The organism is Microbacterium sp. P03, assembly GCF_043556235.1.
Lineage (GTDB): Bacteria > Actinomycetota > Actinomycetes > Actinomycetales > Microbacteriaceae > Microbacterium.
On sequence record NZ_JBIGIM010000001.1, the window covers coordinates 1237777 to 1294793 of the forward strand.

Annotated in this window: 50 protein-coding genes, 1 tRNA gene and 1 pseudogene (2 of these 52 only partly in view); 7 read left to right on the forward strand and 45 right to left on the reverse strand. The window is 68.9% G+C overall.

The window, feature by feature from the left end; translation table 11 throughout:
* Positions 1 to 674 carry the 3' end of an apolipoprotein N-acyltransferase gene (gene lnt / locus ACFXOO_RS06025; protein WP_394563039.1) on the forward strand. 880 nt of this gene lie to the left of the window's left edge, so 674 of the gene's 1554 nt are visible here — the last part of the coding sequence; its start codon lies off the left edge, out of view; the stop codon is at positions 672 to 674.
* A gap of 12 nt (positions 675 to 686) precedes the next feature.
* On the opposite strand, the gene ACFXOO_RS06030 is transcribed toward lnt, so the two are convergent.
* From ACFXOO_RS06030 to ACFXOO_RS06045, 4 genes are all read right to left on the reverse strand, one after another.
* Positions 687 to 1070: an RNA polymerase-binding protein RbpA gene (locus ACFXOO_RS06030; RefSeq protein WP_378839347.1), complete on the reverse strand. Its 384-nt coding sequence runs from the start codon at positions 1068 to 1070 to the stop codon at positions 687 to 689.
* Between the two features lie 92 nt (positions 1071 to 1162).
* Positions 1163 to 1960 carry a glycerophosphodiester phosphodiesterase family protein gene (locus ACFXOO_RS06035; RefSeq protein ID WP_378850624.1) on the reverse strand — a complete coding sequence of 266 codons (798 nt, stop codon included), beginning with the start codon at positions 1958 to 1960 and terminating at the stop codon, positions 1163 to 1165.
* Positions 1961 to 1976: 16 nt separating this feature from the next.
* Positions 1977 to 3056, reverse strand: a complete 1080-nt coding sequence (locus tag ACFXOO_RS06040) for an SPFH domain-containing protein (protein ID WP_378839352.1) — start codon at positions 3054 to 3056, stop codon at positions 1977 to 1979.
* On the reverse strand, positions 3053 to 3523 hold the full coding sequence (locus ACFXOO_RS06045) for an NfeD family protein (RefSeq protein ID WP_378839355.1): 471 nt from the start codon (positions 3521 to 3523) through the stop codon (positions 3053 to 3055). The genes ACFXOO_RS06040 and ACFXOO_RS06045 overlap by 4 nt, the downstream gene beginning before the upstream one ends.
* Positions 3524 to 3663: 140 nt before the next feature.
* Between ACFXOO_RS06045 and ACFXOO_RS06050 the strand changes: the two genes are divergently transcribed.
* Complete coding sequence (locus tag ACFXOO_RS06050; RefSeq protein ID WP_378850621.1) at positions 3664 to 4449, forward strand: SDR family oxidoreductase; 786 nt, start codon at positions 3664 to 3666, stop codon at positions 4447 to 4449.
* Between the two features lie 70 nt (positions 4450 to 4519).
* Here the strand turns inward: ACFXOO_RS06050 and ACFXOO_RS06055 are convergent, their stop codons facing one another.
* The 5 genes from ACFXOO_RS06055 to ACFXOO_RS06075 form a co-directional block, all read right to left on the reverse strand.
* Positions 4520 to 5071, reverse strand: a complete 552-nt coding sequence (locus ACFXOO_RS06055; protein WP_378839360.1) for an HdeD family acid-resistance protein — start codon at positions 5069 to 5071, stop codon at positions 4520 to 4522.
* Positions 5072 to 5175: 104 nt separating this feature from the next.
* Positions 5176 to 6096, reverse strand: coding sequence for an AEC family transporter (locus ACFXOO_RS06060; RefSeq protein WP_394563041.1), 921 nt, complete (start codon positions 6094 to 6096; stop codon positions 5176 to 5178).
* A gap of 189 nt (positions 6097 to 6285) precedes the next feature.
* Positions 6286 to 7257 carry a linear amide C-N hydrolase gene (locus ACFXOO_RS06065; RefSeq protein WP_378839365.1) on the reverse strand — a complete coding sequence of 324 codons (972 nt, stop codon included), beginning with the start codon at positions 7255 to 7257 and terminating at the stop codon, positions 6286 to 6288.
* Between the two features lie 42 nt (positions 7258 to 7299).
* Entirely contained in the window at positions 7300 to 7950 is a 651-nt protein-coding gene (locus ACFXOO_RS06070) for a response regulator (protein ID WP_394563216.1), read from the reverse strand.
* 2 nt (positions 7951 to 7952) lie between these two features.
* Complete coding sequence (locus tag ACFXOO_RS06075; protein WP_378839369.1) at positions 7953 to 9623, reverse strand: ATP-binding protein; 1671 nt, start codon at positions 9621 to 9623, stop codon at positions 7953 to 7955.
* A gap of 201 nt (positions 9624 to 9824) precedes the next feature.
* On the opposite strand from ACFXOO_RS06075, the gene ACFXOO_RS06080 reads away from it, so the two are divergent.
* A complete protein-coding gene (locus ACFXOO_RS06080) occupies positions 9825 to 11309 on the forward strand; it encodes a CitMHS family transporter (RefSeq protein ID WP_378839500.1) in 1485 nt (494 codons plus the stop codon).
* Between the two features lie 241 nt (positions 11310 to 11550).
* On the opposite strand, the gene ACFXOO_RS06085 is transcribed toward ACFXOO_RS06080, so the two are convergent.
* The 5 genes from ACFXOO_RS06085 to polA all read right to left on the reverse strand — a co-directional run bounded on the left by ACFXOO_RS06085 (position 11551) and on the right by polA (position 19397).
* Entirely contained in the window at positions 11551 to 12315 is a 765-nt protein-coding gene (locus ACFXOO_RS06085; protein ID WP_394563042.1) for an SGNH/GDSL hydrolase family protein, read from the reverse strand.
* Positions 12316 to 12365: 50 nt separating this feature from the next.
* A complete protein-coding gene (locus ACFXOO_RS06090; protein WP_394563044.1) occupies positions 12366 to 13745 on the reverse strand; it encodes an MFS transporter in 1380 nt (459 codons plus the stop codon).
* Between the two features lie 124 nt (positions 13746 to 13869).
* Positions 13870 to 14919, reverse strand: a complete 1050-nt coding sequence (locus tag ACFXOO_RS06095; RefSeq protein WP_378839376.1) for an LLM class flavin-dependent oxidoreductase — start codon at positions 14917 to 14919, stop codon at positions 13870 to 13872.
* Between the two features lie 97 nt (positions 14920 to 15016).
* Positions 15017 to 16693 (reverse strand): DUF885 domain-containing protein, encoded by a 1677-nt coding sequence (locus tag ACFXOO_RS06100; RefSeq protein ID WP_394563046.1) that lies wholly within the window; start codon positions 16691 to 16693, stop codon positions 15017 to 15019.
* Positions 16694 to 16757: 64 nt separating this feature from the next.
* Positions 16758 to 19397, reverse strand: a complete 2640-nt coding sequence (gene polA, locus ACFXOO_RS06105) for a DNA polymerase I (protein WP_378839380.1) — start codon at positions 19395 to 19397, stop codon at positions 16758 to 16760.
* A gap of 53 nt (positions 19398 to 19450) precedes the next feature.
* Here polA and ACFXOO_RS06110 point away from each other — a divergent pair, with 53 nt between their 5' ends.
* The gene (locus tag ACFXOO_RS06110; protein WP_378839382.1) at positions 19451 to 19879 is read left to right on the forward strand and encodes a hotdog fold thioesterase; all 429 of its coding nucleotides are present in this window, start codon (positions 19451 to 19453) and stop codon (positions 19877 to 19879) included.
* A 62-nt stretch (positions 19880 to 19941) separates the two neighbouring features.
* On the opposite strand, the gene ACFXOO_RS06115 is transcribed toward ACFXOO_RS06110, so the two are convergent.
* Positions 19942 to 20562, reverse strand: coding sequence for an ANTAR domain-containing response regulator (locus tag ACFXOO_RS06115; RefSeq protein WP_378839385.1), 621 nt, complete (start codon positions 20560 to 20562; stop codon positions 19942 to 19944).
* Positions 20563 to 20615: 53 nt separating this feature from the next.
* Between ACFXOO_RS06115 and ACFXOO_RS06120 the strand changes: the two genes are divergently transcribed.
* Positions 20616 to 20698: transfer RNA gene (locus tag ACFXOO_RS06120), tRNA-Leu, on the forward strand.
* A gap of 132 nt (positions 20699 to 20830) precedes the next feature.
* On the opposite strand, the gene pyk is transcribed toward ACFXOO_RS06120, so the two are convergent.
* The 14 genes from pyk to rpe all read right to left on the reverse strand — a co-directional run bounded on the left by pyk (position 20831) and on the right by rpe (position 36395).
* Positions 20831 to 22279 (reverse strand): pyruvate kinase, encoded by a 1449-nt coding sequence (pyk, locus tag ACFXOO_RS06125; protein WP_378839387.1) that lies wholly within the window; start codon positions 22277 to 22279, stop codon positions 20831 to 20833.
* A 44-nt stretch (positions 22280 to 22323) separates the two neighbouring features.
* Positions 22324 to 23790 (reverse strand): glutamate synthase subunit beta, encoded by a 1467-nt coding sequence (locus ACFXOO_RS06130; protein WP_378839389.1) that lies wholly within the window; start codon positions 23788 to 23790, stop codon positions 22324 to 22326.
* A complete protein-coding gene (gltB, locus tag ACFXOO_RS06135; protein WP_394563048.1) occupies positions 23783 to 28372 on the reverse strand; it encodes a glutamate synthase large subunit in 4590 nt (1529 codons plus the stop codon). The genes ACFXOO_RS06130 and gltB overlap by 8 nt, the downstream gene beginning before the upstream one ends.
* 53 nt (positions 28373 to 28425) lie before the next feature.
* Positions 28426 to 29412 (reverse strand): prolipoprotein diacylglyceryl transferase, encoded by a 987-nt coding sequence (gene lgt / locus ACFXOO_RS06140; RefSeq protein WP_394563050.1) that lies wholly within the window; start codon positions 29410 to 29412, stop codon positions 28426 to 28428.
* Between the two features lie 63 nt (positions 29413 to 29475).
* Complete coding sequence (gene trpA / locus ACFXOO_RS06145; RefSeq protein WP_378839396.1) at positions 29476 to 30273, reverse strand: tryptophan synthase subunit alpha; 798 nt, start codon at positions 30271 to 30273, stop codon at positions 29476 to 29478.
* A complete protein-coding gene (gene trpB / locus ACFXOO_RS06150) occupies positions 30270 to 31550 on the reverse strand; it encodes a tryptophan synthase subunit beta (RefSeq protein WP_378839399.1) in 1281 nt (426 codons plus the stop codon). The genes trpA and trpB overlap by 4 nt, the downstream gene beginning before the upstream one ends.
* A gap of 109 nt (positions 31551 to 31659) precedes the next feature.
* Positions 31660 to 32436: an indole-3-glycerol phosphate synthase TrpC gene (gene trpC / locus ACFXOO_RS06155; protein ID WP_378839402.1), complete on the reverse strand. Its 777-nt coding sequence runs from the start codon at positions 32434 to 32436 to the stop codon at positions 31660 to 31662.
* Positions 32437 to 32438: 2 nt separating this feature from the next.
* On the reverse strand, positions 32439 to 32669 hold the full coding sequence (locus ACFXOO_RS06160) for a DUF6704 family protein (RefSeq protein WP_378839404.1): 231 nt from the start codon (positions 32667 to 32669) through the stop codon (positions 32439 to 32441).
* Positions 32670 to 32758: 89 nt separating this feature from the next.
* Entirely contained in the window at positions 32759 to 33364 is a 606-nt protein-coding gene (locus ACFXOO_RS06165) for a Trp biosynthesis-associated membrane protein (protein ID WP_378839407.1), read from the reverse strand.
* Positions 33361 to 33726: a phosphoribosyl-AMP cyclohydrolase gene (gene hisI, locus ACFXOO_RS06170; protein ID WP_378850593.1), complete on the reverse strand. Its 366-nt coding sequence runs from the start codon at positions 33724 to 33726 to the stop codon at positions 33361 to 33363. Before hisI ends, ACFXOO_RS06165 begins: the two co-directional genes overlap by 4 nt.
* On the reverse strand, positions 33726 to 34490 hold the full coding sequence (gene hisF / locus ACFXOO_RS06175; RefSeq protein WP_378839411.1) for an imidazole glycerol phosphate synthase subunit HisF: 765 nt from the start codon (positions 34488 to 34490) through the stop codon (positions 33726 to 33728). Before hisF ends, hisI begins: the two co-directional genes overlap by 1 nt.
* A gap of 2 nt (positions 34491 to 34492) precedes the next feature.
* Positions 34493 to 35335, reverse strand: coding sequence for an ATP phosphoribosyltransferase (hisG, locus tag ACFXOO_RS06180; protein WP_378839502.1), 843 nt, complete (start codon positions 35333 to 35335; stop codon positions 34493 to 34495).
* 43 nt (positions 35336 to 35378) lie between these two features.
* Positions 35379 to 35642, reverse strand: a complete 264-nt coding sequence (locus tag ACFXOO_RS06185) for a phosphoribosyl-ATP diphosphatase (RefSeq protein WP_378839413.1) — start codon at positions 35640 to 35642, stop codon at positions 35379 to 35381.
* Positions 35643 to 35702: 60 nt separating this feature from the next.
* Positions 35703 to 36395 carry a ribulose-phosphate 3-epimerase gene (gene rpe / locus ACFXOO_RS06190; protein WP_378850590.1) on the reverse strand — a complete coding sequence of 231 codons (693 nt, stop codon included), beginning with the start codon at positions 36393 to 36395 and terminating at the stop codon, positions 35703 to 35705.
* A gap of 20 nt (positions 36396 to 36415) precedes the next feature.
* Between rpe and glsA the strand changes: the two genes are divergently transcribed.
* A complete protein-coding gene (gene glsA / locus ACFXOO_RS06195) occupies positions 36416 to 37588 on the forward strand; it encodes a glutaminase A (protein ID WP_378850587.1) in 1173 nt (390 codons plus the stop codon).
* A gap of 5 nt (positions 37589 to 37593) precedes the next feature.
* Here glsA and ACFXOO_RS06200 read toward each other — a convergent pair whose 3' ends face one another.
* The 5 genes from ACFXOO_RS06200 to rpoZ form a co-directional block, all read right to left on the reverse strand.
* Entirely contained in the window at positions 37594 to 38964 is a 1371-nt protein-coding gene (locus ACFXOO_RS06200; protein WP_378839420.1) for an RsmB/NOP family class I SAM-dependent RNA methyltransferase, read from the reverse strand.
* Entirely contained in the window at positions 38961 to 39905 is a 945-nt protein-coding gene (gene fmt, locus ACFXOO_RS06205; protein ID WP_394563052.1) for a methionyl-tRNA formyltransferase, read from the reverse strand. The genes ACFXOO_RS06200 and fmt overlap by 4 nt, the downstream gene beginning before the upstream one ends.
* An 11-nt stretch (positions 39906 to 39916) precedes the next feature.
* Positions 39917 to 41950, reverse strand: a complete 2034-nt coding sequence (locus tag ACFXOO_RS06210; protein ID WP_394563053.1) for a primosomal protein N' — start codon at positions 41948 to 41950, stop codon at positions 39917 to 39919.
* Positions 41951 to 41963: 13 nt separating this feature from the next.
* Positions 41964 to 43157: a methionine adenosyltransferase gene (gene metK, locus ACFXOO_RS06215; protein WP_378839426.1), complete on the reverse strand. Its 1194-nt coding sequence runs from the start codon at positions 43155 to 43157 to the stop codon at positions 41964 to 41966.
* 125 nt (positions 43158 to 43282) lie between these two features.
* Positions 43283 to 43537, reverse strand: coding sequence for a DNA-directed RNA polymerase subunit omega (rpoZ, locus tag ACFXOO_RS06220; protein ID WP_378839429.1), 255 nt, complete (start codon positions 43535 to 43537; stop codon positions 43283 to 43285).
* A gap of 209 nt (positions 43538 to 43746) precedes the next feature.
* On the opposite strand from rpoZ, the gene ACFXOO_RS06225 reads away from it, so the two are divergent.
* The gene (locus ACFXOO_RS06225; protein WP_394563056.1) at positions 43747 to 44742 is read left to right on the forward strand and encodes an adenosine deaminase; all 996 of its coding nucleotides are present in this window, start codon (positions 43747 to 43749) and stop codon (positions 44740 to 44742) included.
* Here ACFXOO_RS06225 and gmk read toward each other — a convergent pair whose 3' ends face one another.
* From gmk to efp, 11 genes and pseudogenes are all read right to left on the reverse strand, one after another.
* Complete coding sequence (gmk, locus tag ACFXOO_RS06230; protein WP_378851305.1) at positions 44743 to 45627, reverse strand: guanylate kinase; 885 nt, start codon at positions 45625 to 45627, stop codon at positions 44743 to 44745.
* A gap of 43 nt (positions 45628 to 45670) precedes the next feature.
* Complete coding sequence (pyrF, locus tag ACFXOO_RS06235) at positions 45671 to 46525, reverse strand: orotidine-5'-phosphate decarboxylase (protein ID WP_394563058.1); 855 nt, start codon at positions 46523 to 46525, stop codon at positions 45671 to 45673.
* On the reverse strand, positions 46522 to 49809 hold the full coding sequence (carB, locus tag ACFXOO_RS06240) for a carbamoyl-phosphate synthase large subunit (RefSeq protein WP_394563059.1): 3288 nt from the start codon (positions 49807 to 49809) through the stop codon (positions 46522 to 46524). Before carB ends, pyrF begins: the two co-directional genes overlap by 4 nt.
* Complete coding sequence (carA, locus tag ACFXOO_RS06245; protein ID WP_394563060.1) at positions 49809 to 50999, reverse strand: glutamine-hydrolyzing carbamoyl-phosphate synthase small subunit; 1191 nt, start codon at positions 50997 to 50999, stop codon at positions 49809 to 49811. The genes carB and carA overlap by 1 nt, the downstream gene beginning before the upstream one ends.
* On the reverse strand, positions 50996 to 51532 hold the full coding sequence (locus ACFXOO_RS06250; RefSeq protein WP_378839442.1) for a hypothetical protein: 537 nt from the start codon (positions 51530 to 51532) through the stop codon (positions 50996 to 50998). Before ACFXOO_RS06250 ends, carA begins: the two co-directional genes overlap by 4 nt.
* A complete protein-coding gene (locus ACFXOO_RS06255; RefSeq protein WP_378839445.1) occupies positions 51529 to 52839 on the reverse strand; it encodes a dihydroorotase in 1311 nt (436 codons plus the stop codon). The genes ACFXOO_RS06250 and ACFXOO_RS06255 overlap by 4 nt, the downstream gene beginning before the upstream one ends.
* Positions 52836 to 53804 (reverse strand): aspartate carbamoyltransferase catalytic subunit, encoded by a 969-nt coding sequence (locus ACFXOO_RS06260; protein ID WP_394563061.1) that lies wholly within the window; start codon positions 53802 to 53804, stop codon positions 52836 to 52838. Before ACFXOO_RS06260 ends, ACFXOO_RS06255 begins: the two co-directional genes overlap by 4 nt.
* Positions 53801 to 54337 (reverse strand): annotated as a pseudogene (gene pyrR, locus ACFXOO_RS06265) (bifunctional pyr operon transcriptional regulator/uracil phosphoribosyltransferase PyrR); the annotation flags it as partial. The pseudogene pyrR and the gene ACFXOO_RS06260, both read right to left, overlap by 4 nt.
* 106 nt (positions 54338 to 54443) lie before the next feature.
* Entirely contained in the window at positions 54444 to 56018 is a 1575-nt protein-coding gene (locus tag ACFXOO_RS06270; protein ID WP_394563062.1) for a Rieske 2Fe-2S domain-containing protein, read from the reverse strand.
* 78 nt (positions 56019 to 56096) lie between these two features.
* Positions 56097 to 56507 (reverse strand): transcription antitermination factor NusB, encoded by a 411-nt coding sequence (nusB, locus tag ACFXOO_RS06275; RefSeq protein ID WP_378839452.1) that lies wholly within the window; start codon positions 56505 to 56507, stop codon positions 56097 to 56099.
* A gap of 19 nt (positions 56508 to 56526) precedes the next feature.
* Positions 56527 to 57017 carry the 3' portion of an elongation factor P gene (gene efp / locus ACFXOO_RS06280; RefSeq protein ID WP_378839454.1) on the reverse strand. 70 nt of this gene lie beyond the right edge of the window, so 491 of the gene's 561 nt are visible here — the last part of the coding sequence; its start codon lies beyond the right edge, outside the window; the stop codon is at positions 56527 to 56529.

Sequence of the window (57017 nt, forward strand, 5' to 3'; positions counted from 1 at the left end):
CACCGCTTCTGGTGAGTGCCGTCACCGCACGGGACGGCCGGTACTTCAACTCCGCGCTCCTGTGGGAGCCCGGCGAAGGAGCAGTGCAGACCTACGACAAGAGGCACCCCGTGCCGTTCGGTGAAGTCGTACCCGACCGGTGGTTCTGGGAGACGCTCGCGCCGGACCTCATCGGCTTGATCGGTCGGGAGTACACGCCCGGCACCGCGGCGCCGTTCATCGATCTCGACGGCGTCGGAGTGGGTCTGGCGATCTGCTTCGACGTGATCTACGACGATGTCATCTGGGACGGCGCTGACGACGGAGCGGAGGTCTACATGTTCCAGACGAACAACGCCGACTTCCGCGGTACCGACGAGAACCTGCAGCAACTCGCGTTCGCGCGGATGCGGGCGATCGAGACCGGCCGGTCCGTCGTGAACATCAGCACGGTCGGCACCAGTCAGGTGATCGCGCCCGATGGCACCACGATCGATGCACTCCCGGCGGACGTCGCCGGACACATGCTGACCGATGTCCCCCTGCGGTCGGGGTCGACGCCTGCCGTGATCATCGGAGAGGCCGTCAAGAACGTGATCGGGTGGGGGAGCCTGCTTGCTCTTGCGCTCTGCGGCGTGCTCGGTCGGCGCCGGCGCAACGCGAAGACGCCGGCCCCCGAAGGGACCGGCGTCTGAGACGTCAGGAGGTCAGGCGCTGATCTTCTGAGTGGCCGGATCTTCGCCGGCTCCGCGACGGGAGCGGACGTACGCCAGACGCTCTTCCAGAAGTTCTTCGAGCTCGGGAAGCGAGCGACGCTCGAGAAGCATGTCCCAGTGTGTTCGCGCCACCTTGTCTTCGCTGTGGTCGACGGTCGCGTGACCCTCACCCACGCGCAACAGGGCCTCTGCTCCGCATGTGCGGCATTCCCATGCCGGGGGTACCTCTGCATCGGCGGCGAAGGTCATGGTCGTGTCACGTCCGCACGACGTGCACGAGTAGATGTGCTGGGCGCGCTCATGGAACACGACGCCGTCTTCGCTTTGTAGGCTCTGGGCGCCGAGTCGGATGCCGCGCAAGCTGCGGTCTGCCATTATGTGGTCCTCTCGTTACTCTCCGGTATAACGTCGCCACCTGTGCGGATCATCCGAAGCGCACCGGTTCAGGAGCCATTCACAGACGATGCTCAGCGGCGGTTCTCCGCCACCACGGAGAGCGCGAGATCCGCTCGATCGGTGACGAGACCGTCGACCCCGAGGTGGAGCAGCCGGCGCATCTCGGCGGGGTCGTTGACGGTCCAGACATGCACCTCGACGCCCGCTCGATGGGCGTACTCGATGAGGCGGGGGGACAGCACCGCCAGGCGTCCGCGGCGCTCGGGAATCTGCAGCGCATCGATTCCGGCCACGGCGTGACGCACCAGAACGGCGGAACGCAGCGCGACCGCCGAGACGACCTTGGCCAAGGTCTTCACACCCGCCGAGGTGGCCGGTCGGATGCCTTCACCGCGCCGCTCGATCTCGCTCTCCGCCGCCTCGCAGGCCGCCCGCCGCCGCGCATCGGAGAAGCTCGTCAGCAGGACCCGTGCTCCGTCTTTCGCCACGAGACGCCCGACGTCTGCGGCGGCATCGGGCGCCTTCACATCGAGGTTGAATCGGAGGGTCGGGAAGGATTCGAGAGCCTGGGGGAGGCTGATCAAACCACCGCGATCCGCCATCAGGTGCTCCAGCTCGCGCTCCGTCACCTGCGAGACCCGCCGGGGGTCACCGGTGATGCGCAGCAGGTCGTCATCGTGGAACAGGACGATGCGACCGTCGCTCGTGCGGTGACAGTCCGATTCGACGTAGATCGCGCCTGCCGCGTGCGCCTGTGCCACGGCCGCGAACGAATTCTCGGTCACGCCGTGGTCCGCGGCATCCGCGGTCACCAGTCCCCGGTGAGCCAGAACACGCGGCAGCTCCGTGCGTTCGAACCAGGGGTGCATCGATGGAACGGCGCCGCTATTCGGCGGCGGCGGTGGGTGCGTCGCGTGCGGTGCTCGCGAGCGCGACGGACTCGGCGCTCTTCGCCACTTCCGCCGCTTCCCGGGCCGCTTGGGCGGCCGCCTCGTTCGCCGCCTGCGCGGTCTCGGACGGCGAGTACTGTCGCGGCGCAGCTCCACGGGGCGCACGCGGCGCGGACGGGGTGTCCCTGCCGCCGAACGCGTCGCCGATGCCCTTCAGCGCCTCGGTCAGCTCGCTCGGGATGATCCAGAGCTTGCTCGACGGGCTCTCCGCGATCTTCGGGAGGGTCTGCAGGTACTGGTAGGCCAGGAGCTTCTCGTCCGGGTCGCCGACGTGGATCGCGTCGAACACCATCTGAATGGCCTCGGATTCGCCCTGGGCGCGGAGCACGGCAGCCTGCTTGTCGCCCTCGGCCTTGAGGATCTCCGCTTGGCGGCGTCCTTCGGCCTCCAGGATCTGGGACTGTTTGGAGCCCTCGGCCGTCAGGATCGCCGCACGACGGTCGCGCTCGGCGCGCATCTGCTTCTCCATCGAGTCCTGGATCGAGTGCGGCGGGTCGATCGCTTTGAGCTCCACACGGCCGACGCGGATACCCCACTTGCCGGTCGCCTCGTCGAGGACGACGCGCAGCTGTCCGTTGATGTTGTCCCGGCTCGTGAGCGCCTCCTCGAGGTTGAGCCCACCCACGACGTTGCGAAGCGTCGTCGTGGTCAACAACTCGACGGCTCCGAGATAGTTCGCGATCTCATAGGTCGCAGCGCGCGCATCGGTGACCTGGAAATAGACGACGGTGTCGATCGAGACGACGAGGTTGTCCTCGGTGATGACGGGCTGCGGAGGAAACGAGACGACCTGCTCGCGCATGTCGATCAGCGGCCGGAGTCGGTCGACGAACGGGACCAGCACGTTCAGACCCGGCGTCAGCGTCTTGTGATACTTGCCGAGCCGCTCCACGACGCCGGCCGATGCCTGCGGGATGATGCGGATCGCACGAGCGATCACCACGACGACGAAGATGAGGACCGCGAGGGCGAGAAGCCATCCGATCGCCTGTGGGACGAATTCCTCGGGGGTCATGCGGTCAGTTCCTCCTTGGGCAGGACGAGCGCCGTGGCGCCGTCGATTCGGCTGACGAGGATGGTCGTTCCGGGTTCGAGGACGGTGCGGTCGGCAGTGCGTGCCGTCCAGATGTCTCCGTTGGACAGCTTGACCTGACCACCGACGGACGTCACGGTCGACACGACCAGGCCCGGCAGGCCGACCAGCGCATCGACGTTGCTCGGTGTCTTGTCCTCGCCTCGGTGCAGACGTCGCAGGAGAGGCGGTCTCAGCGCGAAGACCAGGACGGCCGCGACGGCGGCGGCCACGATGACCTGCAACCAGATCGGGGCACCGAGAAGATCGGCTCCCAGCCCCGCGAGGCCGCCGATGCTCAGCATCAGGAAGGTGAAATCGAGCGTGAGCATCTCGATGACGAGGAACAGCAGGATCAGCACGAGCCAGCCGATCCACGCGAATTGCTCGATGGTCTCGATGAATTCCATGGCGCACTCCCTCGTTCCTTCGACGCTAGCACGGCAGTGCGCGGGGAGACCCGGAAGGCCGTTCGCATCCCGGTCGACCGAACCCGCCCTTGGTAGGGTCATGACGCCGTCACGACGCGACCGTCGAGCCGGCCCTCACCATGGAACCGTCAGGAGTACCCGTGTCCCCATCCCTCCCTCCGCATTCCCTCGATGGGAAGAAGGCGCTCGTCACCGGCTCGTCGCGCGGAATCGGCGCCGACACCGTGCGCTTCTTCGCCCACGCCGGAGCCGACGTCGTCATCAACTACCGCAACAAGGCGCCCCGCGCCGAGAAGCTCGCCACCGAATTGCGTGGCCTCGGAGTCGAGGCACTGGTGGTCGGCGCAGACCTCACGGACGAGGCATCCGTGCAGGAGCTCTTCGCGCAGGTCGGGTCGACCTTCGGCTCGCTCGACGTCCTCGTGCTGAATGCTTCGGGCGGGATGGAATCGGGGATGGCGGAGGACTACGCGCTGCAACTGAATCGCGACGCCCAGGTACGGGTGCTCAACGCCGCCCTGCCGCTCCTCGGTGAGGGATCGCGCGTCGTGTTCGTGACGAGCCACCAGGCCCACTTCATCCGGACGACCCCGACGATGCCCGAATACGAGCCCGTCGCGAAGTCCAAGCGCGCGGGGGAGGACGCCCTGCGGGAGCTCATCCCCACGCTCGAGGCGCGCGGGATCGGTTTCGTCGTGGTCTCGGGCGACATGATCGAGGGCACCATCACCGCAACGCTGCTCGAGCGCGCGAACCCCGGCGCGATCTCGTCTCGCCGCGAGTCGGCGGGCAAGCTCTACAACGTGAGCGAGTTCGCCGCGGAGGTCGCGCTCGCGGCCGTCGACCCGATCCCCGCTGACCACACCCGACTCGTCGGCGACGTGACGTCGTTCGTCGCCGAGTGAGACGATGCGGTGAACAGGAGAACGGCCCCCGGATCACATCCGGGGGCCGTTCTTCGTGCGCGTCAGGAGATCAGACGGCCTTCCAGGTGAAGGCGCGGGCGATCTGGATGATGCCGAGCACCACGAGCATGATGCCCAGCAGCCACCACAGCACGATCGCACCCAGCAGGGCGTTGAACAGCAGGTAGAGGCCGGCGATGATGCTGACGATCGCGAAGAAGATCGACAGGCCCTTCGACGCCGAGCCGCTGAGCGTGGTCAACGAGACGATGCCCTCGACCACCCACATGATGCCCACGAGGATCGCGACGAAGATCGCGAGCCAGGCGGTCGTGGCACCGAGGTTCGCGAAGGCGACGACACCGGCGATGATGAAGAGGATGCCGAGCACGATGTGGCCGACGCGCGACCATCCGCCCATCGACTTCGCGAACACCCCGAGACCGGCGTAGATCAACCCGCCGACGATGGCATAGATCGCGATGATGATCGTGACGAACTGCGCCGCGGCGGCCGGCTGGAAGATGATGATGAGCCCGGCGATCAGGGCGATGACGCCTCCGACGCCGAGTGCGGTGCGGATGCCGTTGACTGCCGACTTCTCGGCTGATGCTGTGGACATGCGAGTGTCCTTTCTGGGAGTTGACTGGGAATTCCCACCCCAGAGTAGCGCCGCGGCGTCGTCGCATCACGGATGCCACGGCGAAGGACACGATCGTGTCGCGCTCACCCCAGGAGTGCGACCGCCGCCAGGAGGACGGGTACGCATCCGATCGTGGTGAGGAAGACCGTGTCGCGGGAGATCGATTCACCGACCCCGTAGCGCTGCGAGTAGTTGAACACGTTCTGGGCGGTGGGAAGGGCCGCCAGCACGACGACGATGAGGACGTCGCCGGGCGAGAGACGGAACACCAGCGCCGCGACGGCCCACGCCACGACGGGCATCACGAGGAGTTTGAGCGCCGAGGCGAGGACCACGTCGCGTCGACGGCCTGAGGCTCCGAGCACCTTCTGGCCGTGGAGTGAGATGCCGTAGCTGATCAGCAGGACCGGAACGCACGCATTGGCGATGAGCTGCGCGGGGTCCATCACGATCGGCGGGAGACGGAGGCCGAGGACGGACACGAGCGTCCCGAGCGCCGACCCCAGCACGATGGGGTTGAGCAGCGTGCGACGCACGATCGGCAGGAGGGCTCGCTGGCCGCTGGTGACCGCGTCGAGGATCGCCAGCGAAATGGGCGTGAACACCAGCAGCTGCATGAGGATCACGGGCGCGGGATACGCGGCGCTGCCCAGGAGGTACAACGACAGCGGGATGCCGATGTTGTTCGAATTGACCTGGCCCGCCGACAGCGCGCCGATGACGGTCTCGGCGGCACGCCGCTTCCACACGAGTCGGGCGACGAGGCCGTAGATCAGGAAGACGACCGCAGCGGCGATCGCAGACACGGGAAGCAGTGCGGAGAACAGCGTGTGCACATCGGCCTGCGCCAGCACGACGAACAGGAGGAACGGCGACAGCACGAAGAACGTGAGCCGGCTGAGCACCGGGCGTGCGTGTTCGCCGAGCAGATCGATGCGGCCGATGATGTAGCCGACGAGGATCGCGACTCCGACGACCACGAACCCCGTCAGCGTCTCCCACATGGTTCGAGCTTAGGAGGACACGCGCGTCCGCCCGTGCCCACGCCATGTCAGCGCACGAGCAGGAAGGGGTCGAACCGCTCTCCGCACTTGCCGATAATGCACATTATGTCAGCTCGGGCGAAGGCGGGCCGATCGGGGCTCCCTGCCCGCACCGGCCTCCCCTCCCCGATGCTGGCCCCGTCGCGCTGCCTAGGGCGTAGCGACGGCTTCCGCGTCGACTCCGTACGCGAGCGTCGACGGCTCCAGGTGCGCCGTCTGATCGCCCACGAGCGTCAGCTCCCGCGGGTCGAGCTTGCGCACCTCGGAGATGTCGGCGAGATCGTCGAGGCAGACCCAGAAGATGTTCGGGCTCCGCGTCGAACCGAAGTAGTAGACGCGATCGGTCAGATCAGCTCCGGCACGCCACCAGGTCGGATAGACGTCGCCCGTCGAGTACGGGGCGCCGTACGGCACCGAGACGTTCGCGATCAGCTGGAAGACACCCGCGACCGCTTCCTCGACGTTCTCGGGCGCGGGCAGGTAGTGCAGGAAGTAGGCCGCCCGTACGAACCGATCGGAGGACGTGATGTCACCGGGAGGCGGCAGTTCACCGCCGAACGGACGGAAGCGCGCGAGGTTCTCGAGCTGCTTGTCGAGCGTCGGAGAATTGGACATGACCGTGAACTCCCGCCCGTGGTGGACGACCAGTTCACCGTCCAGCGGCTCGATCACGGCCGAGTCCCCGAACGCGTCCTCGAGCGCGATGTGGATACCGAGCTGAATGCCGCGGAATGTCGGCGAGGTGATGCGCACGCGATCGATGTCGGCGACCGCCTCCGCCACGGTCGCGTAGTTGTCGAGCAGATACTGCACCCACATGGCGTTCGCGACGGCGGGTCGACCGTCGTCGTCGGGAAACGAGACATCCTCCGGATCGAGGTACAGCGCGTGCACGCCGAGGCCACGATCGTTGATGCCGTCGACCGTGCCCATCCCCCACATGCTCGTGACGATGCTGCCGTAGCGGGAGGTCCAGTGGGCGGATGCCGCGTCCCGTGCACCCCGACGCTCGGTGCCGCGGGGGACGAACCACAGCTCGGGCTCGTCGCTCACCTGCCAGTCCATGCATCGTGCGACCGTGACCGCGACGTCGTTCGTGTTCCACAGGATCCGCGTGCACATAGCGGTGAGCGTATCCCACGCCCGCGGGAGTCGCGCTCCCCCTCACCGTCCGCGGTAGCGGTGCTCCGGACGCCCGGTCGTGCCGTAGCGCAGACTCACCTCGACGGCACCGCGGGCCGCCAGGGCGGCGAGGTGCCTCTGTGCGGTGGCGCGAGAGACGCCGATGCGCTCGGCGATGTCGTTGGCGGATGCCTCGCCTTCGCCGAGCCGCTCGAGGATGAGTCGCTCGGTCGCCGGCTGCGCCGTGGAGCCCGCGCCGGTCTCCCGCCCCCGCAGCACCTGAAGCGCCCGCTCGAGCGTCTCCTGATCCACGCGGCGGTCGTCGCCGAGGACGTTCCGGAAACGACGATAAGCGTCGAGCCGGTCGCCGAGCAGGCGGGCATCGAAGGGCTTGACGAGATAGTCGAGCGCGCCTGCCCGCAGGGCGCGGCGGACGGTGGGCGCGTCCGTCGCCGCACTGATCACGATCGCATCGACGTCGGACTCGGCCACGAAGCCGATACCGTCACCGTCCGGCAGATAGACGTCGCAGAGCAGCAGATCCGGCTGCTGGTCGCGCACGGCCGCCCGGGCCTCCCGTACGCCGCGCACGGGTTCGAGGGCCGCGAAGCCGGGCCTTCCGGCCACGATGTCGCGGTGCAGACCTCCTACGCGGAAATCGTCATCGATGATCAGCACCCGGTATGCGTCGATCGTCACGGAGCGTCTCCTTCAGCTTGTTCGTAGGAGACGCCGCCGGAGGCACCCGCGGCCATCGTCCGAGGTATGCGTGCGGTGAACACAGCCCCACTCCCCCCGCCACCCGGCTCCACCAGCCAGAGGTCTCCGCCGAACCGTCGGGCGATGTCGCGCGCGAGCGGGAGGCCGATCCCGTGTCCGTGCACGTCGTCGCCGGCAACCACATCGGGAACGCCCGGGAGGCGGTCGAACAGCGACGCGGCGTCCGCCACTCCCCCGCCGGAATCCGCGACGGTGACCACGAGCGTGTCCCCGTCGTCGAGCAGCTCCACGTCGACCCATCGCGGTTCGGGCGCGGCGATCGCCGCACGGATCGCATTGTCGACGAGGTTGCCGAGCACCGTGGCGACATCCTCGGGTGCGGCCACCTGCCCGAGAACCAGGGAGCGCTCTCCCACGTGCAGGCGAACGCCCCTTTCCGCGGCGTCGACCGAGAGAGCCTCCAGGAGCGAGCGCAGAAAGGGTTCGTCCACTCCGGCGACGTCGCCCTCTGCCGGCGAGGCGCGCGAGACCTCGAGCACCTCGTCGAGGTAGGCACGGGCATCCGTCACTCGGCGCGCGTCGATCAGCCCGGCGGCCACGTGCAGCCGGTTGGCGAACTCATGCCGCTGCGCGCGCAGGGCGTTCGTCATCGTCGCCACGCTCTCCAGCCGCTCGCTCAGTCTGACGACGTCCGTGCGGTCCCGGATGACCACGACGACGCCGAGATCGCGGCCCGCCCTCGACACCCGCCGCGCATCGACGAACACCACGTGATCGCCGAGGACGATCGGAGCGTCCGCGTCGCGAGCGGAATCAACGCCCATCGCGGCCACGAGGTCGGCCGGCAGGTCGAGATCGCGGATGCCCCGTCCCACGATGTCGCCGAGCCCGAGCAGTCTGCGCGCCGCCGTGTTCGCCACGGTGATGTGTCCGTCGACCGTGTACGCGACGACGCCCTCCCCCGCCCCGTCGAGCACGGCCGCCTGGTTCTGCACGAGCGCAGCGAGCTCTTCGGGCTGCACGCCCAGCGTCAATCGCTCGAGGCGCCGACGGACGAAGAAGGCGACGAGCGCACCGATCCCGAGGGCCAGGAGCGCAGCCACCCCCACGCCGATGAGGAGCGGCGGCAGATCATCGAAGACGCTGGCGCGCGCGAACCCGACGCTGACTTCGCCGACCGGCGTAGTCGTGCCCGGACCGTAGACCGGCACCTTCGCTCGGGCGGACTCGCCGAGTGTTCCGGACTCCCAGGCGACGTTCTCGCGGCCCGCCAGTGCGTCGGCGTAGCTGGTGCTGACCTCCTCGCCGAGTCGCGCGGGGTCGGGGTGGGCGAGCCGGATGCCGCGGTCATCGGTGATCACCACGAACAGCGCACCGGTGGATCGTTCGACGCCGGCGGCGAGCGTCTCGAGGTCTCCGCCCCGCAATGCGTCTGCCTCCGGTGTCCCCGGGTCGGCGGAGTAGCGCGCAACCAGCGCGCGCACGTCCCCGTCTGCGGCCACGGTGCGGGCGATGCTCAGCGACGCCGACTCGGCTTCTGCTCGCAGCTGCTGCACGCCGAGCCAGGTGAACACGGCGGTGCAGACCCCGACGACCGCGATGACGCTCGCGAGCTGCCAGAGGAGCAGCTGCGTCGAGAACCGCATGATCGCCTCCGCTCGGCCGACGCGCGTCGATTGAGCGAAACGCGCAGAACCCACGATATGCGCAATACCTGCAGGAATGCGAGATACCGGATGCCGCGGCATCCGCTGCAATATCTTCGGCGGAACGCGAACCGCCGACGGTTCTGCACACGCATCATCACAGACGAAGGAGTCGACGTGCTCGTCATACTCGGATTCGCCATGATCCTCACGTTCATGGTGCTCATCATGACCAAGCGGCTGACGCCCATGGTCGCCCTCATCATCGTGCCGACGATCTTCGGCCTGTTCGCGGGAGCCGGGCTCGGGCTCGGCGACATGGTCATGGAGGCGATCGGAAGCCTCGCACCCACCGCTGCGCTGCTCATGTTCGCGATCATGTTCTTCGGGATCATGATCGATGTCGGGCTCTTCGACCCGCTCATCCGCTTCATCACTCGCTTCCTCGGCAACGACCCGGCGAAGGTCGTGCTCGGTACGGCCATCCTCGCCGGCGCCGTGTCACTCGACGGTGACGGGTCGACGACGTTCATCATCACGACCTCGGCGATGCTGCCGATCTACCTGCGCCTCGGCATGAGCCCTGTGGTGCTGACGTGCGTCGCGGGCCTGATGAACGGCACGCTCAACATCGTCCCGTGGGGCGGCCCGACGGTGCGCGCCTCCGCTGCGCTCGGCGTCTCAGCGACCGACATCTTCGTCCCGATGCTGCCTTCGCTCGCGGTCGGCCTGATCGTGGCGCTCACCTTCGCGTGGTTCCTCGGACTCGGGGAGCGCAAGCGCCTCGTCTCGCTGGACTACTCCCCCGCTGCCGCCGCTGCTCCTGCGTCTGCGGCACCGGCCGCGACGGGTGGCTGGCGCCAGAAGCTCTTCGCCCCCAATGCCGTGAAGGGTGCCGAGGTCAAGCCGGGCGCACCGGCGACGCTCTCGACCACCGGCATCCCCACCCTCCGCCGCGGCGGCCGCACCCCCGTCGGCGCGGGCGCGGCCGAGACGGCCGTCCTCGAGGCCGAAGACGTCGACACGATGATGGCCGACACGATGCTCGACCCGAACCGCGCCACCCTGCGACCCAAGCTCATCTGGGTGAACCTCGCGCTCACGCTGGCGGTGATGGTGCTCCTGGTGCTCGACCTCATGCCACTCCCCTATGTGTTCATGGTGGGTGCGGCGCTCGCGCTCATCATCAACTTCCCGAAGCTGCGCGGCCAGGCCGACGAGATCGTGGCGCATGCGCCCAGCATCGTCGGCGTCGTGTCGATGGTGCTCGCGGCAGGCGTCCTGGTGGGCGTGCTCAACGGCACGGGAATGGTCAGCGCGATGGCCGACTGGGTCGTCGAGATCGTGCCGCCCTCGATGGGTCAGTTCCTCGCCGTGATCACCGGCGTCCTGTCGATCCCGATGACGTTCTTCATGTCGAACGACGCCTTCTACTTCGGCATCCTGCCGATCCTGGCCGAGAGCGCCGCGAACTACGGCATCACTCCCGTCGAGATGGCACGCGCATCGATCACCGGACAGCCCGTGCACCTGCAGAGCCCGCTCGTGCCCGCCATCCTGCTGCTCGTCTCGCTCGCCGGCGTGAACCTCGGCGATCACCACAAGAAGGTGCTGTGGCGGGCGACCGTCGTGTCGCTCGTCATGCTGCTGGTCGGTGTGGTCGTCGGCGTCATTCCGTTCTTCTGAATCACCTGCGCTCGATCCAGCGGGAGCCCGCGGCACTTCGGTGCCGCGGGCTCCCGTCGCTCACCGGAACACCGCTCGACGGCGGGCGACGCCGCCAAACACGCGCGAACGGTCGCGACATGCCGTCTGTCGCCTCGTCGAAGCGGCACATGGCGACCGTTCGCGGGGGCGCAACGGGGTGATCGTTCGCGGCGGCGCGGCGGGTCGACCGTTCGCGGCGGCGCGGTAGTAGGCGCCCGGGTCAGACCGACGCGGGGGCGATCTTGACCCAGTCGGGGTACTTGGCAGCCCGCCCGTCGCCGGAGGACGTGCCGGCGAGGCGACGCCGCACCCACGGACCGACGTATTCACGGTAGTACGCGGCACCCGACGGACGCAGCGACGCAGGTGGAACGGGCAGCGACCACCAGCCGGCCGGCACGTCGCAGCCGAGTGCGTCGAGGACCCGCGCGGCGACGCGATGGTGTCCGCGCGCATTCATGTGCAGTCGGTCGGCCGACCAGAACGACGGCTGGGAGAGCTCGCGGTCCGGCCAGTTGAACGCACGACAGACATCCGGGCGGTCCTGTATGCGTTCGAGGACCGCGGCGCTGAGCAGATCGCCTCGACGCTGGAACACCCGTCCCATGGGCAGCTGCGCCGACGGGTTCGCGCCCGAGAGCAGGATGAGGCGCACCCCCTCCTCATCGCACCGGCGCAGCACCCGGCTGAACGCGTCGGCGATATCCGAGACCGATGCCCGCGGTCGCAGGATGTCGTTGCCTCCCCCGTTGAACGACAGATGCGTGGGCCTCAGCGCCAGCGCCGGCTCGAGCTGCTGCTCGATGATCGGCCACACCAGCCTTCCTCGGATCGCGAGGTTGGCGTATTCGATCGGCTCGCCCATGGAGGTCGCCCACCCCTGCGCCGTCAGGTCGGCCCAGCCGCGTACGTAACCCTCGGGCAGCTCGTCGCCGACGCCCTCGGTGAAGGAGTCGCCGATGGCGACGAAGCGAACGGATGCCACGTTCCCACCCTACGGCGCGTGCACTCGGCGACGAACCGCAGAGAGGGACGCTAACGATCGTCGAGCGATCGGCCTCGTCGGTCGACCAGACCCCACGCACCGGCGGCGGCGACTGCGAAGAACACCGCGAAGACGACGAACAGCGTCGGAGCCCCACCCAGTGCCAGCAGTGGAGGCACCGTGAGCGGCGCGATGATCGACGCGATCCGACCGACGCCGGCGGCCCATCCCGAGCCGGTCGCACGCAGGGAGGTGGGATACATCTCGGGCGTCACGGCATACAGCGCACCCCACGCCCCGAGATTGAAGAACGACAGCGCCATCCCCGCACCGATCACGGCCGCCTCTCCGGACGCCGTGCCGAAAGAGATCGCGGCGATGGCCGAGCCCACCAGGAACACCGACAGGGTCGCCCGTCTCCCCCACACCTCGATCAGCCATGCCGCGACGGCGTACCCCGGCAGCTGGGCGAGCGTGATGAGGAGGGTGAACCCGAACGAACGGACGAGGTCGTACCCCTGCGAGACGAGGATCGTCGGGATCCAGATGAACGCGCCGTAGTACGAGAAATTGACGCAGAACCAGACGAGCCACAGCGCGCCCGTCCGCACGCGGAACTCCGGTGCCCACAGCGCCGAGACCCGCGCCGCGACGCCGGAGGCGACGGGATGCTGCGCGCCGAGGGATGCCGCGGTCACCGACGGCCGAGCATCCGTCGTCGTCTTCCCGGTCGAGCGTTCCGCGGATTCCTCGAAGGAGCGCACCACCGCCTCCGCCTCGTCGTGGCGACCGCGGCGCTCGAGCCACCGCGGGGATTCCGGCAGACCCCAGCGCACGATCAGCGCGTACAGGGCGGGGAGGGCACCGAGCGCGAAGGCCCAGCGCCATCCGTCGTCGGAGCCGGGGATGACGAGGAAGCCGATCAGCGCCGCCGCCGTCCAGCCGATCGCCCAGAACGCCTCCAGAATGACGATCAAGCGTCCGCGAATGCGCGCCGGCGCGAGTTCGCTCACGTACGTCGAGGCGACGGGCAGCTCGGCGCCGAGACCCAGTCCCACGAAGAACCGGAACACCAGGAGCATGGCGAGGCCACCGGCAAGAGCGCTCGCCCCGGTGGCGAGGCCGTAGATGAGCAGGGTGACGGCGAACACCTGCCGACGACCGAATCGATCGGCGAGCAGTCCGCCGAGGCTCGCGCCGATCGCCATGCCGACGAAGCCGATGGATGCGATCCACGCGGTCTGCTCGGGGACCAGGCTCCACTGCACGGCCAGCGCCGCGATGACGAACGAGATCAGTCCGACGTCCATGGCGTCCAGCGCCCAGCCGATGCCCGACCCGGTGAGCACGCGCACGTGCCGGCGCGTCAGCGGCAGGCGATCCAGGCGGTCGGACAGCGTGGTCGCCACGCGCGGTTCGGCATCGGTCATGAACGCCATGCTACGGATGCCGCGCCCCCGCGCGGCGCGTCCGGATGACGGAGATCCCGCGAACGTCGGACCGCTCTGATCGGGGCATCCGCATCTCGGCGGATCCCCGAGGCTCGACAGGCCGTCAGGCGAGCAGGTCGCGCACCATCGGTGCGACCCGCGTGCCGTAGAGCTCGATGGACTTCATCATCTTGTCGTGCGAGAGGGTGCCGTTCGAGAACTTCATGTCGAACCTCGTCGCTCCGAGCGTCCGTACCGTGTCGGCGATCTTGCGCGCCACCGTCTCGGGCGAACCGGAGTACACGGATCCCTCGGGGCCCACATCGTGCTGGAACCGCAGGCGGTTGTAGGTGGGCCATCCGCGCTCGCGGCCGATGGTGTTGTTCATCGCTTCGAACCCGGGGTACGCCTCGTCCCACGCCTGCTGGTCGGTCTCGGCGATATGACCGGGCGAATGCACGCCGATCGGCTTCGGGTCATGACCGAAGGCAGGCAGGGACCGGTGGTACAGATCGACGAACGGGCGGAAGCGGGCGGCCGGTCCCCCGATGATCGCGAGCATGAGTCCCATGTCGTAGCGCGCCGTGCGCACAACCGACTCGGGCGTTCCCCCCACGCCGATCCACGCGGTGAGGCCGGACTCCGTCTTCGGGAACACGTTCGCGTCCGACAACGGCGCGCGCGTCGTGCCCTGCCACGTCACGGGATCCTCCTTCAGCAGCTCGGCGAACAGCCCGAGCTTCTCTTCGAAGAGCGTCTCGTAATCGCGCAGGTCGTACCCGAACAGCGGAAAGGACTCGATGAACGAGCCGCGTCCGAGGATGATCTCGGCACGGCCGTTCGAGATCGCGTCGAGCGTCGCGAACCTCTCGTACAGCCGCACGGGGTCGTCGGACGAGAGAACGGTCACCGCCGTCCCGAGGTGGATCTGCGTCGTGCGCGCCGCAGCCGCGGCCAGGACGATCTCGGGGCTCGAGACCGCGAACTCGGGCCGATGATGCTCACCGATACCGAAGAAAGCGAGCCCCGTCTGGTCGGCGAGGACGGCCTGGTCCACGACGTTGCGGATGGTCTGCGCATCGCTGAGCGGTCGCCCCGTCGCATCGTGGGTCACATCGCCGAACGTGTCGAGTCCGAGCTGGATCGCGGCGGGGTCGGGAGCCGTGATGGCCATGGGAAGCCTTCTTTCTCAAGAGAAGATCTATGCGCGTGAATACACCGTACCCCTGTGCCAACGCAGAACGGTGCACAGCATTCCCGAGCGCGCTCTCTCAGGCGCGGGCGAGCGCCGTCCGCAGGGTGTCGAGGCCGACCCCGCCCAGGTCGAGAGCGGTCTTGTGGAACTCCTTGATCTGGAAGGCCGCGCCCTTGCGCAGCGCGTAGTCGTCGCGCGCCTGCTCCCAGATGCGCTGCCCGACCTTGTAGGAGGGCGCCTGCCCGGGCCAACCCAGGTAGCGGTTGACCTCGAACTGCACGAACTCGTCCGACATGTTCACGTTGCGGCGCATGAAGTCGAGGGCATAGTCCGCATCCCAGGTGCCGGAGCCGTCCAGCCGGGGTTTTCCGAGGTGCACGCCGATGTCGAGGACGACCCTGGCCGCGCGCATGCGCTGACCGTCCAGCATCCCGAGCCGGTCCGCGGGATCGTTCAAGAACCCGAGCTCCTGCATGAGGCGCTCGGCGTACAGCGCCCATCCCTCGGCGTGCCCCGACGTTCCAGCCAGAAGGCGGCGCCACGAGTTGAGCTCGGCGCGGTTGTACACGGCCTGCGCGATCTGCAGGTGGTGCCCCGGAACGCCCTCGTGATAGACGGTCGTCAGCTCGCGCCACGTGTCGAACGTCGAGACCCCCTCCGGCACGGACCACCACATGCGGCCGGGGCGCGAGAAGTCGTCGGTCGGGCCGGTGTAGTAGATCCCGCCCTCGTTGGTGGGCGCGATCATGCACTCCAGACGCCGGATCTGCTCGGGGATGTCGAAGTGTGTGCGGCCCAGCTCGTCGATCGCCCGGTCGCTCGTGGCCTGCATCCATTGCTGCAGCTCGGCGGTGCCGCGCAGCTTGTGGGTGTCGTCGGCCTCGAGGAACGCCACGGCTTCTTCCACGGACGCCCCTGCCGTGATCTCGTTCGCGATGGACTCCTGTTCGGCGACCATGCGCGCGAGCTCCTCGACGCCCCACTCGTAAGTCTCGTCGAGATCGATCGTCGCGCCGAGGAAGCGACGGGAGTGCAGTGCGTAGAGGTCGCGCCCGACGGCATCGTGCTCGGATGCCGCGGCGGTGAGGTCGCTCGCGAGGAACGCGGCCAACTCGTCGTAGGCGACACGCGCGGCGTTGGCGTTGTCAGCCAGATCGCGCGCGAGTGATGCCGGCAGCTGGCCGTTCTCGGGCGCCGCGCCACCCGCGAATTCGACGAAGAATCCGCCGTCGCTCGTGTAGCGGGCGATCTGGGTGACGACCTCCCGCACCTGGCGGCGTGCCGGCACCGTGCCGCGTGCGATTCCCTCGCGCAGGGTGGCGATGTACCCGTCGATGGCGCCGGGGAGGACCTTGAGGCGGGTGGAGATCACGCCCCAATCGTCGGCGGTCGCCGTCGGCATGAGGTCGAAGACGGCGCGGATGTCCTGCGCGGGAGACGCGATCACGTTGAGGTCGCGCAGGTGCCACCCGGCATCGTGCATCTCGACGTCCAGGCGCAGCTCACGGGAGAGGTCCTCCTGCGTCACGCGGTCGATCTCGTCCACCGGCTCCGCTGCGTCGAGCGCTGCCAAAGTCGAACGGGCCTGACGCGCCAGCTCGTCCACCCCCGCAGGAGAGTAGTCGCCGAAACAATCGTTGAACTCGAAGCGCCCGATGTAGGTGGCCGCTGTGGGAGCCAATTCGGAGACGGTGTCGACCCACGCGTCCGCGATCTGGTCGACGGGGGTGGGGGTACGAGAGGACTCGGTCATGTCATCGAGCCTAGGCACGCGATCCGATCCCGACAAACATCCGACGGGACGCCCGCTCCCCGTGTCAGTGGCCGGCCGCGTTCCAGTCGCCGCCACGGCCGATCTGCACGTCCAGCGGCACCGTGAGGTGCGCCGCATCGCCCATGCGTTCGCGCACGATGCGTTCCGCGGCGTCCCACTCCCCCGGGGCGATCTCGACCACGAGCTCGTCGTGGATCTGCATCAGCGTGCGCGAGCGCAGATCGTGGGCCACGAAGTCCTCGTGGATGTGGAACAGCGCGATCTTCATGATGTCGGCGGCGCTGCCCTGGATGGGCGCGTTGAGCGCCGCGCGCTCGGCGTTCTCCCGCAGCACCCGGTTGGGGCTCGTGAGATCCGGGAAAGGGCGACGCCGGCCGTAGATCGTCTCGGTGTACCCGTCGATGCGCGCCTGTTCGACCGAGGAGCGCAGGTAGTCGCGCACCGAGCCGAAGCGGGCGAAGTACTCGGTCATCAGGAGTTTCGCCTCGGCCTGCTCGATGCGCAGCTGCTTGGACAGGCCGAAAGCCGACAGCCCGTACACGAGCCCGTACGACATGGCCTTCACCTTCGTGCGCATCGCGCTCGTCACGTCCTGCGGGTCGACGCCGAAGACACGCGCGCCGACGAAGCGATGGAGGTCCTCGCCCGAGTTGAACGCCTCGACAAGTCCCGGATCCTCCGAGAGGTGCGCCATGATGCGCATCTCGATCTGCGAGTAGTCCGCGGTGAGCAGGGTCTCGTACCCCGCCCCCACCTGGAACGCCGACCGGATGCGCCTGCTCTCCTCATTGCGCACGGGGATGTTCTGCAGGTTCGGATCGGTGCTGGAGAGACGCCCGGTCTGACTGCCGGTCTGCAGGTACGTCGTGTGCACGCGGTGATCGTCGGCGATGGACGCGTCGAGCGACTCGATGATCTGACGCAGCTTCGTCGCCTCGCGGTGCTGCAGCAGCAGATCGAGGAACGGGTGCGGGTTGCTCTCCTGCAGGTCGGCGAGGACCGCGGCGTCGGTCGAGTACCCGGTCTTCGTCTTGCGGGTCTTCGGCAGCGCGAGATCCTCGAACAGCACCTCCTGCAGCTGCTTGGGCGAGCCGAGGTTGACCTCGCGTCCGATGGCGGTGAACGCATCCTGTGCGATCAGGTCGGCCCGCGCCCCGAGCTCGGCCGAGAACTCCGACAGCGTCGCGTGCGAGACCGCCACCCCCGTCAGCTCCATGTCGGCGAGGGCCAGCAGTGTCGGCAGCTCGATGCCCGTCAGCACTTCGAACACCTGGACCGGCAGCTCCGCACGCAGCGCCTCCGCCACCCGGAGCGTGTACCAGGCGCGTTGAGCCGGGGTGGCGCCTTCGGTCTCGGGCACCAGCTGGGTCGGGTCGGCCTCGGGGAGCTTCTCGCCGAGGTACCGGTCCACGAGATCGGCCAGGGATTTGTCGGGGAAGCTCGGCCGCAGCAGCCAGCCGGCCAGCAGCGTGTCGAAAGCGAGTCCCCCGAGTCTGATGCCCGCTCGTCGCAGCGCCTTGACCTGCGGCTTGGCGTCGCCGAGCACCTTCGGCGCATCGGACGTCAGCCAGGGCGAGAGCGCCGCCGCGATCTCGGGAGACCACGTCGCCTCGGCGCCCTCCGCGTCGGTGGCGAGACCGATGCGCACGGGCCTGCCGGACTCGATCGACACCTCGAGCGCCACGTCGCCCGTCACCGCGTCGACCCACGCCGCGGCATCCGCTGCCGTCAGCTCGACGGGTCGAGGGGCCACGGCCGACGGCACGGTGACCTCGGGGGCCATCGCCTCCTCGATGCCGACGGCCTCGAAGACGCGCGGCAGGAGGGTGCGGAACTCGAGTCGCGCGAAGATGTCGCGGACGGCCTGCGCATCGATCGGCTTGACCACGAGGTCTGCGGGTCCGAGGGGCAGCTCGACGTCGCGCAGCAGGCGGTTCAGCCGGCGGTTGCGCCGCACGTCCTCGACGTGCTCGCGCAGGTTGTTGCCCACCACGCCCTTGATCGTGTCGGCCCCGTCGAGCAGCGCGTCGAGCGAGCCGAACTGGGTGAGCCACTTCACGGCGGTCTTCTCCCCCACCTTGGGCACGCCGGGAAGGTTGTCGCTGGTCTCGCCGACCAGCGCGGCGATGTCGGGGTACTGCTCGGGCTGCACACCGTAGCGCTCGATCACCGCGGCACGGTCGTAGCGCTTCAGCTGGGACACGCCCTGCACGTTGGGGTACAGCAGGGTGATGTCGTCGTCGACGAGCTGGATCGTGTCGCGGTCGCCGGAGCAGACCAGGACGTCGAACCCGGATGCCGCGCCCTGCGTCGCCAGCGTGGCGAGGATGTCGTCGGCCTCGACGTCGGGCTTCTGCAGCACCTCGATGCTCATGGCGGCGAGGCAGTCCTGAAGGATCGGGATCTGGCCTTTGAACTCGCTCGGCGATTCAGACCTGTTCGCCTTGTACTCGGGGTACTCGCGGCTGCGGAAAGAGACACGGGACGTGTCGAAGGCGACCGCCAGGTGGGTCGGCTTCTCGGCCTTGATGAGGTTGATCAGCATGGCCAGGAATCCGTAGATCCCGTTGGTGTGCTGCCCGTCTTTCGTGGAGAAGTTCTCGACGGGAAGCGCGAAGAACGCCCGGTAGGCCAGCGAATGGCCGTCGACGACGAGGAGGGTAGGCTTTGCGGAGTCCGTCACCGTAACAGCCTAGCCAGGCCCGCCGACACCCCGTCGTTCGCAGAGGAGCCGCTATGACCGAGGCCCCCGATCCGTCGATCAACGCCATGGAGTGGGCCGCCCGCCGCGGCGTCGGAGCGCTCGCCGAGAAGATGGGCATGGAGTTCCTCGAGTTCACGATCGAGCGCTGCGTCGCCACTCTCCCCGTCGAGGGCAACACGCAGCCCGTCGGGCTCATGCACGGCGGAGCGTATGTGGTGCTCGGGGAATCGCTCGGCTCGATGGCAGCCAACCTGCACGCCGGACCCGGACGGCTGGCGGTCGGCGTCGACATCAATGCCACCCACACGCGCTCGGCCACCAGCGGCGTCGTCACCGGGGTGTGCGTTCCGCTGCACCTCGGTCGCAGCGTGACGGTGCACGAGATCGTCGTGTCCGACGATCAGGGCCGGCGCTGTTCGACCATCCGCATCACGAACATGATCAAGGACATCGCCGCCTGATCAGGGCCGGACGGCGGACGCGACCGGACGTCGCCCCGACGCAGAGCGCCGGTGGAGGAGGTTCAGGCCTTTTTCGGAGCCAACTGCTCGATGATGGCCTTCGCGACGTCCTGCATCGTGAGACGACGGTCCATCGAAGCCTTCTGGATCCACCGGAACGCCTCGGGCTCGGTGAGCCCCATCTTCTCGTTCAGCAGACCCTTGGCACGGTCGACGAGCTTGCGGGTCTCGAAGCGTTCGACCATGTCGGCGACCTCGGCCTCGAGCGTGATGATCTGCTCGTACCGCGCCAGCGCGATCTCGATCGCGGGCAGGAGGTCGTTCGGGGTGAACGGCTTGACGACGTAGGCCAGTGCACCGGCCTCGCTGGCACGCTCGACCAGTTCCTTCTGGCTGAACGCGGTCAGGAGCACGACCGGTGCGATGTGGTTCTTGCTGAGCTTCTCGGCAGCGCTGATGCCGTCGAGCTGCGGCATCTTGACGTCCATGATGACGAGGTCGGGTCGCAGTTCGGTGGCCAGCTGCACAGCGGTCTCTCCGTCGCCGGCCTCTCCGACGACGTCGTAGCCGTTGTCTCGGAGGATCTCGACGATGTCGAGTCGGATGAGCGACTCGTCCTCGGCGACGACGACGCGTCGGGGTGCGGATGCCGCCGACTCTGTGGGCTGTTCGAGCTCTGTCACTCTTGAATCCTACGGTATCGTCGTCAGCGAGCGTGCGGAGGGCGACCTCCCCCGCCGGTGTGGCGGAATGGCAGACGCGACCGACTCAAAATCGGTTGCCCGCAAGGGCATGTGGGTTCGAGTCCCACCACCGGTACGCGTCCAAGAGCCGGCCCCGTCAGGGGCCGGCTCTTCGCGTGCGCGGCGCGGGAGATCAGGGCGGATCCCGCAACGCGGAAGACGACACGGGATGCCCCGGTCGAGGCATCCCGTGTCGTCTTCGTGCTTCCTACTGCGCGGCGCGGTACACGGGCGCCGCACCGTGGACGGCGTCGCCGACCTTGTGGACGCGGATGTCGTTGGTCGATCCCACGATTCCGGGAGGGGAACCGGAGATCACGACGACCTTGTCTCCGACCTTCGCCAGGTCGTTGGCGAGAAGGTAGTCGTCGACCTGGATGAACATCTTGTCGGTGTGCGTCACGTGCTCGACGAGAGCCGACTCGATCCCCCAGGTCAGCGCCATGCGACGACGGATCGCCGGCTCGGGCGTGAACGCGATCATCGGGATCTTCGGCCGGAGCCGCGACATACGACGTGCCGAGTCGCCGGACTCCGTGAAGATGCAGAGGTACTTCGCATCGACGAAGTCGGCGACCTCGATGGCGGCGAGGGTGATCGCACCACCCTGCGTGCGCGGCTTGTTCGTGAGCGGCGGGATGCGCTCGAGGCCGTGGTCTTCGGTCGAGGCGACGATGCGCGCCATGGTCTCGACCACGACCACGGGGTAGTCGCCGACACTCGTCTCGCCCGACAGCATGACCGCGTCCGCACCGTCGAGGACGGCGTTCGCGACATCACTCGTCTCCGCGCGCGTGGGCACCGGGTTGTTGATCATCGACTCGAGCATCTGCGTGGCGACGATGACGGGCTTGGCCATGCGGCGCGACAGCTCGACCGCGCGCTTCTGCACGATGGGCACGGCCTCCAGCGGCAGCTCCACACCGAGGTCGCCGCGAGCGACCATAATCGAGTCGAAGGCGTCGATGATCTCCTCGAGGTTGTCGACGGCCTGCGGCTTCTCGATCTTCGCGATGACGGGGACGCGGCGTCCCTCTTCGGCCATGATCACGTGCACGCGCTGGATGTCCTTCGCGCTGCGCACAAATGACAGCGCGATCAGGTCTGCACCGATGCGCAGACCCCATCGCAGATCGGCTTCGTCCTTCTCGGACAGCGCCGGCACGTTGACGGCCACGCCGGGCAGGTTGATGCCCTTGTTGTTGGACACGGGACCGCCGACGATGACCTTCGTGGTGACGACCGTGCCGTCGGTCTCGACGACCTCGACCCGCACCTTGCCGTCGTCGATGAGCAGGAAGTCACCGGGCTTCACGTCCTGAGGCAGGCCCTTGAACGTCGTCGAGACGATCTCCTTCGTGCCCGGGATGTCTTCGACCGTGATCTTGAAGATGTCTCCGACGGCGAGGTGGTGAGGACCGTTCTCGAACTTCCCCAGGCGGATCTTCGGGCCCTGCAGGTCGACCAGCACCGCGACGGGCTGGCCCGCGTCGTCGGCGGCCTTGCGCACGTTGGCGAAGTTCGCCTCGTGCACGCTGTAGTCGCCGTGCGAGAGGTTCATGCGTGCCACGTTCACGCCGGCCTCGATGATCGCGCGGACCATCTCATAGCTCGAGGTGGCGGGACCTAGTGTGGCGACGATTTTGGCGCGTCTCATCCGTGTGTGCTCCGGGGGTTCGGGGGTGGGATTGCGCTGTCAGCCTACGCGGGCTGCAGACCGATCGCGATATCGGTGGGGGCCACGGGGCTGGGCAGCACCGTCTCGCCCATGAGGAACCGGTCGACGTGCGCGGCGGCCGCCCGGCCCTCGGCGATCGCCCAGACGATCAGCGACTGCCCACGTCCGGCGTCACCGGCCACGAACACGCCGGGCGCGGTCGTCTGGTAGTCCTCCGCACGCTCGACGTTTCCGCGGGCGGTGAACTGCGCACCGAGCTGTTCGGCGACGAACGCCTGCTCAGGCCCGGTAAAGCCCATCGCGATGAGCACGAGGTCGGCGGGGATCTCGCGCTCCGTGCCGCTGCGCGGAACGCGGCGACCGTCGACGAAGGTCGTCTCGGCGACACGCAGAGCGCGCACCTCGCCGGCCTCGTTCGCGAGGAACTCGACCGTCGACGCGAGGTACGAGCGCTCTCCGCCCTCCTCGTGGGCGGAGGCGATCTCGAAGATCTGCGGCTGCATCGGCCAGGGCTGATCCTCGGGACGCGCGGTCGGAGGCTGCTTGCCGATCGCCAGATTCGTCACGCTGATCGCACCCTGACGGTGGGATGTGCCGATGCAGTCCGCGCCGGTGTCACCCCCGCCGATCACGACGACGTGCTTTCCCTCCGCCGAGATCTGGTGCGGGACGCGGTCGCCCGCCGTCGCCTTGTTCGACTCGACGAGGAACTCCATAGCGAAGTGCACGCCCGCGAGGTCACGGCCCGGGATAGACAGCTCCCGCGGCACAGGCGCGCCCGTGGCGATGACGACGGCGTCGTAGCGCGCCCGCAGCTCATCCCACGGGATGTCGACGCCGATCTCGACGCCCGCGCGGAAGCGCGTGCCTTCGTCGCGCATCTGCCGCAGCCGCAGCTCGAGGTGGCGCTTCTCCATCTTGAAGTCGGGGATGCCGTATCGCATCAGACCGCCGATGCGGTCGTCGCGCTCGAACACCGCGACCGTGTGGCCGGCGCGCGTGAGCTGCTGGGCGGCGGCCAGCCCTGCCGGGCCAGATCCGACGACAGCCACGGTCTTGCCCGTCAGCCGCGCCGGGGGCTCGGGTTCGACCCAGCCGTTGGCGAAAGCCTCGTCGATGATCGACTGCTCGATCTGCTTGATGGTCACGGCCGGCTGATTGATGCCGAGCACGCACGAGCTCTCGCACGGTGCGGGGCAGAGGCGACCGGTGAACTCGGGGAAGTTGTTGGTCGCGTGCAGACGCTCGATTGCCGAGCGACCCTCGCCGCGCCAGGTGAGGTCGTTCCACTCGGGGATGAGGTTGCCGAGCGGGCAGCCCTGGTGGCAGAACGGGATGCCGCAGTCCATGCAGCGCCCAGCCTGACGCCGGATGACGGCCGAGTCCCCCGGCTCGTACACCTCTTTCCAGTCCAGGATGCGGACCGGAACGGGGCGCCGCGGGGGCAGCTCACGCTCGGTGTTCTTGAGGAAGCCTTTCGGGTCAGCCACCGGTCACCTCCAGGATGCGGCTCCAGACGACGTCGCCGTCGGGGTCGAGCCCCTCGTCCACGGCATTCTGACGGGTCTGCAGCACGGCTGCATAGTCGCGCGGGAGGACCCGCACGAAGTTCTTCAGTTCGTCCTCGAAGTTCTCGAGCAGGGATGCCGCGAGCTCGGACTCGGTCTCAGCGCTGTGCCGCTCGAGCAGATCACGCAGCATCTCCACATCGGCGGAGTCGAGCTCGCCCAGCACGAGCTCTCCGGTGGCGAGGGCCTCGCGGTTCACGAGTGCGGTATCGAGCCGGTAGACGTACGCGCTCCCGCCCGACATGCCGGCACCGAGATTGCGTCCGGTCGCGCCGAGGATGACGGCGAGTCCGCCCGTCATGTACTCCAACGCGTGGTCTCCTACTCCCTCCACGACGGCGGTGGCTCCGGAGTTGCGGACGAAGAACCGCTCCCCCACCACTCCGCGGAGGAACATGGTGCCCTGCGTCGCCCCGTAGCCGATGACGTTGCCGGCGATGACGTTCTCGGAAGCGTCGAAGGTCGAGTTCCGCGGTGGTCGGACGACGATCTGACCTCCGGAGAGGCCTTTGCCCACGTAGTCGTTGGAGTCGCCCTCGAGCCGAAGCGTGATGCCCGCCGGCATGAAGGCTCCGAAGGACTGACCGGCTGACCCGGTGAGGCGCACCACGATGGAGTCGGACGGCAGTCCGTTCTCGCCATGGGCACGGGTGACGCGGTTGCCGAGCATCGTCCCGACGGCGCGCGCGGTGTTGCGGATCGGCAGGTCGATCGTGACCTGGCCGCCGTGCGCGATGACATCCTGCGCCCGCTCGATCAGCTGCACGTCGAAGTGCTCATCGAGCTCGTGCAGCTGCTCGCGGAAGTTGCGTCGCGGCTCGTCCTCGGCGAAGACGGGACCCTCGAGGATCGGAGCCAGGTCGAGCCCGGCGGTCTTCCAGTGCTCGACCGCACCGTTGACGTCCAGCAGCTCGTTGTGGCCGATGGCCTCGTCGAGACTGCGGAAGCCCAGTTCGGCGAGGTACTCGCGCACCTCCGCGGCGATGAACTCCATGAAGGTCACGACGAACTCGGGCTTGCCGTTGAACCGCTCCCGCAACACGGGGTTCTGCGTGGCGACGCCGACCGGGCACGTGTCGAGGTGGCACACCCGCATCATGATGCAGCCCGAGACGACGAGCGGCGCGGTCGCGAAGCCGAACTCCTCGGCGCCCAGCAGAGCGCCGATGATGACATCCCGCCCGGTCTTGAGCTGTCCGTCGACCTGCACGACCACGCGGTCCCGCATCCCGTTGAGCATGAGTGTCTGCTGCGTCTCGGCGAGGCCGAGCTCCCACGGGGTGCCGGCGTGCTTGAGCGAGTTGAGCGGGCTCGCGCCCGTCCCCCCGTCGTGGCCGGAGACGAGGATGACGTCGCTGAGGGCCTTCGCGACGCCCGCGGCCACCGCGCCGATGCCCGACTGGCTGACGAGCTTGGTGTGCACACGCGCCAGCGGGTTCGCACGCTTGAGGTCGAAGATCAACTGCTTGAGGTCTTCGATCGAGTAGATGTCGTGGTGCGGCGGCGGCGAGATGAGCCCGACCCCGGCCGTCGCGTGTCGCGTGCGCGCGACCCACGGGTACACCTTGGTCGGCGGCAGCTGGCCGCCCTCGCCGGGCTTGGCGCCCTGGGCGAGCTTGATCTGAATGTCTTCGGCCTCGGTCAGGTAGAGGCTCGTGACACCGAAGCGCCCCGACGCGACCTGCTTGATGGCGCTCCGGCGTTCGGGATCGAGCAGCCGGTCGACATCTTCGCCGCCCTCCCCGGTGTTGGATTTCGCGCCGATCGAGTTCATCGCGATGGCGAGCGTCTCGTGCGCTTCGCGCGAGATCGAGCCGTAGCTCATCGCGCCGGTCGAGAAGCGCTTGACGATGGCCGAGACGGGCTCGACCTGGTCGATCGGGACGGGCTTGCGCACGTGGGTCTTCAAGCCGAAGAGCCCGCGCAGCGTCTTCAGCTCGTTCGCCTGGTCGTCCACGAGCTTCGTGTACTCGCGGAAGATGTCGTAGCGGCGCTCCCGCGTGGAGTGCTGGAGGCGGAACACCGTGTCGGGATTGAAGAGGTGGGGCGAGCCGTCGCGCCGCCACTGGTACTCGCCACCGGTCCACAGTCGCTCGTGAGCACGGGCTGCGGCATCCTCCGGGTAGGCGTACGCGTGACGGGCCGCGTTCTCGGATGCGATGACCTCGATACCGACGCCGCCGAGCTTGGACTCGGTGCCGGTGAAGTAGTTCTTGATGAACTCCGGCGACAGGCCGACGGCCTCGAACACCTGAGCACCCGCATAGGAAGAAACCGTGGAGATGCCCATCTTCGACATGATCTTCAACACGCCCTTGCCGAGCGCGTAGATGAGGTTCTTGACGGCCTTCTCCGGCGTGATGCCGTTGATGAAGCCCGCGCGCACGAGGTACTCGGCGGTCTCCATGGCGAGGTACGGGTTGACTGCAGAGGCCCCGTACCCGATGAGGGTCGCGACATGGTGCACTTCGCGCACGTCCCCGGCCTCGACGACCAGGCCGACCTTCATCCGTGTCTCCTCGCGGATGAGGTGGTGATGGATCGCGGCGACCATGAGGAGCGAGGGGATCGGGGCGAGGTCCTTGTTCGAGTCGCGGTCGGACAGCACGATGAACTCGGCGCCGTCCTCGATGGCCTGGTCGACTTCCGCGCACATCTGCGTGATGCGCTTCTGCATGCCCTTGTGGCCGGCCTCGACCCGGTACAGCCCGCGGATCGTCACCGAAGTGCGTCCCGGGAGGGCGGTGTCGATGTGCTGGATCTTCGCGAGCTCGTCGTTGTCGATCACCGGGAAGTCGAGGGTGACGGTGCGCGTGTGGTCGGCGCCCCACGCCAGCAGGTTGCGCTCCGGACCCAGCCCCAGCGACAGGGACGTGACGACCTCTTCGCGGATGGAGTCCAGAGGCGGATTGGTCACCTGGGCGAACTGCTGCGTGAAGTAGTCGAACAGCAGTCGGGGGCGCTGGCTGAGGATGGCGACGGGGGTGTCACTGCCCATCGCGCCCAGCGGCTCGGCGCCGTTCTGGCCCATGGGCGTGATGAGGATGCGCACTTCCTCCTCGGTGTAGCCGAAGGTGCGCTGGCGACGCGTGATGGAGGCGATCGGGTGCACGATGTGCTCGCGCTCGGGCAGGTCGGCCAGGCGGACCCGACCGGCGTCGAGCCATTCCTGCCAGGGCTCGAGCTCGGCGAGCTCGCGCTTGACCTCGTCCTCCTCGATGATGCGCTGCGCGGCAGTGTCGACGAGGAACATGCGTCCGGGGCGCAGGCGCCCCCGCCGCTTGATGCGCTCGGGCGCGAAATCCAGCACGCCCGTCTCGCTTCCGATGACGATCAGGCCGTCGGTCGTCTCCGTCCAGCGGCCGGGACGCAGTCCGTTGCGGTCGAGAGTCGCACCCACGAGCGTCCCGTCCGTGAAGATGAGAGCGGCGGGGCCGTCCCACGGCTCCATCTGAATGGAGTGGTAGTCGTAGAAGGCACGCAGCTTCGGGTCGATGTCGGCCTGCTTCTCGTAGGCCTCCGGCACCATCATCATGACCGCGTGCGGCAGGCTGCGTCCGGTGAGGGTCAACAGCTCGAGCACCTCGTCGAACGACGCGGAGTCGCTGGAACCCGGCGTGCAGATCGGCAGCAGCGGGCGGATGTCGCCCACGAGCTCGGACTCGAGCTGCGACTGCCGGGCACGCATCCAGTTGCGGTTGCCGTTGACCGTGTTGATCTCGCCGTTGTGCGCCAGCATGCGCAGCGGCTGGGCCAGCGGCCACGAGGGGAACGTGTTCGTCGAGTAGCGCGAGTGCACGACGGCGAGTTCGGAAGCGAAGCGCTCGTCCTGGAGGTCGGGGTAGAACGGCTCGAGCTGGAGCGTGGTGACCATGCCCTTGTAGCCGATCGTGCGCGACGACAGGGAGACGAAGTAGGCGCCTGCCTCGCGACGAGCGCGCTTGCGCAGCCGGTACACGCGCCGGTCCAGCTCGATCCCCGAGAGAGCGGGGTAGTCGCCCACACCGGGGCGCGAGACGAAGAGCTGCTCGAACGCGGGCTGTGCGGCCCGGGCCAGCTTGCCGAGGTGGTCGGGTGCCGTCGGCACCGTGCGCCATCCGAGGACGACGAGGCCCTCGGATGCCGCGATCCTCTCGATTCCGGCTTTCTGCGTTTCGCGCTCCTCGTCGTCGAGAGGCAGGAACGCCATGCCGGCGGCGTACTCGCCGACAGCAGGGAGATCGAAGTCGACGACGGCGCGGAGGAACGCGTCCGGCATCTGGGTGAGGATGCCCGCACCGTCGCCGGTGCCCGCGTCGGAACCGATCGCCCCGCGGTGCTCGAGGTTCCTCAGCGCGGTCAACGCCAGGTCGATGATGTCGTGGCCCGCCTCGCCGCGGAGCGTGGCCACCATGGCCAGACCGCAGGCGTCCTTCTCGAACGCCGGGTTGTACATGCCCTGCTTCGGGGGGAATTCCTCCCGAGGGCGAAGGGCGTCGGTGCTGTGGCTGAGGCTCGAAGCCATACCAACCGTCCTCACATTGTTGCTTGAGATGGGACGACGTCGGCCCGGCTGCGTTACTTCGTGGCGGGAGTGCTTGTGGCGGTGCCTTCGGTGATCTCGGCTGCGGGCGGCTCGCTCACATCGACGAAATCATTGCTGTTCTGCGAGTGTACCGCGCCCGGTGCGGACCACTGCCGTCCGGGAACATAGGGCGAAGGCTCGAATCCGGGATGCCTGCGCTTCTGCACGAAGAAGATCACGATGCCGAGGACGACGGCGAGAATCGCGGCCCACACGTTGGTGCGAAGCCCCAGGTAGATCTCGCTCGGATCGATGCGGATCGACTCCCACACGATGCGTCCGGCGCCGTACCAGATCAGATAGATGGCCAGCGTCCTGCCCCACTGCAACTGGAATGTGCGGCCCGCCCAGATGATGACGGCGGCTCCGATGAGGTTCCAGATGACCTCGTACAGGAAGGTCGGATGGAAGAGGGTGTCCGGCGCGAGCCCCGGGGGGAACGCCGGGTTGTCACTGTCGATCTGGAGCCCCCAGGGGAGGTCCGTGGGGAGGCCGAACAGCTCCTGGTTGAACCAGTTGCCGAAGCGGCCCGCGGCCTGCGCGATGATCAGACCTGGCGCCAAAGCATCGGCGAATGTCCAGAATCGGATGCCCGTCCAGCGGCAGCCGAGCCATGCGCCGATCGCACCGCCGATGAGGGCGCCGAAGATCGCGATGCCGCCCTCCCAGATGTACAGGACAGCCCACGGGTTCGTGCCCGGCCCGAAGTAGAAGCCCGGATGCGTCAGCACGTGGAAGATGCGTGCGCCGATGATGCCGAGGGGTACGGCCAGGAGGGCGATGTCGATGACGACCCAGGGCTCGGCACCGCGCTTGGTGAGCCGGTGGTTGGTGAGGAACACGGCGATGATGATGCCCGCGATGATGCAGAGGGCGTAGAAGTGGATCCGCAGCGGTCCGACGTCGATGTAGCTGACGGACGGGCTGGGGATGCTCGCGAACACGCCCTGGGCGAGCAGGCTCGGTGCGGCAATCGTCATGAATCGTCCTCGGTGCGGTGGGGCCGTGTGAAGGCGGCCGGCGTCGCGCCGGCCTAGGGAAGTCTAGTTCGACACACCCGCGCGGGTTCCCACGGCCAGGGCGCGCGTCGTCGCGGCCAGTTCGTCCAGCCCGCCGTCGCGAAGGGCGCGCACCAGGGCTGTGCCCACGATGGCGCCGTCGGCGTACTCGAGGACGCCGGAGACCTGATCGGCGTTCGAGATGCCGATTCCGACGCACGCGTGCGCCACCCCGCGCTCGCGGAGGCGCGCGACGAGGGTGCGGGCCGCGGCATCCAATTCGGTCCTCTCGCCCGTGATGCCCATCGTCGAGACCGTGTAGACGAAGCCCGTCGAGTTCTTCACCACGAGGTCGAGACGCTCGTCCGTCGAGGTGGGAGCAGCCAGGAACACGCGATCGAGCCCTGTCCGCTCGCTGGCCGCGATCCAGTCGGCCGCGGACTCGGGGGTGATGTCGGGCGTGATCAGTCCGGCGCCCCCCGCGGCGAGGAGGTCGTCGGCGTATCGATCGACGCCGTACTGCATGACCGGGTTCCAGTACGTCATGACGAGCACCGGCACCTGCACACGCGCGGTGATCTCGCGCACGGCGACGAACAGGTCGCGCAGTCGGAAACCCGCCGCGAGCGCGGCCTGGGTCGCCTCTTGGATGACGACCCCGTCCATCACGGGGTCGGAGTACGGCGGGCCGAGCTCGAGGATGTCGGCGCCGTTCTCGGCCAGCGTGACGGCCGCGTCGATGCTGGCCTGCAGATCGGGGAACCCCACCGGGAGGTAGCCGACGAGGACGCCCCGGCCCTCGGCCTTCGCGGCATCGATCGCTGCCGAGACGCGTGAGCTCACAGCTCCACTCCCTCGCCCGAGGCGGCGTCGTCCGCGGGAGGCACGGCGACCGGCGGGCCCTCCTTCAGCGCCTCGGCGTCGTAGAGGTCGAAGTAGCGGGCGGCCGTGTCCATGTCCTTGTCGCCGCGCCCGGACAGGCAGACGGCGATGACGGCGTCGGGACCCAGCTCGCGCCCGATGCGCAGCGCTCCTGCGAGCGCATGCGCGGACTCGATCGCGGGGATGATGCCTTCGGTGCGCGAGAGCAGTCGAAGTGCCTGCATCGCTTCGTCGTCGGTCGCGGGGATGTACTCCGCCCGCCCGATCGCGGAGAGCCAGGAGTGCTCCGGTCCCACACCGGGATAGTCCAGTCCGGCGGAGATGGAGTGCGATTCGACCGTCTGGCCGTCCTCATCCTGGAGGACGAAGGTCTTCGCGCCGTGCAGGATGCCGGGGCGTCCGCGCTCGATGGATGCCGCGTGCTTTTCCGTGTCGACGCCGTCGCCCGCCGCCTCGACGCCGTACAGCTTGACGTCTGCGTCGTCGAGGAAGGCGTCGAACATCCCGATCGCGTTGGAGCCCCCTCCGACACACGCCATCACCACGTCGGGCAGCCGACCGGCCACCTCGAGCAGCTGTGCGCGGGCTTCTTCGCCGATGATCTTCTGGAAGTCGCGCACCATCGCGGGGAACGGGTGCGGACCGGCCGCGGTACCGAAGATGTAGTTGGTCGTCTCGACGCTCGAGACCCAGTCACGATAGGCCTCGTTGATCGCATCCTTCAGAGTGCGCGAACCTGTCGTCACCGGGATGACCTCCGCGCCGAGCAGACGCATGCGAGCGACGTTCAGAGCCTGTCGCTCGGTGTCGACCTCGCCCATGTAGACCTTGCACTCGAGACCGAACAGCGCGGCCGCCGTGGCCGTGGCGACACCGTGCTGGCCCGCGCCGGTTTCGGCGATCACCCGGGTCTTGCCGAGGCGCTTGGTGAGCAGGGCCTGCCCGAGCACGTTGTTGATCTTGTGCGACCCCGTGTGGTTGAGGTCCTCGCGCTTGAGGAAGACCCGTGCGCCCCCGGCGTGCTCGGCGAACCGCGCCACCTCGGTGATCGCCGACGGGCGACCCGCGTAGGTGTGCAGCAGGTGCGCGAGCTCCGCCTGGAACAGGGGGTCGACGATCGCCTCTTCGTAGACCGCCGTCAGCTCGTCGATCGCGGCGATCAGCGACTCGGGCATGTAACGGCCGCCGAATTCCCCGAAGTACGGTCCGGGCGCGTCGCGCAGGCTGGTGATCGTCATGGTGGAGCTCCCTCGATGTCGGCCCTTCGAGTCTATTCCGCCGAGAACGGGGCGGTCCGGCCAGGTGCATGCCGCTCACGCACGGCGTCGCCGGTTCGCGAGGACGTCGTCAGACGTGGTGACCGAGGAAGGAGCGCAGCGTGCGCACCGGGTCACCCGTGACCAGTGCCTCACCGACGAGCACGACGTCGGCACCCGCGGCGCGGTAGTGCGCGACGTCCTCGGGAACGAGCACCGCGGATTCCGCGATCTTGACGACGCCGGCGGGAATCAGGTCTGCGAGCCGGCCGAACAGGTCGCGGTCGAGCTCGAACGTCGACAGGTTGCGCGCATTCACGCCCACGAGCGACGCGCCGAGGTCGTTCGCGCGCGCGATCTCCTCCGCGGAGTGCGTCTCGACGAGCGGTGTCATGCCGAGCTCGAGCACGAGGGCGTGAAGTTCCGCGAGCACGGGCTGCTCCAGCGCCGCCACGATGAGCAGCACGAGGTCCGCGCCCGACGCGCGCGCTTCCAGCACCTGGTACGGCGTCGCGATGAAGTCCTTGCGCAGCACCGGCAGCGACACCGCGCCCTTCACGGCTTCGAGATCGGCGAGGCTGCCCTTGAACCTGCGCCCCTCGGTCAGCACCGAGATGACGGACGCGCCGCCCTGTTCGTACAGCGTCGCCTGCAGGGCGGGGTCGGGAATGGCGGCGAGGTCGCCGCGCGACGGGCTGGCACGCTTGACCTCGGCGATCACCTTCACGCGGTCGGCCGGCGCCAGTGCCGCAAGGGCGTCGCGCGCGGGTTCCCGCGCGAGGGCGAGCTTCTCGACCGCGGCGAGAGGACGATCATGCGCACGCTGCTGCGCATCCTCGACGGCACCGGCCGTGAGGTCGGCCAGCATGCTCAATGCGCTGCGGGGTTCGACTTCGCGCCGCCGACGCCGTAGCCGGCGCGCTTCATCACCCATCCGACGATGAGGCCGATGACGACGATCGCGACAGAGGCCCAGACCAGCCATACCACTTCGAAGAAGAATGCCGCCGTGCCGATCGCCAGACCGACGAGCATGATGACCACAGCCGTCCAGGCAGCCGGAGAGTGTCCGTGACCGAGGTCGCCGTCTGCGTTGCTCATGGTTCTCCTTCGGGATGTTCGTGTAGCGGCCGCGGCGAGGAGCGGCCGTTCCAGTCTAGCGGGGACGGCCCGGCGATCCTGGCGTCGCCTCAGCTTGTCGGATCGTCTCCGCGCGACAGATCGTCCCACGAGTCGATGGCGTCGCGAGGGCGGGATGCCGCGGCATCCGCGTTCTCGACGTCCGTGCGATATCGCCGACCCGTGCCACGCCAGCGGTGCGCCGTCACCAGAGTGAACACCCCCGCCGCCGCGAGGAGAAGCCACAGGACGAGGGTGATGGCGGGCCAGGGCGTGCTCGAGGTGGAGACCACCAGGCCGGCCACCGCATCCTGCCCGCTGATCCCGGTCGCCTCGGTGACGGTGGCCGCGACGGCGGCGGTCGGCAGCGTGAACGCGACGACCGTGGTCAGCCAGCCCAGCAGCAACGCGATGGCCACGGTGAGCGCACCGAACACGAAGCGCATGACCGTTCCCACGATCGACAGGGCCGCGCCCAGCGCCAGGACGGCGAGGCTCAGCGGTGCGAGCACGGGCACGGCCGCAGCCCCCGCGACGGTCAGATCCTGGACGGCGCCGTCGGAGAGGGTCACCACGAGCCAGGTCTGAGTCGACGAGATCACACCCATCGCGCCGACGAGGACGATCGCGACGACGGACATCATCCGTGCGCGGGCGAGCATCGCCGAACCGGTCATCCGGCGGTACCGACGACCGCGTGCAGATCGCCACCGGCCTCGAAGCACGTTCGCGTCCCGGTGTGACACGCGGCACCCACCTGCTCCACCTCGACGAGGATCGCGTCGCCGTCGCAGTCCAGGTGTGCGCGACGGACGATCTGGATGTGGCCGGACGTGTCGCCCTTGCGCCAGTATTCCTGCCGCGACCGCGACCAGAAGGTGACCCGCCCCGTCGTCAGCGTGCGGCGCAGGGCTTCGGCGTCCATCCAGCCGAGCATCAGCACTTCACGTGTGTCCCACTGCTGGATGACGGCTGCGGCGAGCCCTGTGCTGTCGAACGCGACGCGCGCGATGCGCTCGTCGACCGTCTCGTCGCCCATCAGCGCACCTCGATGCCGTCGGACACCATCGCGGACTTGACATCGCCGACGGTGAGCTGACCGGAGTGGAACACGCTGGCCGCGAGGACCGCGTCGGCGCCCGCGTGGATCGCCGGCCCGAAATCCTCCGCCGCGCCGGCGCCACCGGACGCGATCACCGGGACGCTCGCGACCTCGCGCATCAGGGCGACCAGTTCGAGGTCGAACCCCGCTTTGGTCCCGTCGGCGTCGATCGAGTTGACCAGCAGCTCGCCCACGCCGCGCTCCACGGCTTCGCGCGCCCACTCGAGTGCGTCGAGGGTGGTCTCGGTGCGGCCGCCGTGGGTGGTCACCACGAACCCCGAGCGAGTGCTCGCCGCGGACCGCTTGACGTCGAGCGACAGGACGAGCACCTGGGCGCCGAACCGGTCGGCGATCTCGTCGATGAGCGCGGGTCGGGCGATCGCGGCGGAGTTCACACCGACCTTGTCCGCGCCCACCCCGAGCAGCCGTGCCACGTCTTCGGCGGAGCGCACTCCCCCGCCGACGGTCAGCGGGATGAACACCTCCTCGGCCGTGCGTCGGACGACATCGTAGGTCGTCGCGCGTTCGTCGACGGTGGCGGTCACGTCGAGGAAGGTGAGTTCGTCTGCGCCCTGCGAGAAGTACATCCGCGCGAGTTCGACGGGGTCGCCCATGTCGCGCAGATTCGCGAAGTTCACGCCCTTCACCACCCGACCGTCGGCGACGTCGAGGCAGGGGATCACGCGGCAGACGAGCGCCATCGCTAGAGCCTCGCGTTGTGAATGGCTGTGACGAGGATCGCGCGCGCGCCGATCGCGTACAGGGCGTCCATCACCTGGTTGACGCCCTTGCGGGGAGTCATGACCCGGACCGCGACCCAGTGCGGATCGCGCAGCGGTGAGATCGTGGGCGACTCGATGCCGGGCGCGATCTGCACCGCCTCCTCGACGAGATCCGCCGGGAGGTCGTAGTCCACGAGCACGTATCGACGAGCGACCAGAACGCCGCGGAGGCGCCGCAGCAGGGTGTCCACGCCATCGGCCTTGGTCGGGGATTGGATCAGCACCGCCTCGGACTCCAGCAGCACGGGACCGAAGATCTCGAGCCCTGCCTGACGCAGCGTGGTGCCGGTCGAGACCACGTCGGCGACCGCGTCCGCGACGCCCAGTTGAACGGCCGACTCCACGGCGCCGTCCAGCGGAACGAGATCGACCGCGATGCCGTGCTCGTCGAGGTAGGCGTCCACGAGTCCGGGGTAGGCCGTGGCGACGCGCAAACCCTCCAGATCGCGGAGTTCCTGAAAACGTCCGGGAGGCCCCGCGAAGCGGAACGTCGAGCCGCCGAAGCCGAGCGCATCGATCTCGGTCGCCCCGGGCATCCGCGCGTCCAGCAGCAGGTCGCGACCCGTGATCCCGATGTCGAGGGCACCCGACCCCACGTAGGTCGCGATGTCCTTGGGTCGGAGATAGAAGAACTCGACGTCGTTGACCGGGTCTATGGTGTGGAGGTCTTTGGGATCTCGACGACCGATGTAGCCCGCTTCGGCGAGCAGTTCGGCGGCGGTCTCCGCGAGCGAGCCCTTGTTGGGCACGGCGATACGCAGCATGTCGGGGTGGCTTTCGATGCGGTGGCGGATGGGCGGGGCGCGCTCACAGATGTCGGTAGACATCCTCCAGGGTGAGGCCCTTCGCGACCATCATGACCTGGAGGTGGTACAGCAGCTGCGAGATCTCCTCGGCCGCGGCATCCGTCGACTCGTACTCGGCGGCCATCCACACCTCGGCGGCCTCCTCGACGATCTTCTTGCCGATCGCGTGCACGCCCGCATCGAGCTGAGCGACCGTGCCCGAGCCCTCGGGTCGCTCCACCGCGGTGGCGGTGAGCTCAGCGAACAGCCCGTCGAACGTCTTCACCCTTCCAGCGTAGCGAATGCGCGGCGAGGGCCGGCCCAAGCCGTCCGGCAGTCGATCGTCCTAGTGGCGATGACGCGCCGCGCTGGAGCGGAGCATCGTGATCGCCGCGTCGGGCGATTCCGCCCCGAAGACGGCGGAGCCCGCCACGAAGGTGTCGGCACCGGCCTCAGCCGCCTGCGCGATCGTGGACTCGCTGATACCGCCGTCGACCTGCAGCCAGACGGCCGATCCCCGACGTCGTGCTTCTGCCGCGAGCGCCGAGAGCTTCGGCATGGTCTCGGGCATGAACGACTGGCCGCCGAAACCGGGCTCGACGGTCATCACCAGCACCTGATCGAACTCGTCCAGCACCTCGAAGAGGCTCTCGACGGGGGTTCCGGGCTTGACCGCCACGCCGGCGCGCGCGCCGAGGGAGCGCAGCCGACGGGCGAGGGTGATCGGCTCGGCAGAAGCCTCGAGATGGAAGGTGACGGATGCCGCGCCCAGCTCGGCGTACCCGGGAGCCCACCGCTCGGGCTCGTCGATCATGAGGTGCACATCGAGCGGGATCGGGCTCGTCGCCTGGATACGCTCCACCATCTGCGGACCGAAGGTGAGATTGGGCACGAAGTGGTTGTCCATCACGTCGACATGCACGTAGTCGGCGGTGGCGATGCGCGCCAGATCGGCCTGCATGTTGACGAAGTCGGCCGCGAGAACACTCGGGTTGATGCGGATGTCGCGAGACTCGCCGGCGGCGTCGGTGGGGGGCACCCGTCCATTATGGTCGAGCCGTGGACCCCATTCCGCAGATGCTCGAGGGCGTGCTCGACGATGTGCGCCCCGACGATTCGGGCGCCCTCGCCGGGTACATCCCCGAGCTGGCGGCGGCCGACCCGTCTCCGCTGGCCCTGGCGGCGGTGGGTCCTCGAGGGCGCGTCTACACGGCGGGAGACGACCACGTCGAGTTCACGATCCAGTCCATCTCCAAGCCCTTCGTCCTGGCTCTGGCGCTCCGTGAGCTGGGACGCGAGCGCGTGTTCGCCTCGGTCGGCGTAGAACCGAGCGGCGAGCCGTTCAATGCGATCAGTCTCGAGGAGGGGACGGGACGCGCGGCGAACCCCCTCGTGAACGCCGGCGCGATCGCGACCACGTCGCTCATTCCCGGAACGGGCTTCGAGGAGCGCACCGCGCGGATCGTCGACGTGCTCTCGGAATTCGCCGGTCGGTCGCTCTGGGTGGACGAGGCTGTGTACACATCGGAGTCGCGCACGGGCCACCGCAATCGCGCGCTGGCCCATCTGATGCGCTCGTACGGCAGCCTCGGCGGCGACGTCGACGACGCCGTAGAGAGCTACTTCCGCCAATGCGCGGTGCTGGTGACGGTCCGCGACCTCGCGGTGATGGCGGGGACGCTGGCATTCGGCGGAGTGAACCCCACCACAGGTGCGCGGGTCGTCTCGGAGCGCACGGCCCGCGACGTCGTATCGATCATGGCCAGCTGCGGCATGTACGACTTCTCGGGCGAGTGGCTGCTCCGCGTCGGCCTGCCCGCCAAGAGCGGGGTGAGCGGCGGGATTCTCGCGGTGGCCCCGTCGCAATACGGCGTGGGGGTCTTCAGCCCCCGCCTGGACGAACACGGCAACAGCGTGCGTTCATCGTCGGTCCTGCAGCGCCTGTCGGAGGATTTCGGCATGCATCTGCTGGAGCCGCACGAGAGCATCTCGGAGCCGGGCATCGCCGTCGACCGCAGCGGCCGTGCCGCGACGGTCCGGCTCGCCGGCGAGCTCGGTCTGGCCGGCGCGGAGCGTGTGCTCTCGGTGCTGGCGGAGGTGGTCGACGGCTTGCCGCACGACGGGACCGTGACCCTCGATGCGCGGAGCGTCGCGCGGGCGCACCCGGCTGCCCTGTCGGCCCTGGAGGGCGTGGTGGGCGGCGACCCGACACGTCTCCGCCTCCAGCGCTGACGCCGTCAGCGTCGGCGCAGCAGGGAGATGAACATCGCATCGGTGCCGTGCCGGTGCGGCCACAGCTGTGCGCGCCCGGAGCCGTCGGCGGGCGCGGGCAGGTCGAGCGGAGATGATGCGATGGACTGCAGAACCGCGCGCGCATCCAGCTCCTCGATCTGGTCGCCCCAGTCGCGGCGCACTTCGGCGACCACGCCGGCCGTCTCGGCCAGATGCGGCGAACACGTGACGTACGCCACGATGCCGTCGGGTCGGAGCGCGGAGATGGCCGCGGTCAGCAGGCCGCGCTGCAGTTCGGTGAGGCCGGGGATATCAGCCGGCGTCTTGCGCCACCGTGCTTCGGGTCGCCGTCTCAGGGCTCCGAGTCCGGTGCACGGCGCATCGACGAGGATGCGGTCGTAGGCACCCGGGGCGGCCTCGGCGCGTGCGCGACCGTCTTCCTCGGACACCGGGATGTCCATCGGCACGGACGCGATCGCGCGGCGCACGAGTCCGGCGCGCGCCGGAGAGATCTCGTTGGCCTCGAGGTGCGCGCCGAGCCGCAGCGCCTCCGCCCCGAGCATCGCGGCCTTGCCACCCGGACCCGCACACAGATCCAGCCACCGCTCGCCCGGGCGCACCTCACGTGCTTCCGAGAGCGCGAGCGCCGCCAGCTGCGATCCTTCGTCCTGAACACGGATCCGTCCGTCCGACGCGGTGACGATCGCCTCGGGGTCGCCTCCCCCGAGGAGGAATCCGAAGGGCGAGTACGGCGTGGGGCGGGCGTCCGCCGGGATCGCCGCCAATCCGGGCAGGGCTGTCATCGTCACGCGCGGCGATGCGTTGTCGGCGGCGAGCAGGTCTTCGAGTTCGTCGGCGCGTCCTTCGGCCGCGAGGGCGCGGCGGAACGCGCGGACCACCCACACCGGGTGCGAGAACACGAGTCCCAGGCGCTCGTCATCCGATCGTGCCGACTGCTCGACGCGGGTCATCCACTCCCCCGGCGTGTCGCGCGACACCCGCCGCAGCACGGCGTTCGTGAACCCCGCCGCTCCCCTGCTGCCGTCCTGCCGGGCGAGTTCGACCGACTCGTTGACCGCCGCGTGCGAGGCGACGCGCGTGGAGAGCAGCTGGTGCACACCCAGTCGCAGGGCATCGAGGACCACCGGATCGATGTCGGCGGCCTCGCGGTTCGCGGCGATCGCGATCACGGCGTCGTACGTGCCCTCGCGGCGCAGGGTGCCGTACGTGAGCTCGGTCGCGAGCGCGGCGTCGGCCGTGTCGAGACCTGCGCGACCGATCGCCTTCGGGAGGAGCAGGTTCGCGTAGGCGTCGGACTCGTGCACCGCGCGCAGAGTGTCGTAGGCGACGCGCCGTGCCGGCTGCACCGCACTCATGAACCCACCACCGCGGCACCACGCAGGCCGCGTCGCCAGTCCGCGGCGCCCATCGCGCCCTTGCCCGCCGGTTGGACCACGTCGACCACGACCGGTCGCGTCCCCGTGCCGATGAGGACGGATGCTCCGCGGACACGCACCTCGCCCGGCGTGAGGGGCTCGTCCTCCGCGCCGTCCTCGGGAGCGGCATCCGTCGCCGCCGCCCGCGCCGCGAGGATCTTCACCCGCGCGCCGTCGACGGTCGTGTGCGCGCCGGGCTCGGGGGTGGCGCCGTGGATGCGGGCGAGGACGCGCTCCGACGGGTCGTCCCATGCCACGAGTCCGTCCTCTGCGCTCAGCTTGGGGGCGTACGTCGGCTCGCCGGTCTGCGGCACGGCGGTGGCCGTGCCCGCGGCGATCCCGTCGACGACGCTCAGCAGCAGCTTCGCGCCCTGCGCCGAAAGGGCCTCGAGCACGTCGCCGCTGGTGGAATCGGGAGGGATGTCATAGACCTCCTCGGCGAAGACATCACCGGCGTCGAGCTCGGCGACGAGCTGGAACACGCTTGCCCCGGTGCGGCGGTCGCCCGCGAGGAGCGCACGCTGTACCGGCGCCGCGCCGCGCCACCGGGGCAGCAGCGAGAAGTGCAGATTGATCCACCCGTGCGTCGGAGCGCTCAACAGCGGTTCGCGCACCAGCCCGCCGTAGGCGACGATGACCCCCAGATCGGGGGTGAGCTCCGCCAGCGAGGCGGTGGCTGCGGCATCCAGCCGATCGGTCTTGACGACGGGCAGCGACAGATCGGCGGCATCCCGGGCGACCGCGGACGGTGTCAGAACACGCTTGCGTCCGATCGGTGCATCGCGCCGGGTGACGACGGCCACGAGGTCGTGAGCGGATGCCGCGAGCGTACGGAGCGACGGGACGGCGGCATCGGGCGTGCCGGCGAAGACGAGGCGCATGGGGTATTTCCTCACAGATCGAGGTCGGGGACGTCGACCCGCACCCTCAGTGTATTCCGGGGGCCCGCCGGGCGACCTTTCGCCGCCTTGCGGGTGCGCAGCGCGGCGGCGACCACCGATGCGCGGAGGGAGTCGGCCACCACCCGGCCGTGGGCGTAGTCGAAGCGCACGTACGCACGCGCGAGCGGCTCGATGCTCGGCGTGGACGGCGCGCGTCCGGCCGCCGCGCCGCTGCCGAGAGGCGCGGTCACCGCGACCGGCCCGAGGACGGCGTCCGCATCGAGCCCGGGCACCGCGGCGCGCAGCTCGTCGATCGCGGCCGCCACCGCGGCGGGCACGCCCTCGATCGCCGCCACGCGGACCGTCGGCGGCATCCGCAGCGGAGCCCGCTCGCCGAGCTCACTCCGCGCATACGCGGACTGGGTCCACGTGGCGAGTGCCCGTGCCACCGTTCCCGCGACACCGACCAGATGCACCGGCGCGCCGGGTGCCGCCAGTGCCGCGGCGTTCGACCACCACCGCAGCGCGGACTCGCCGATGCGCAGATCATCGGCCATCAGCATCCGGTCCCCGTCCAGCAGGATCACCGAGCGGTACCCGTCGAGAGCATGTGGTTCCGCTCCCCGCGTGGCGATCACGATGGCAGGACGGCCGTCGACCTGGGTGACGGGGTGCTCGCCGTCGGCCACGACGATCCGCACACCGGGAAACGCGCGGCCGAGCTCGTCGGCCGTGCGCTCGCTCCCCGCGGACGCCATGCGCACCCGCGTCGACGCGCAGTGCGGGCACGTCCACGAGTGCGCGGCGCGCCCGCACCACCCGCACTCGGGCACGGCACCGGGCCGTCGCGCGCGGAGCGGGCCCGCGCAGTGCAGACAACGCGCAGGTCGGCGGCACTCCGCGCAGACCAGGACGGGGGCGTACCCGGGCCGGGCGACCTGGACCAGGACCGGGCCGATGGCGAGCGCCTGCCGGGCCGACGCGAACGCTGCAGAGGGAACACGCGCGGATCGGGATTCTCCCTCGCGCGTGGCGCTGAGCACGACGCGCGGCGACTCGCGCTTCGGCGAGCGGATCTCGCGGACCCAGCCGATGCCGACGAGCCGCTCGACGTCGGTCGTGCGCGTGTGTCCTGCGAACACGAGCGCGCAGGCGTCGAGCTCCTGACGGATGAGCGCGGCGTCTCGTGCGTGCACTCCCGGACTGAGCGGCTCGGAGAGCAGGGGGTCTCCGTCGTCCCACATTGTGATCGCGCCGAGTTGGTGCACCGGGGCGTAGACGGCCGATCGATTGCCGACGACGATGCACGGCACCGGGCTCAGGGTGCGCAGGAATGACGCATAGCGCTCCGGTCCGCTCTGCCGGGCATCGACGCGGACGAGCGCGTCGCCCAGACCGTGAGCGGTGAGGACGGCTTCGACCTGGCTCTGATCGCGATGATCGGGCAAAACCACGATGGCGCTCCTGCCATCCGCGAGCGTGTGCGTCGCGATCGCGGCGAGCAGCTCGGCCCAGGCGCCCACTTCCGTCTCGGCATCGAGTCGCAACGGGCGCGGCGGAGCGTCCACCGCGATCCGCTCGCCGTCGCGCACCGCGGCGTCGAGCCCCGGGAAGCCGCCGAGCGCCGCCGTCGCCCACGCGACCGCCTCGGGGGTCACCTCCGGACCCGGCGGGGTGTCGGACGCCGCCCACGCCTTCTCGGCCCGCACCATTCGTTTCGGGATGGCGAGCCGCAGGATGTCGCCGGCCGAGCCCGCGGCCCGGTCGGCGGCGCGGCGGGCCAGCGCATAGAGCCGCGCGGGCAGCACCCGCACGGGCGAGACCACGGACTCGAGCTCGGACAGCGGGCGAGGCGTCGGAACCTCGTCCCCCACCTCCACGATGAAGCCGTCGACCATTCGCCCCGCGGAGCGGAGCGGCACCCTCACCCGCACACCGGGAACGGCGTCGGAGAGGAGCGCCGGCGGGATGGCGTAGTCGAACAGGCGGTCGAGCTGCGGAAGCGGCGAATCGATCAGAACGCGCGCGACGCGCCCCGTACTCACGACGGTGTCCGGATCAGAGACCCGCGGCCGCGCGCAGCTCGTGAACGCGATCGACGCGCTCCCACGTGAAATCGGGGAGTTCGCGGCCGAAGTGCCCGTATGCCGCCGTCTGCGCGTAGATCGGGCGCAGCAGATCGAGGCTGTCGATGATCGCCCTCGGGCGCAGGTCGAAGACGTCGCGGATGGCACGCGTGATGACGGCGTCCGAGACGTGTCCGGTGCCGAAGGACTCGACGTAGAGGCCGACGGGCGATGCCTTCCCGATCGCATACGCGACCTGCACTTCGAGACGGTCGGCAAGACCTGCCGCCACGGCGTTCTTCGCGACCCAGCGCATGGCGTACGCACCGGAGCGGTCCACCTTCGAGGGATCCTTCCCGCTGAAGGCTCCCCCGCCGTGGCGCGACGCCCCGCCGTAGGTGTCGATGATGATCTTGCGGCCGGTCAGCCCCGCGTCGCCCTTGGGTCCGCCGGTGACGAACGGACCGGCGGGATTGATGAAGAACTCGGTGTGCGACAGATCGAGCCCGGTGCGTTCGAGGACCGGCATGATGACGTCCGCCTTGACCGCTGCCCGCAACGCCGTCTGCGAGATGTCGGGGTTGTGCTGTGTCGACAGGACGATCGCCTCGACCGTGCGTGGCACGGATCCCTCGTACCCGAGGGTGACCTGCGTCTTGCCGTCTGGGCGGAGGAATGGCAGGCCGCCGTCGCGCCGGGCCGCCGTGAGCCGCTCCGCCAGACGATGCGCCGTCCAGATCGCCATCGGCATGAGCTCCGTCGTCTCGTCGGTCGCGTAGCCGAACATGATTCCCTGATCACCGGCGCCGAGTTCGTCGATCGGGTCGATCGAGCCCGACTCACGCCGCTCCAGCCCCTGGTCGACGCCGTGCGCGATGTCCGTGGATTGCTCGCCGATCGAGATGCTCACCCCGCAGGAGTCGCCGTCGAAGCCGGTGTCGCTCGAGGTGTAGCCGATGCGGTTGACGACGCGGCGCACGATCGAGGGGATGTCGACGTACGCGTCGGTGCGCACTTCGCCCGCGACGTGGACCAGACCGGTCGTCACGAGCGTCTCCACCGCGACCCTCGAGTCGGGGTCGGCGGCGATCAGCGCATCGAGGATGCTGTCGGAGATCTGGTCGCAGATCTTGTCGGGGTGGCCCTCTGTCACGGACTCGGAGGTGAACAGACGCAGCTCGGTCATCGGTGCTCCAGGGTAAGCGGGTGCAGAAAAGTATCGCGGCGGCATCCGACATCGGACACCGCCGCGATCACCACGATCATTTCAGCGCGCGATCGCTCCGCTCGCGGATGACCTGGCGTGACGTGTTACTCGGCGCGACGCAGGCGCAGCTTGTCTTCGTGGATCTCGTGCAAGGAGATCGTGAGCGGCTTGTCCTCGACCGTGGAGTCGACGAGAGGCCCCACGTTGTCGAAGAGGTTGCCCTCGTGCAGGTCGGAGTAGTAGTCGTTGATCTGACGCGCACGCTTGGATGCGAAGATCACGAGCTGGTACTTGGAGTCGACCTTCTCCAGCAGTGCGTCGATGGGGGGATCGATGATTCCCTGATTCGTTCCGGCCATGGCGAAACCTCCTGGTTGGGATGACTGGTGGGCGCCGCACTCCCGATCGGGGCGGCACGATATACCCATTCTACCTCGCGCCGTCCCCTCCCGCCGCGAACCGCCTCACGATGCCCGCGGAGCACCGCCCCGGTGGTCGGCATCACGCCCGAAACATCGCGCCGGTAGCATCGGCGGCGATCGACCGTTTCCCTCCCGACAGGAGCATCGTGCCCGACTTCGTCCCCCCGCCGAGCGCGGAGCTGCACCTCCACATCGAAGGCACGATCGAGCCCGAGCACATCATCGAGATGTCGCGGCGCAACGGGGTTCCGATTCCCTCGATGGACGTGGACGAGCTTCGCGCGCGCTACGCGTTCTCCGATCTGCAGTCCTTCCTCGACCTGCACTACTCGAATCTGACGGTGCTGCGGACCGAACGCGACTTCTTCGAGCTCGCGACCGGATACCTCGATCGCGCGGCCCGGGCGAACGTACGGCGCGCCGAGATCTTCTTCGATCCGCAGACCCATATCGGCAACGGGACGCCGCTGTCGGTGGTGATGTCCGGCCTTACCCGTGCTCTGGGTGACAGTGAGCGCACCCACGGCATCTCGAGTGCGCTGATCATGTGCTTCCTGCGCGACCTCGGTGCGCAGGCCGCCGACGAGATGCTGACCGCGATCCTGCCGTACCGCGAGCACATCATCGGAGTGGGATTGGACTCCACCGAGATCGGCTACGGCCCGGAGCTGTTCGTGGACGTCTACGCCCGCGCCGCGGCGGAAGGTCTCCGGCTCGTCGCTCACGCCGGTGAGGAGGGTGGCCCCGAGACCGTCGCCGCGACGATCGAGCTCCTTCACGTCGAGCGCATCGATCACGGCATCCGCGCCATGGAGGACCCGCGCGTGGTCGAGCTGCTGCGATCGCGACGCATCCCGGTGACGGTGTGCCCCCTGTCGAACGTGGCCCTCCGCGCGGTGCCCTCGCTCGCCGAGCATCCGCTCCCCCGCATGCTCGCCGAGGGACTGATGGTGACCGTCTCGAGCGACGACCCTCCGTACTTCGGCGGCTACGTGGACGCCAACTACCGGGCGCTCGTGGACGAGCTCGGCATGACCGCGGGCGATCTCGAGCAACTCGCGATGAACTCGTTCGACGCTGCTTTCATCACCGACGCGCAGCGGGTGCACTGGCAGGACGAGGTGCGCGCGCACTTCGCCTGATCACCGCACCAGCGAGACGACCTCGTTCGCGGCAGCCGCGACATCGTCGTTCACTACGCGATAGTCGAATTCGTTCTGCGCGGCGAGCTCGACCCGGGCGGTGCGCAGCCGGCGCGACCGTTCCTCGGCCTCCTCGGTCCCCCGGCCGACCAGCCGGTGGACGAGTTCGTCCCAGCTCGGCGGAAGCAGGAACACGAGAGTCGCAGACGGCTCGGCCGCCCGCACCTGACGGGCGCCCTGCAGGTCGATCTCGAGCAGAACGGTCCGGCCCTCGTCGAGGGCGGCCGAGATCGGCGCGCGAGGCGTGCCGTAGCGGAACCTGTTGTGGACCGTCGCGTATTCGAGCATCTCGTCCTCGGCGATCATGCGGTCGAACTCGTCGTCGTCCACGAAGAAGTAGTGCTCGCCCTCGACCTCGCCGGGCCGTGGCGCGCGCGTCGTGGCCGACACCGACAGCAGGATCTCGGGGTGGTGGTCCTTGATGTACGCCGCGACGGTTCCCTTGCCGACCGCCGTGGGCCCGGCGAGGACCACGAGGTTGCTGCGCGCGTCGCGCGGGCCCCCCTCGGGCCAGCGCTCGTCGAGGAAGGTCAGCAGCGCGGTGCGCTGACGCACCCCCAACCCGCCGAGGCGCTTCACCGGCGAGATGCCGAGGTCCGCCAGGATGCGGTCGCGCTTGCCCTCGCCGATCGCCGGGATGCTGGTGAGGAACTCGGGGACGCGCATCGCGCCCGCCGGAGCCTCCGGGTGCGCGAGTGCACGACGCAGCAGCTCCTGCGGGGTGATCACCCGCGTTGTCACATCGCGCTTCAGGGCCGCGCGTTCACGACGAGCCGCAACGGCGCGGCGGGATGCTGCGGCGCGGTCCACCTCCGGTGGCCGCATGAGCGGACCGGGCGCGCGGCGCGGGGCCGCGTCGGACGTCGGATCAGCCACGGGGCGCCTCCGCGTAGAGCACGGCCCGCTCGGTGATGCGGGCCGCGAGACGGTCGGGGCCGACGGCGAGGATGCTGCGGCTCTCGCTCGCGACGACGGCCGCGGCGACATAACCGAAGAGGCGGGGCAGATCGGACGGCAGTGCCCCTTGCGCTCCGAAACCCGGCGCGAGGATGGGGGTGCCGGCGAGCACGACGTCACTCAGCCCGAAGGCGGCACGATCGACGGTCGCTCCGACGACCACGCCGATCGGCCCGAGGCCGCCGGGCGAACCCATGTTGTGCCATCCGACATCACGCGCGACACGCTCGGCCACCCGCTCGCCGTCACCGGCCGAAGGGTCATCGGTCAGTGCGCTCTGGACCGCTCGCGCCTCGGGGTTGCTCGTCGCGGTCAGCACGAAGGCCCCCTTGCCGAGCCGGACGGCGGTGGTCAGGGTCTTGTGAAGCGAGTCCGGGCCGAGGTACGGGCTGAGCGTCACTGCATCGGCCTCGAGGGGCGAGCCCTCCGAGAGCCAGGCCGCCGCGTAGCCCTCCATCGTCGTGCCGATGTCGCCCCGCTTCGCGTCCGCGATGACGAGCAGGCCCGCGGATCTCGCCGCAGCCATCACGTCCTCCAGTGCGGCGAAGCCCGCAGACCCGAAGCGCTCGTAGAACGCGACCTGCGGCTTGACGATGCCGACGCGTCCCGCCGCCGCCTCGACCACCCGCAGCCCGAATTCGCGGGCGCCGGCGGCCGTGGCATCCAGCTTCCACGCCTGCAGCAGACTCTCATGAGGGTCGATGCCCACGCACAGCGGTCCGCGCTCGTCGAGGGCGGAGCGCAGACGCTGTCCGAAGGTCGTCACAGGCGGGCGGCCCGGTCGAGCGCGTACTCCTGCAGGCTCCGCACCTCGAAGCCCTTGTGCAGCACGCCGAGGGCGCTGACGGCGGCGCCCAGCACCGCCATCGTGGTGAACAGGGCCTTGTCGCCGGCCACCGCCGCGGCACGGATCTCGTAGCCGTCGGCACGGGCCAGCCCGCCGCTGGGCGTGTTCACGACGATGTCGATCTCCCCCGCGTTGATCAGGTCGACGATGTTCGTCTCGCCGGACTCCTGGGTCGCCGAGTACTTGTTCACGACGCGCACGGCGATGCCGTTCCGGGCGAGGATCTCGGCCGTGCCCTCCGTCGCCAGGATCTCGAAGCCGAGTTCCTGCAGACGGTGGGCGGGGAGGATGACCGCGCGCTTGTCGCTGTCGGCGACCGAGATGAAGACCGTGCCGCTCAGGGGCATTCCGCCGTACGCCGCCTCCTGGCTCTTGGCGAAGGCGGTCGGGAAGTCGCGATCGATGCCCATGACCTCACCGGTCGAGCGCATCTCCGGCCCGAGGACGGAGTCGACCGTCTGACCGTCCTTCGTGCGGAACCGCTTGAACGGCAGCACCGCCTCTTTCACGGCGACGGGCGAGTCCAGCGGTACGCGGGAGCCGTCGGATGCCGGGAGGAGCCCTTCGTCGATGAGCTCGGCGATGCTCTCGCCGGCCATGATGCGGCTCGCGGCCTTCGCGAGCGGGATGCCGAGCGCCTTCGACACGAACGGCACCGTGCGGCTCGCGCGCGGGTTCGCCTCGATCACGTAGAGCACGCCGGCGCTGATCGCGAACTGCACGTTGAGCAGACCGCGCACGCCGACACCGCGCGCGATCGCGAGGGTCGCGTCGCGGACACGGTCGATCTCGGTGCGACCGAGCGAGATCGGCGGAAGCGTGCAGCTCGAGTCGCCGGAATGGATCCCGGCCTCCTCGAGGTGCTCCATGACGCCGCCGATGTAGAGCTGCTCGCCGTCGAAGAGCGCGTCGACGTCGAGTTCGATCGCGTCGTCGAGGAAGCGGTCCACGAGCAAGGGTGCGCCGGGGCCGATGATGGCCTGGTCAGCGACGCGCACGAAGTAGTCGTGCAGGCTCGCCGTGTCGTAGACGATCTCCATCCCGCGCCCGCCGAGCACGAAGCTCGGCCGCACCAGCACGGGGTATCCGATCTCCTCGGCGATGGCCACGGCGCCCGTCGCGTCGATCGCCGTGCCGCTCCGGGGCGCGAGCAGCCCCGCGTCGTCGAGGAGCCGGGAGAACAGCTCCCGCTCCTCGGCGAGGTCGATCGCGGCGGGACTCGTTCCGAGGATCGTGTAGCCGGCGTTCTCGATGCCCTTCGCGAGCCCGAGCGGAGTCTGACCGCCCAGTTGGCAGATGACGCCCAGGATCGTGCCCGACGCCGCTTCGGCGTGGAGCACCTCCAGCACGTCTTCGAGGGTCAGCGGCTCGAAGTACAGGCGATCCGACGTGTCGTAATCGGTCGAGACGGTTTCGGGGTTGCAGTTGACCATGATCGTCTCGTAGCCGGCGTCGGACAGGGCGAACGAAGCGTGCACGCACGAGTAGTCGAACTCCACGCCCTGGCCGATGCGGTTGGGGCCCGAACCGATGATGACGACCTTCGTCCGCTCGGACGGCACGACCTCGGTCTCGAAGTCATAGCTCGAGTAGTGGTAGGGCGTCAGTGCGGGGAACTCACCCGCGCACGTGTCGACCGTCTTGTAGACCGGCCGCAGCCTCATGGCGTGACGGACGCCGCGCACGTCCTCTTCCGTGACCTCCCGCAGCTGCGCGATCTGCACGTCGCTGAACCCGTGCTCCTTCGCGAGGCGCAGCGTGTCGGCATCCAACTCTCCCGCCGTGCGGACGAACTCAGCGACCTCGTTGATGAGGACGATCTGGTCGAGGAACCACGGGTCGATCTTCGTCGCCTCGAACAGCTGCGCGTTCGTCGCGCCTTTGCGCAGCGCCTGCTGCACGACCACGATGCGCCCGTCCGTCGGAACGGCGGCGATCTCGAGCAGTTCCTCGACGGAACGCGGCTCGTCCCCCCAGTGGAAGCTCGATCCCCGCTTCTCGAGTGAGCGCAGCGCTTTCTGCAGGGCGGTCGAGAAGTTGCGTCCGATCGCCATGGCCTCACCCACCGACTTCATGGTGGTCGTCAGGGTCGTGTCGGCAGCGGGGAACTTCTCGAAGTTGAAGCGCGGCACCTTCACCACGACGTAGTCGAGCGTCGGCTCGAAGCTCGCCGGCGTCACCTTGGTGATGTCGTTGGGGATCTCGTCGAGCCGGTAGCCGATCGCGAGCTTTGCCGCGATCTTCGCGATCGGGAAGCCGGTGGCCTTCGAGGCGAGAGCAGACGACCGTGACACGCGCGGGTTCATCTCGATCACGATGATCCGGCCGTCTGCGGGGTCGATGGCGAACTGGATGTTGCAGCCGCCCGTGTCGACGCCCACCGCTCGGATGATGTCGATGCCGATGTCGCGGAGCTTCTGGTACTCGCGGTCGGTCAGCGTCAGCGCGGGAGCCACGGTGATCGAGTCGCCGGTGTGCACGCCCACCGGGTCGACGTTCTCGATCGAGCACACGACGACGGTGTTATCGGCCGTGTCGCGCATGAGCTCGAGCTCGTACTCCTTCCACCCCAGGATCGACTCCTCCAGGAGCACCTCGTGGGTCGGCGAGTCGTGCAGACCGGCACCGGCGATGCGCCGCAGATCCCGCTCGTCGTAGGCGAAGCCCGAACCCAGCCCGCCCATCGTGAACGACGGCCGCACGACCAGCGGGTAGCCGAGCTCCTCCGCGGCGGCGAGGCACTCGTCCATCGTGTGGGCGATGCGGCTGGCCGCGACATCCGCCCCGGCGTCCAGGACGAGCTGCTTGAAGATCTGACGGTCTTCACCCTTGTTGATGGCCTCGAAGTTGGCGCCGATCAGCTCGATGTCGTATTTCTCGAGGATGCCGTTCTTGTGCAGGTCGATCGCCGCGTTCAACGCGGTCTGGCCACCCAGCGTCGGCAGGATGGCGTCCGGCCGCTCCTTCGCGATGATCGTCTCGATCACCCGCCAGTTGATGGGCTCGATGTAGGTCGCGTCCGCGAAGTCGGGATCGGTCATGATCGTCGCGGGGTTGGAGTTCACGAGGATGACGCGGACGCCCTCTTCCCGTAGAACACGGCACGCTTGAGTGCCGGAGTAGTCGAACTCGCAGGCCTGGCCGATGACGATCGGACCCGATCCGATGACGAGGACGCTCTGGATGTCGTCGCGCTTGGGCATTACTTGGTGTTCCCCTCGGTCGTCGGCGTTTCGCCCCGCACCGCGCGCTCGGCGACCGAGCTCTGCACGAGGTCTGCGAATCGGTCGAACAGGTAGTTCGCATCGTGCGGGCCCGCGGCGGCCTCAGGGTGGTACTGCACCGAGAACGCAGGGATGTCGAGTGCGCGCAGGCCCTCAACGACGTTGTCGTTGAGGCCGACGTGGCTGACCTCGACCGAACCGTAGCCGTTCGGGCTGGCGGTGACGCCCTCGAGCGGCGCGTCGACGGCGAAGCCATGGTTGTGCGCGGTGATCTCTACGCGGCCCGTCTGCTTGTCGAGCACCGGCTGATTGATCCCGCGGTGTCCGAACGGCAGTTTGTAGGTGCCGAAGCCCAGAGCGCGACCGAGCAGCTGGTTGCCGAAGCAGATGCCGAAGAACGGCAGCCGGTCATCCAGCACGGCGCGGAGCAGGTCGACGTGATCCTCGGATGCCGCGGGGTCGCCGGGCCCGTTGGAATAGAACACCCCGACCGGATCGATCGCCCGGATGCCCTCGATCGTGACGTCCTGCGGGAGCACGTGCACCTCGAACCCGCGGGCGGCGAGGTTGAGGATCGTGGCCTGCTTCACTCCGAGGTCGAGCACGGCGAGGTTGCCGATGCGATCGCCGACCGCGGGGGTGACTTCGGCGCGGGCGACCGACACCTCGGCCGAGAGGTTCTGACCCGCCATCTGCGGAGCGTCGCGGACGATCTGCAGCTGCTCATCGGCGCCCAGCTCCGCGCCAGCGCCCGAGAAGATGCCGCCGCGCATCGAACCCGCCGAACGGATGTGACGGGTGACCGCGCGGGTGTCGATCCCGCTGATCCCGATGATGCCGTCCGTTTCGAGCGCGTCGTCGAGCGACTCGTCGGCGCGCCAGTTCGAGACCACACGGGAGGGATCGCGCACGATGTAGCCCGACACCCAGATACGGCGAGACTCGGGGTCTTCGTCGTTCATGCCGGTGTTGCCGATGTGCGGGGCCGTCTGCAGCACGATCTGACCCGCGTACGACGGATCGGTCAGGGTCTCCTGGTAGCCGGTCATGCCGGTGGAGAAGACGACCTCTCCGAGGGTCGTGCCGCGCGCGCCGTACGCGCGTCCGATGTGGCGGGTGCCGTCTTCGAGGACGAGTACAGCGGGCTCTTTCGAGAGCAGGGAGGTCATACGTCGCTTCCTGTGGGAGTCGACGTCGGATCCGACGTCGGGGCGGAGTTCGAGATGAGGGGGCGGATGGCGTCGGCCAGAGCGCGCGCCGACGCCTGCTGGGGTCGGAAGAAGGAGTCCACGATCGTGTCGTCGGCGATGCGCCAGCTGAGCCGGGTCAATCCGTCCTTCTCGACGACGCGATCGATGGCCACGGTGCTTTGGCCGGCATCGACCAGACGGTCGGCACTCAGCCACAGTCTCGGCTGGCCGGTGAGGTCGAGAGCGATTCCGCGATCGGTCACGGTGACGTCGACCCGGGAACGGAACCCCAGGCGGGAGATCGCCAGACGCTCGAGCGGCTCCCCGTGTCTCGTGGTGGCCACATAGAAGCCCGAGTAGACCGCGACGATCGACGCCCCGGCCGGCGCCTCGCCCACGGGCGCGGTGAGCGCGGCATCCCGGTGCGTGCGCCGCCACCACGCCCACGCGAGCAGGCCGATCGCCACGAGCGCGACGCCGACCATCACGAGGAGGGCTCCTTCGCGGCTCATGAGCGGGCCCCCGGGTTCTCCTGCAGGACGCCGTCCACGACGGTGGGTCGCCCTCGGTGCACGGTGAAGCGCACCTCGCCGGGCAGTTCGCGTCCGAGGTACGGGGAGTTGTGGCTGCGCCCGGCGAGATCCTCGATCGCGAACGTCCGCACCGGCGCGGGGTCGTACAGGGTGAAAGACGCGGGCTGTCCCGCCGCCACGGGGGTGCCGTGACCCGGCAGCCGACCGATGCGGGCGGGGGTGCGCGCCATCACCCGCGCGACGTCAGCCCATTCGAGCAGTCCCGACTCGACCATCGCGAGATGCACGACACGGAGCGCGCTCTCGAGGCCGACCATGCCGTTCGCGGCCGCCTGCCACTCGCAGGCCTTCGCCTCGGCGGGGTGCGGAGCATGATCGGTGGCGACGATGTCGATCGTGCCGTCGGCGAGTCCCTCCCGCACGGCGAGGACGTCTTCCTCGCGCCGCAACGGCGGATTGACCTTGAACCGCGCGTCGTAACCCCGCGCAAGCTCGTCGGTGAGGAGCAGATGGTGCGGGGTGACCTCGGCGGTCACGTCGACCCCGCGCTTCTTCGCCCAGCGGATGATGTCGACCGAGCCGGCGGTGGACAGATGGCACACGTGCAACCGCGAGCCGACGTGCTGCGCGAGGAGGACATCGCGGGCGATGATCGATTCCTCTGCCACCGCGGGCCACCCGGCGAGTCCGAGCTCGGCCGAGACCGCGCCCTCGTTGAGCTGAGCGCCCTCCGTGAGCCGCGGGTCCTGCGCGTGCTGCGCGATCACTCCGTCGAACGCCTTCACGTACTCCAGCGCTCGCCGCATGATGAGCGGGTCGAAGACGCAGAAGCCGTCATCGCTGAAGACGCGGACGCGCGCGCGCGAATCGGCCATCGCCCCGAGCTCGGCGAGCCGCTCCCCCTTCTGCCCCACCGTGACCGCGCCGATCGGCTGCACGGTGACGTAGCCGGCCGCCTCGCCGAGGGCGAGCTCCTGCTCGACGACACCCGCCGTGTCTGCGACGGGCGAGGTGTTCGGCATCGCGAACACCGTCGTGAACCCGCCGGCCGCGGCCGCCCGCGATCCGCTGAGGATGGTCTCGGATGCTTCGTACCCGGGCTCGCGGAGATGCGTGTGCAGATCGACCAGTCCGGGCAGGGCCACCAGCCCATCGGCGTCGACGACGGTCGCGCCCGATCGGCTCAGACGGGTGCCGGCCTCGGTGATGAGCCCGCGCTCGACGATCAGGTCGGTGCGCTCGACACCTTCGACGGCTGCGCCGCGGATGAGCAGGACCTCGGTCATCGTTCGCCCTCACTCTCTTGCCCGGCGCGCTCGCCCGCGAGCAGCAGGTAGAGCACGGCCATCCGCACGGACACGCCGTTCGTCACCTGCTCGAGCACGGTCGAGGCGGGCGAGTCAGCGGCGGCGGCGGAGATCTCCATGCCCCGGTTCATCGGCCCGGGGTGCATCACCATGCTATCCGGCCGCAGCGTGGCCACCCGCCGGTCGTCGAGGCCCCAGCGCCGGGAATACTCCCGTTCAGTGGGGAAATAGGCCGCGTTCATCCGTTCCGCCTGAATGCGGAGCATCATCACGGCGTCCGGCTCGGCCGACAGCGCCTCGTCGAGGTCGTACAGCACGCTCACCGGCCATGTGGACACGTCCTGCGGCACGAGCGTCGGCGGCGAGACCAGGGTGACGTCCGCGCCGAGCGAAGTGAGCAGCCACACGTTGGAGCGGGCGACGCGTGAGTGCAGGACGTCCCCGACGATCGTGACGCGAAGCCCGTCGAGGTCACGGCCGCGACTGTCGGAGCCGAAGCGGCGCTTGCGGATCGTGAAGGCATCCAGCAGCGCCTGCGTCGGATGCTCGTGCGTGCCGTCGCCGGCGTTCACCACCCCCGCCGTGATCCAGCCGCTGGTGGCGAGCGTGCGCGGGGCCCCGGACGCCCCGTGCCGGATGACCACAGCGTCCGCCCCCATGGCCTGCAGCGTCTGGGCGGTGTCCTGCAGGCTCTCGCCCTTCGACACGCTCGAGCCCTTCGCCGAGAAGTTGATGACATCGGCGCTCAGGCGCTTGGCCGCGGCCTCGAACGAGATGCGCGTGCGCGTGGAATCCTCGAAGAACAGGTTCACGACCGTCTTGCCGCGCAGGGTGGGCAGCTTCTTGATCTCCCGGAGCTGCGTGTCGGCCATGTCCTCGGCGACATCGAGTATCCGCAACGCGTCGTCTCTCGCGAGCGTCTGGGTGTCGAGAAGGTGCCTCACGATTCGATCGTCACTTCGTCGACGCCGTCGACCTCGGAGAGGCGGACGTTGACGCGTTCGTCACGGGAACTCGGCAGATTCTTGCCGACGAAGTCCGGTCTGATCGGCAGCTCGCGGTGTCCGCGATCGACCAGGGTCGCCAGTCGAACGGCCGTCGGACGCCCGATGTCCTTGATGGCATCGAGAGCGGCCCGGATGCTGCGCCCGGAGAACAGCACGTCATCGACGAGGATGACGACTCTGCCGTCGATGCCGCCCGCGGGGATCTGCGTGGGCTGAGGTGCGCGCGTGGGATGCCGGTGCAGATCGTCGCGATACATCGTCACATCGAGGGAGCCGATGGCGACGGGGGCGCCGCCGAACTCCGAGACGAGGCCGCCGATGCGCCGGGCGAGCGGGACCCCTCTCGTGGGAATCCCGAGGAGGACGAGGTTGTCAGGGCCCCGGTTGGACTCGAGGATCTCGTGGGAGATCCGAGTCAACGCCCGGGCGATGTCGGCCTCGTGCAGCACGGTTCTCGTGCTCATCCGCCGCTCCCTTCTCCGCCTCTCGGACGGTGTTAAAGGTTGCTGTCGTGCTGTTCAGCCTAGTCGATCACCCGCGCGACGCGGAGCGCGGGATCCGCACGCGCGACACGGTTCAGACGGCGGCCGCGGTGGCTTCGGCGCGCGCGGCGTCCTCGGCCGCCCGCGAGCGGATGGGGTGGCCCTGCGTGCTGAGGCACCGACCCGACGCGAGGTCCCATTTCCAGTCGTGAAGACTGCACGTGAGGACGCCGTCCTCGATCTTCCCGGTCTTCGACAGGTCGGCGCGCAGATGCGGACAGCGTCGCTGCACGACCCAGTCGCCGAGCTGCACGTCTTCCGAGACGTCCGACTGCTCCGCGTACCAGTTCTCGACGTATTCGATCCGATCACGGGACAGACATTTCAGGAACGTCGTGAGGAACTCGTTGAACTTGCCACTGCGCCCTACGGCGAACTGCATCGACAGGAAGATGGAGTTCGACCAGTCGATCTCGTGATCGGCGATGTTGGTCGAGACCAGGTCGGCCGGGATCGTATACCAGTAGACGCATTCCTCGCCGGCGTACTCGCGCACCTTCGCTTTCGGGAAGTCCACCACCATGTCGAGCTCGCCGATCCGGAAGCGGACGTTCCCTCCCACACCCTCGCGGAAGATGCGTCCGCGGCGAAGCAGGGGCTCCCACCAGGCCTTCAGCGCGGCGAGCATCTCGTCCGGGGGCAGGACGGGGGCGCGGGATGCCTCTTCCTCGGCGACCTCGGCCTGTCGCGTCGCCCGCTGCTGCTCGAGGTAGCCCCACTTGTCCTCGAAGATGGCGGCGATCTCCGCATCCGTGTACAGCGTCTGCTCGATGGTCTGCTCACCGTGCTCGATCGTGACGACCGTTCCCGGCATGAACACGTGCCCGTCGTACTGCGGAGCCTCGGCGCGCAGACGCGCGAGGAACTCGGACTGATCCGTGAAGATGGAGTCGTTCTCGGCGCCGAGCCCGTTGTAGCGGAAGAGCTCGTCGCGCAGGAACATCGGCGGCCCGGCCATCGGGAACACGTGAGGGGCATCGACCCGCTCGATGTAGTACATCGCACGCTTGTGCTGGGCCTCGCGCTTGAGGTGCGCGAACTTCTCCTTGGCGTCCTGCGGGAGGTCGTAGACCATCGGCCACCAGATCGCCCCGGAGAACTGCGTGAAATACGCTTCCGGCTTGCCGAACGACAGCAGCTTCTCGAGATCGAGGGGATGCGAGTCGTTCTGGTTCAGGATGCTGGCGGTGCCGTCGTCCACCGACAGACTGGAGTCGCCGATCGGCCCGTCGGACGGCGCACGCAGCGGGGTGATCATCATCCGCAGCGGCCCGCGCTCGATGACCTCGCCCGCGCCGGTGTAGGTGATGTTCGTGAAGCCGAGCCCGCGGAGGTCGTTCTCGAGGTCGTCCGTCGGGTAGTCCGGCAGGAGCACCTCGATGTCCTTCGGCACGTAGGTCTCCAGCAGCCACGGATCGAAGTGGTCGCGGTGCCGGTGCGACACGTACAGGAAGTCGGCCTTGCCGTACCTCTCCCAGTCGAGCGACCTGTTGTCGGGGAACGGGAACCACGAACCGTAGAACGCCGACTTCACCCACGGGTCGACGAGGATGCTTCCGCCGAGGGTTTCGATGAACATCCCGGCGTGGCCGAGTCCTGTGATCCGCATGCGTTCTCCTTCCCTCCGAGTCTACGCGCGGCATGCGCGAGCGCTCGAAGGACGAGCCGTGCGAGGGGGCCGGGCTCGTCAGGCGGAGCGAGCGACCCGGGCCAGGACGCCGTTCACGAATGCGCCCGACTCATCCGTCGAGAACTCCTTCGCCAGCTCCACCGCTTCGTCGATCGCCACGCCCGTGGGCACCTCATCGTTGTAGAGCAGCTCCCACACGCCGATCCGCAGCAGCGCACGGTCGACCGCGGGCATGCGGGCCAGCGACCAGTCCTTCGCGTAGGTCGTGATCTGCTCGTCGATCGCCTCACGGTTGTCGATCACGCCGTCGACGATCTCGCGGGCGTACAGCCACGAGGTCTCGCGCCCCGGCTCGCCGGCAGCACGCTTGGCCTCAGCGGCGAGCACGGACCCGGTGTCGTCTCCGCGGACGTCGGCCTGGAAGAGGATGTCGAGCGCGCGCTTGCGCGCCTTCGTACGAGCACTCATGAGAAGTGGTCGGTCGCCCTCAGTTGACGCGGCCGAGGTAGTCGCCCGTGCGGGTGTCCACCTTCACCTTCGTGCCGGTCTCGAGGAACAGCGGCACCTGGATCTCGTACCCGGTCTCGACGGTGGCGGGCTTCGTGCCGGCCGACGAGCGGTCGCCCTGAAGACCGGGCTCGGTGTAGGTGATCTCGAGGACGACGGATGCCGGGAGCTCGACGTAGAGCGGGTTGCCGTTGTTGATGGCGATCTGGACCTGCTGGTTCTCGAGCAGGAAGTTCGCGGCATCTCCCACCGTCGCCGCGCCCACCGAGAGCTGGTCGTAGTCCGCGGTGTCCATGAAGACGTAGCTGTCGCCGTCGTTGTACAGGTAGGTGAAATCACGCCGATCGACGTTCTCGATCTCGATCTTCGCGCCGGCGTTGTAGGTGCGGTCCACGGTCTTGCCCGAGACGACGTTCTTGAGCTTGGTGCGCACGAACGCTCCACCCTTGCCGGGCTTGACGTGCTGGAACT

Bases quoted from the DNA above. Each gene is read 5' to 3' on its own strand.
- nusB (WP_378839452.1), bottom strand. From the start codon at position 56,507: ATGAGTGCTCGTACGAAGGCGCGCAAGCGCGCGCTCGACATCCTCTTC.
- gltB (WP_394563048.1), bottom strand. From the start codon at position 28,372: ATGGCTTCGAGCCTCAGCCACAGCACCGACGCCCTTCGCCCTCGGGAG.
- lgt (WP_394563050.1), bottom strand. From the start codon at position 29,412: ATGACGATTGCCGCACCGAGCCTGCTCGCCCAGGGCGTGTTCGCGAGC.
- ACFXOO_RS06110 (WP_378839382.1), top strand. From the start codon at position 19,451: ATGACCGAGGCCCCCGATCCGTCGATCAACGCCATGGAGTGGGCCGCC.
- ACFXOO_RS06035 (WP_378850624.1), bottom strand. From the start codon at position 1,960: ATGCACCCCTGGTTCGAACGCACGGAGCTGCCGCGTGTTCTGGCTCAC.
- ACFXOO_RS06075 (WP_378839369.1), bottom strand. From the start codon at position 9,623: ATGCGGTTCTCGACGCAGCTGCTCCTCTGGCAGCTCGCGAGCGTCATC.
- ACFXOO_RS06255 (WP_378839445.1), bottom strand. From the start codon at position 52,839: ATGACCGAGGTCCTGCTCATCCGCGGCGCAGCCGTCGAAGGTGTCGAG.
- ACFXOO_RS06270 (WP_394563062.1), bottom strand. From the start codon at position 56,018: ATGCGGATCACAGGACTCGGCCACGCCGGGATGTTCATCGAAACCCTC.
- ACFXOO_RS06100 (WP_394563046.1), bottom strand. From the start codon at position 16,693: ATGACCGAGTCCTCTCGTACCCCCACCCCCGTCGACCAGATCGCGGAC.
- ACFXOO_RS06200 (WP_378839420.1), bottom strand. From the start codon at position 38,964: ATGAGTGCGGTGCAGCCGGCACGGCGCGTCGCCTACGACACTCTGCGC.
- ACFXOO_RS06060 (WP_394563041.1), bottom strand. From the start codon at position 6,096: ATGTGGGAGACGCTGACGGGGTTCGTGGTCGTCGGAGTCGCGATCCTC.
- hisF (WP_378839411.1), bottom strand. From the start codon at position 34,490: ATGGCGCTCGTCTGCCGCGTGATCCCCTGCCTCGACGTCGCCGACGGT.
- hisI (WP_378850593.1), bottom strand. From the start codon at position 33,726: ATGGGCGACGAGACGGTCGACGAGCGCATCGCGCGCGTCGCGTTCGAC.
- metK (WP_378839426.1), bottom strand. From the start codon at position 43,157: ATGACCGAGCTGCGTCTGTTCACCTCCGAGTCCGTGACAGAGGGCCAC.
- hisG (WP_378839502.1), bottom strand. From the start codon at position 35,335: ATGCTGCGTATCGCCGTGCCCAACAAGGGCTCGCTCGCGGAGACCGCC.
- ACFXOO_RS06045 (WP_378839355.1), bottom strand. From the start codon at position 3,523: ATGGAATTCATCGAGACCATCGAGCAATTCGCGTGGATCGGCTGGCTC.
- ACFXOO_RS06030 (WP_378839347.1), bottom strand. From the start codon at position 1,070: ATGGCAGACCGCAGCTTGCGCGGCATCCGACTCGGCGCCCAGAGCCTA.
- rpoZ (WP_378839429.1), bottom strand. From the start codon at position 43,537: ATGGCCGGAACGAATCAGGGAATCATCGATCCCCCCATCGACGCACTG.
- ACFXOO_RS06050 (WP_378850621.1), top strand. From the start codon at position 3,664: ATGGAACCGTCAGGAGTACCCGTGTCCCCATCCCTCCCTCCGCATTCC.
- ACFXOO_RS06095 (WP_378839376.1), bottom strand. From the start codon at position 14,919: ATGGCCATCACGGCTCCCGACCCCGCCGCGATCCAGCTCGGACTCGAC.
- ACFXOO_RS06055 (WP_378839360.1), bottom strand. From the start codon at position 5,071: ATGTCCACAGCATCAGCCGAGAAGTCGGCAGTCAACGGCATCCGCACC.
- ACFXOO_RS06040 (WP_378839352.1), bottom strand. From the start codon at position 3,056: ATGACCCCCGAGGAATTCGTCCCACAGGCGATCGGATGGCTTCTCGCC.
- carB (WP_394563059.1), bottom strand. From the start codon at position 49,809: ATGCCCAAGCGCGACGACATCCAGAGCGTCCTCGTCATCGGATCGGGT.
- gmk (WP_378851305.1), bottom strand. From the start codon at position 45,627: ATGCGGCCACCGGAGGTGGACCGCGCCGCAGCATCCCGCCGCGCCGTT.
- ACFXOO_RS06080 (WP_378839500.1), top strand. From the start codon at position 9,825: ATGATCCTCACGTTCATGGTGCTCATCATGACCAAGCGGCTGACGCCC.
- pyk (WP_378839387.1), bottom strand. From the start codon at position 22,279: ATGAGACGCGCCAAAATCGTCGCCACACTAGGTCCCGCCACCTCGAGC.
- fmt (WP_394563052.1), bottom strand. From the start codon at position 39,905: ATGCGCCTCGTCTTCGCCGGCACGCCCGATGCCGCCGTCCCGTCGCTC.
- ACFXOO_RS06090 (WP_394563044.1), bottom strand. From the start codon at position 13,745: ATGACCGATGCCGAACCGCGCGTGGCGACCACGCTGTCCGACCGCCTG.
- ACFXOO_RS06250 (WP_378839442.1), bottom strand. From the start codon at position 51,532: ATGAGCCGCGAAGGAGCCCTCCTCGTGATGGTCGGCGTCGCGCTCGTG.
- ACFXOO_RS06165 (WP_378839407.1), bottom strand. From the start codon at position 33,364: ATGACCGGTTCGGCGATGCTCGCCCGCGCACGGATGATGTCCGTCGTC.
- ACFXOO_RS06065 (WP_378839365.1), bottom strand. From the start codon at position 7,257: ATGTGCACGCGGATCCTGTGGAACACGAACGACGTCGCGGTCACGGTC.
- ACFXOO_RS06160 (WP_378839404.1), bottom strand. From the start codon at position 32,669: ATGAGCAACGCAGACGGCGACCTCGGTCACGGACACTCTCCGGCTGCC.
- trpB (WP_378839399.1), bottom strand. From the start codon at position 31,550: ATGACGATCACCAGCCTGCGCGACGCGCCCGGACCGTACTTCGGGGAA.
- carA (WP_394563060.1), bottom strand. From the start codon at position 50,999: ATGACCTCCCTGCTCTCGAAAGAGCCCGCTGTACTCGTCCTCGAAGAC.
- trpC (WP_378839402.1), bottom strand. From the start codon at position 32,436: ATGCTGGCCGACCTCACGGCCGGTGCCGTCGAGGATGCGCAGCAGCGT.